Source organism: Actinomadura flavalba DSM 45200 (assembly GCF_000374305.1).
Classification (GTDB): Bacteria; Actinomycetota; Actinomycetes; order Streptosporangiales; family Streptosporangiaceae; genus Spirillospora; species Spirillospora flavalba.
The window spans coordinates 745836-802768 of sequence record NZ_KB894093.1 but is presented as its reverse complement, the minus strand read 5'-3'; the positions used below and the strand labels follow the sequence as shown (position 1 = coordinate 802768).

At 72.3% G+C, this 56933-nt stretch carries 53 protein-coding genes (2 of these 53 cut by a window edge); 34 read left to right on the top strand and 19 right to left on the bottom strand.

Annotation, left to right across the window (positions count from 1 at the left end; genetic code table 11):
• A protein-coding gene (mshD, locus tag C229_RS0103585) for a mycothiol synthase (RefSeq protein ID WP_033424060.1) crosses the window boundary here: on the top strand, positions 1 to 409 show its end. The gene continues 455 nt to the left of window position 1, outside the view; 409 of the gene's 864 nt are visible here — the last part of the coding sequence; its start codon lies off the left edge, out of view; its stop codon occupies positions 407 to 409.
• Here mshD and C229_RS0103580 read toward each other — a convergent pair.
• Positions 384 to 833, bottom strand: a complete 450-nt coding sequence (locus C229_RS0103580) for a hypothetical protein (RefSeq protein ID WP_018653708.1) — start codon at positions 831 to 833, stop codon at positions 384 to 386. The two genes, mshD and C229_RS0103580, sit on opposite strands and share 26 nt — an antisense overlap.
• 236 nt (positions 834 to 1069) lie before the next feature.
• Between C229_RS0103580 and pstS the strand changes: the two genes are divergently transcribed.
• The 4 genes from pstS to pstB all read left to right on the top strand — a co-directional run bounded on the left by pstS (position 1070) and on the right by pstB (position 4923).
• Positions 1070 to 2167: a phosphate ABC transporter substrate-binding protein PstS gene (pstS, locus tag C229_RS0103575; protein WP_018653707.1), complete on the top strand. Its 1098-nt coding sequence runs from the start codon at positions 1070 to 1072 to the stop codon at positions 2165 to 2167.
• A gap of 92 nt (positions 2168 to 2259) precedes the next feature.
• The gene (gene pstC / locus C229_RS0103570; RefSeq protein WP_018653706.1) at positions 2260 to 3243 is read left to right on the top strand and encodes a phosphate ABC transporter permease subunit PstC; all 984 of its coding nucleotides are present in this window, start codon (positions 2260 to 2262) and stop codon (positions 3241 to 3243) included.
• Positions 3240 to 4124 carry a phosphate ABC transporter permease PstA gene (gene pstA / locus C229_RS0103565; RefSeq protein ID WP_018653705.1) on the top strand — a complete coding sequence of 295 codons (885 nt, stop codon included), beginning with the start codon at positions 3240 to 3242 and terminating at the stop codon, positions 4122 to 4124. Before pstC ends, pstA begins: the two co-directional genes overlap by 4 nt.
• A 22-nt stretch (positions 4125 to 4146) precedes the next feature.
• Positions 4147 to 4923 (top strand): phosphate ABC transporter ATP-binding protein PstB, encoded by a 777-nt coding sequence (pstB, locus tag C229_RS0103560; RefSeq protein ID WP_018653704.1) that lies wholly within the window; start codon positions 4147 to 4149, stop codon positions 4921 to 4923.
• A gap of 52 nt (positions 4924 to 4975) precedes the next feature.
• Here the strand turns inward: pstB and C229_RS29265 are convergent, their stop codons facing one another.
• Positions 4976 to 5692: a winged helix-turn-helix transcriptional regulator gene (locus C229_RS29265; protein WP_033423907.1), complete on the bottom strand. Its 717-nt coding sequence runs from the start codon at positions 5690 to 5692 to the stop codon at positions 4976 to 4978.
• A gap of 219 nt (positions 5693 to 5911) precedes the next feature.
• On the opposite strand from C229_RS29265, the gene C229_RS0103550 reads away from it, so the two are divergent.
• The 7 genes from C229_RS0103550 to C229_RS0103525 all read left to right on the top strand — a co-directional run bounded on the left by C229_RS0103550 (position 5912) and on the right by C229_RS0103525 (position 9500).
• Positions 5912 to 6172, top strand: a complete 261-nt coding sequence (locus C229_RS0103550) for a MoaD/ThiS family protein (protein WP_018653702.1) — start codon at positions 5912 to 5914, stop codon at positions 6170 to 6172.
• A 123-nt stretch (positions 6173 to 6295) separates the two neighbouring features.
• Positions 6296 to 7000 (top strand): LmeA family phospholipid-binding protein, encoded by a 705-nt coding sequence (locus tag C229_RS0103545; RefSeq protein ID WP_018653701.1) that lies wholly within the window; start codon positions 6296 to 6298, stop codon positions 6998 to 7000.
• Between the two features lie 227 nt (positions 7001 to 7227).
• A complete protein-coding gene (locus tag C229_RS0103540; RefSeq protein WP_033424059.1) occupies positions 7228 to 7548 on the top strand; it encodes a TlpA family protein disulfide reductase in 321 nt (106 codons plus the stop codon).
• A 65-nt stretch (positions 7549 to 7613) separates the two neighbouring features.
• Positions 7614 to 7742: an Ms5788A family Cys-rich leader peptide gene (locus C229_RS36005; protein WP_420804640.1), complete on the top strand. Its 129-nt coding sequence runs from the start codon at positions 7614 to 7616 to the stop codon at positions 7740 to 7742.
• A gap of 111 nt (positions 7743 to 7853) precedes the next feature.
• Positions 7854 to 8291 carry a DUF4395 domain-containing protein gene (locus tag C229_RS0103535; protein WP_018653699.1) on the top strand — a complete coding sequence of 146 codons (438 nt, stop codon included), beginning with the start codon at positions 7854 to 7856 and terminating at the stop codon, positions 8289 to 8291.
• Entirely contained in the window at positions 8288 to 9127 is an 840-nt protein-coding gene (locus C229_RS0103530) for a sulfurtransferase (protein WP_018653698.1), read from the top strand. Before C229_RS0103535 ends, C229_RS0103530 begins: the two co-directional genes overlap by 4 nt.
• Positions 9128 to 9191: 64 nt before the next feature.
• Entirely contained in the window at positions 9192 to 9500 is a 309-nt protein-coding gene (locus tag C229_RS0103525; RefSeq protein WP_018653697.1) for a DUF1416 domain-containing protein, read from the top strand.
• Positions 9501 to 9576: 76 nt separating this feature from the next.
• Here the strand turns inward: C229_RS0103525 and C229_RS0103520 are convergent, their stop codons facing one another.
• Positions 9577 to 9906, bottom strand: a complete 330-nt coding sequence (locus C229_RS0103520; protein WP_018653696.1) for a hypothetical protein — start codon at positions 9904 to 9906, stop codon at positions 9577 to 9579.
• Between the two features lie 100 nt (positions 9907 to 10006).
• Positions 10007 to 11209, bottom strand: coding sequence for a S8 family peptidase (locus C229_RS0103515; protein WP_026313413.1), 1203 nt, complete (start codon positions 11207 to 11209; stop codon positions 10007 to 10009).
• An 89-nt stretch (positions 11210 to 11298) separates the two neighbouring features.
• Here C229_RS0103515 and C229_RS0103510 point away from each other — a divergent pair, with 89 nt between their 5' ends.
• The 3 genes from C229_RS0103510 to C229_RS0103500 all read left to right on the top strand — a co-directional run bounded on the left by C229_RS0103510 (position 11299) and on the right by C229_RS0103500 (position 13703).
• Positions 11299 to 11940, top strand: coding sequence for a hypothetical protein (locus tag C229_RS0103510; RefSeq protein WP_018653694.1), 642 nt, complete (start codon positions 11299 to 11301; stop codon positions 11938 to 11940).
• A 151-nt stretch (positions 11941 to 12091) separates the two neighbouring features.
• Positions 12092 to 12394 carry a hypothetical protein gene (locus tag C229_RS0103505; protein WP_018653693.1) on the top strand — a complete coding sequence of 101 codons (303 nt, stop codon included), beginning with the start codon at positions 12092 to 12094 and terminating at the stop codon, positions 12392 to 12394.
• 7 nt (positions 12395 to 12401) lie between these two features.
• Complete coding sequence (locus tag C229_RS0103500) at positions 12402 to 13703, top strand: hypothetical protein (RefSeq protein WP_026313412.1); 1302 nt, start codon at positions 12402 to 12404, stop codon at positions 13701 to 13703.
• Positions 13704 to 13742: 39 nt separating this feature from the next.
• Here the strand turns inward: C229_RS0103500 and C229_RS0103495 are convergent, their stop codons facing one another.
• Both C229_RS0103495 and C229_RS0103490 read right to left on the bottom strand, forming a co-directional pair.
• Positions 13743 to 14225, bottom strand: a complete 483-nt coding sequence (locus tag C229_RS0103495) for a YbaB/EbfC family nucleoid-associated protein (protein WP_018653692.1) — start codon at positions 14223 to 14225, stop codon at positions 13743 to 13745.
• Positions 14226 to 14255: 30 nt separating this feature from the next.
• Complete coding sequence (locus C229_RS0103490; protein WP_018653691.1) at positions 14256 to 18209, bottom strand: type VII secretion protein EccC; 3954 nt, start codon at positions 18207 to 18209, stop codon at positions 14256 to 14258.
• Between the two features lie 260 nt (positions 18210 to 18469).
• On the opposite strand from C229_RS0103490, the gene C229_RS0103485 reads away from it, so the two are divergent.
• The 9 genes from C229_RS0103485 to C229_RS35700 all read left to right on the top strand — a co-directional run bounded on the left by C229_RS0103485 (position 18470) and on the right by C229_RS35700 (position 26423).
• A complete protein-coding gene (locus tag C229_RS0103485) occupies positions 18470 to 18895 on the top strand; it encodes a YbaB/EbfC family nucleoid-associated protein (protein ID WP_018653690.1) in 426 nt (141 codons plus the stop codon).
• Positions 18896 to 19036: 141 nt separating this feature from the next.
• Entirely contained in the window at positions 19037 to 20434 is a 1398-nt protein-coding gene (gene eccD, locus C229_RS0103480) for a type VII secretion integral membrane protein EccD (RefSeq protein WP_018653689.1), read from the top strand.
• Positions 20435 to 20450: 16 nt separating this feature from the next.
• The gene (gene eccB / locus C229_RS0103475; protein ID WP_018653688.1) at positions 20451 to 21896 is read left to right on the top strand and encodes a type VII secretion protein EccB; all 1446 of its coding nucleotides are present in this window, start codon (positions 20451 to 20453) and stop codon (positions 21894 to 21896) included.
• A gap of 84 nt (positions 21897 to 21980) precedes the next feature.
• The gene (locus C229_RS0103470) at positions 21981 to 22271 is read left to right on the top strand and encodes a WXG100 family type VII secretion target (RefSeq protein WP_018653687.1); all 291 of its coding nucleotides are present in this window, start codon (positions 21981 to 21983) and stop codon (positions 22269 to 22271) included.
• A 220-nt stretch (positions 22272 to 22491) separates the two neighbouring features.
• Complete coding sequence (locus C229_RS0103465; RefSeq protein ID WP_081639709.1) at positions 22492 to 22806, top strand: WXG100 family type VII secretion target; 315 nt, start codon at positions 22492 to 22494, stop codon at positions 22804 to 22806.
• A 37-nt stretch (positions 22807 to 22843) separates the two neighbouring features.
• Complete coding sequence (locus C229_RS0103460; protein ID WP_026313411.1) at positions 22844 to 23134, top strand: WXG100 family type VII secretion target; 291 nt, start codon at positions 22844 to 22846, stop codon at positions 23132 to 23134.
• Between the two features lie 167 nt (positions 23135 to 23301).
• On the top strand, positions 23302 to 23697 hold the full coding sequence (locus C229_RS0103455) for a hypothetical protein (RefSeq protein WP_018653684.1): 396 nt from the start codon (positions 23302 to 23304) through the stop codon (positions 23695 to 23697).
• 28 nt (positions 23698 to 23725) lie between these two features.
• Positions 23726 to 25006, top strand: a complete 1281-nt coding sequence (locus C229_RS34000) for a WXG100 family type VII secretion target (RefSeq protein ID WP_155884579.1) — start codon at positions 23726 to 23728, stop codon at positions 25004 to 25006.
• A 100-nt stretch (positions 25007 to 25106) separates the two neighbouring features.
• Positions 25107 to 26423 (top strand): S8 family serine peptidase, encoded by a 1317-nt coding sequence (locus C229_RS35700; RefSeq protein ID WP_018653682.1) that lies wholly within the window; start codon positions 25107 to 25109, stop codon positions 26421 to 26423.
• A gap of 343 nt (positions 26424 to 26766) precedes the next feature.
• On the opposite strand, the gene C229_RS0103435 is transcribed toward C229_RS35700, so the two are convergent.
• The 5 genes from C229_RS0103435 to C229_RS32570 all read right to left on the bottom strand — a co-directional run bounded on the left by C229_RS0103435 (position 26767) and on the right by C229_RS32570 (position 32889).
• Positions 26767 to 27423 carry a hypothetical protein gene (locus C229_RS0103435; RefSeq protein ID WP_155884578.1) on the bottom strand — a complete coding sequence of 219 codons (657 nt, stop codon included), beginning with the start codon at positions 27421 to 27423 and terminating at the stop codon, positions 26767 to 26769.
• Positions 27424 to 27431: 8 nt separating this feature from the next.
• Entirely contained in the window at positions 27432 to 31157 is a 3726-nt protein-coding gene (locus tag C229_RS29260) for an RHS repeat-associated core domain-containing protein (protein WP_018653680.1), read from the bottom strand.
• Positions 31158 to 31201: 44 nt separating this feature from the next.
• A complete protein-coding gene (locus C229_RS0103425) occupies positions 31202 to 31693 on the bottom strand; it encodes a WXG100-like domain-containing protein (protein ID WP_018653679.1) in 492 nt (163 codons plus the stop codon).
• A 2-nt stretch (positions 31694 to 31695) separates the two neighbouring features.
• Entirely contained in the window at positions 31696 to 32028 is a 333-nt protein-coding gene (locus C229_RS0103420; protein ID WP_018653678.1) for a WXG100 family type VII secretion target, read from the bottom strand.
• Between the two features lie 66 nt (positions 32029 to 32094).
• Positions 32095 to 32889, bottom strand: coding sequence for a hypothetical protein (locus tag C229_RS32570; RefSeq protein WP_026313409.1), 795 nt, complete (start codon positions 32887 to 32889; stop codon positions 32095 to 32097).
• A gap of 188 nt (positions 32890 to 33077) precedes the next feature.
• Between C229_RS32570 and C229_RS0103410 the strand changes: the two genes are divergently transcribed.
• From C229_RS0103410 to C229_RS0103390, 5 genes are all read left to right on the top strand, one after another.
• Positions 33078 to 34781: a nucleotide-binding protein gene (locus C229_RS0103410; protein WP_018653677.1), complete on the top strand. Its 1704-nt coding sequence runs from the start codon at positions 33078 to 33080 to the stop codon at positions 34779 to 34781.
• On the top strand, positions 34778 to 35215 hold the full coding sequence (locus C229_RS0103405; RefSeq protein ID WP_018653676.1) for a hypothetical protein: 438 nt from the start codon (positions 34778 to 34780) through the stop codon (positions 35213 to 35215). Before C229_RS0103410 ends, C229_RS0103405 begins: the two co-directional genes overlap by 4 nt.
• A 111-nt stretch (positions 35216 to 35326) precedes the next feature.
• Complete coding sequence (locus C229_RS0103400) at positions 35327 to 36295, top strand: LysR substrate-binding domain-containing protein (RefSeq protein ID WP_338029155.1); 969 nt, start codon at positions 35327 to 35329, stop codon at positions 36293 to 36295.
• A 283-nt stretch (positions 36296 to 36578) separates the two neighbouring features.
• Positions 36579 to 40088: a bifunctional glycosyltransferase/CDP-glycerol:glycerophosphate glycerophosphotransferase gene (locus C229_RS0103395; protein WP_018653674.1), complete on the top strand. Its 3510-nt coding sequence runs from the start codon at positions 36579 to 36581 to the stop codon at positions 40086 to 40088.
• Positions 40089 to 40181: 93 nt separating this feature from the next.
• Complete coding sequence (locus tag C229_RS0103390) at positions 40182 to 43685, top strand: bifunctional glycosyltransferase/CDP-glycerol:glycerophosphate glycerophosphotransferase (RefSeq protein ID WP_018653673.1); 3504 nt, start codon at positions 40182 to 40184, stop codon at positions 43683 to 43685.
• A gap of 4 nt (positions 43686 to 43689) precedes the next feature.
• On the opposite strand, the gene C229_RS0103385 is transcribed toward C229_RS0103390, so the two are convergent.
• The 3 genes from C229_RS0103385 to C229_RS0103375 form a co-directional block, all read right to left on the bottom strand.
• Positions 43690 to 44391 (bottom strand): class I SAM-dependent methyltransferase, encoded by a 702-nt coding sequence (locus C229_RS0103385; RefSeq protein ID WP_240487063.1) that lies wholly within the window; start codon positions 44389 to 44391, stop codon positions 43690 to 43692.
• Between the two features lie 91 nt (positions 44392 to 44482).
• Positions 44483 to 45910 carry an SRPBCC family protein gene (locus tag C229_RS35695; RefSeq protein WP_018653671.1) on the bottom strand — a complete coding sequence of 476 codons (1428 nt, stop codon included), beginning with the start codon at positions 45908 to 45910 and terminating at the stop codon, positions 44483 to 44485.
• Between the two features lie 514 nt (positions 45911 to 46424).
• Complete coding sequence (locus C229_RS0103375) at positions 46425 to 47987, bottom strand: alkaline phosphatase D family protein (protein WP_018653670.1); 1563 nt, start codon at positions 47985 to 47987, stop codon at positions 46425 to 46427.
• 278 nt (positions 47988 to 48265) lie between these two features.
• Between C229_RS0103375 and C229_RS0103370 the strand changes: the two genes are divergently transcribed.
• A complete protein-coding gene (locus tag C229_RS0103370; RefSeq protein WP_018653669.1) occupies positions 48266 to 48694 on the top strand; it encodes a cupin domain-containing protein in 429 nt (142 codons plus the stop codon).
• Positions 48695 to 48946: 252 nt separating this feature from the next.
• Here the strand turns inward: C229_RS0103370 and C229_RS0103365 are convergent, their stop codons facing one another.
• Together C229_RS0103365 and C229_RS0103360 are read right to left on the bottom strand one after the other, a co-directional pair.
• Entirely contained in the window at positions 48947 to 49147 is a 201-nt protein-coding gene (locus C229_RS0103365) for a hypothetical protein (RefSeq protein ID WP_018653668.1), read from the bottom strand.
• Positions 49140 to 50387: a PspC domain-containing protein gene (locus C229_RS0103360; protein WP_018653667.1), complete on the bottom strand. Its 1248-nt coding sequence runs from the start codon at positions 50385 to 50387 to the stop codon at positions 49140 to 49142. The genes C229_RS0103365 and C229_RS0103360 overlap by 8 nt, the downstream gene beginning before the upstream one ends.
• A gap of 140 nt (positions 50388 to 50527) precedes the next feature.
• On the opposite strand from C229_RS0103360, the gene C229_RS0103355 reads away from it, so the two are divergent.
• Positions 50528 to 51682 (top strand): ATP-binding protein, encoded by a 1155-nt coding sequence (locus C229_RS0103355; protein ID WP_018653666.1) that lies wholly within the window; start codon positions 50528 to 50530, stop codon positions 51680 to 51682.
• Positions 51683 to 51687: 5 nt separating this feature from the next.
• Entirely contained in the window at positions 51688 to 52317 is a 630-nt protein-coding gene (locus C229_RS0103350) for a LuxR C-terminal-related transcriptional regulator (RefSeq protein WP_051108912.1), read from the top strand.
• Here C229_RS0103350 and C229_RS0103345 read toward each other — a convergent pair.
• Positions 52314 to 53234, bottom strand: coding sequence for a TIGR03564 family F420-dependent LLM class oxidoreductase (locus tag C229_RS0103345; RefSeq protein ID WP_026313407.1), 921 nt, complete (start codon positions 53232 to 53234; stop codon positions 52314 to 52316). The genes C229_RS0103350 and C229_RS0103345 overlap by 4 nt on opposite strands.
• 76 nt (positions 53235 to 53310) lie before the next feature.
• Between C229_RS0103345 and C229_RS0103340 the strand changes: the two genes are divergently transcribed.
• On the top strand, positions 53311 to 53820 hold the full coding sequence (locus tag C229_RS0103340; RefSeq protein WP_018653663.1) for an AAA family ATPase: 510 nt from the start codon (positions 53311 to 53313) through the stop codon (positions 53818 to 53820).
• On the opposite strand, the gene C229_RS0103335 is transcribed toward C229_RS0103340, so the two are convergent.
• Both C229_RS0103335 and C229_RS0103330 read right to left on the bottom strand, forming a co-directional pair.
• A complete protein-coding gene (locus C229_RS0103335; protein WP_018653662.1) occupies positions 53817 to 54275 on the bottom strand; it encodes an SRPBCC family protein in 459 nt (152 codons plus the stop codon). The genes C229_RS0103340 and C229_RS0103335 overlap by 4 nt on opposite strands.
• 92 nt (positions 54276 to 54367) lie before the next feature.
• Complete coding sequence (locus C229_RS0103330) at positions 54368 to 55090, bottom strand: PIG-L deacetylase family protein (RefSeq protein ID WP_018653661.1); 723 nt, start codon at positions 55088 to 55090, stop codon at positions 54368 to 54370.
• Positions 55091 to 55183: 93 nt separating this feature from the next.
• Here C229_RS0103330 and pcrA point away from each other — a divergent pair, with 93 nt between their 5' ends.
• Positions 55184 to 56933, top strand: partial view of a DNA helicase PcrA gene (pcrA, locus tag C229_RS0103325; protein ID WP_155884576.1) — the 5' portion only. The gene runs 521 nt beyond the window's last position; 1750 of the gene's 2271 nt are visible here — the first part of the coding sequence; the start codon lies at positions 55184 to 55186; its stop codon lies off the right edge, out of view.

The window sequence follows — 56933 nt, the reverse complement described above, 5'->3', positions numbered from 1 at the left end:
CGCCGACGAGGACGCCTGGCTCGCCGTCAACGCCCGCGCGTTCGCGTCCCACCCCGAACAGGGCGCCTGGACCCGCGACGACCTTCTCCGGCGCGAGGCCGAGGACTGGTTCGACCCGGCGGGCTTCTTCCTCGCCGAACGCGACGGCGCGATCGTCGGCTACCACTGGACGAAGACCCACCCGGACGGCCTCGGTGAGGTCTACGTCGTCGGCGTCGACCCCGCCGCGCAGGGCCTCGGCCTCGGCCGCACCCTGACCCTGACGGGCCTGCACCACCTGCGCGACAAGGGCGTCCCGGCGATCCTGCTGTACGTGGACGAGTCCAACACCGCCGCCGTCCGCCTCTACCGCTCCCTCGGCTTCGTCCCGCACACCGTGGACGTCATGTACGGAACGCCCGGGACGTGACGACCCCCGGCGCGTCGCCGTCGGCGGCCATGACGATCAGCCGGGCCATCCGCCGCAGCGCGGGCGGGCCCTTGTAGGCGGCGGCCTCGGCGCGCACCTCCGCGCCGGGGTCGCCGTCGGCGGCCAGGCAGGCGTCCACCAGGAGGCCGAGCGGGGGAGGGGCGTCGAGCCGTGCCCGTCCGTACGCCAGCGCGTGGACGGCGGCGGCGCGGGCGTCGCCGTACCAGCGGCGCGGGACGTGGGGGAACGGTTCGTCCGGAACGCGGCGGCCCGCCCGTTTGGCGGCGCGGCGGCGGACGTCGTAGGCGGCGATGTCGGCGTGCCACAGCCCCCGGCTGTCCTCGATCAGGGCGAGCGCGCGGAGGCGTCGCGCGCAGGGCTGCTCGGCGTCGCGGACCTTCCTGGCGAACACGTTGAAACCCATACAAACAAGGCTATCTACGCGTTCATGACCTGCGTGTTCATCTCAGCGACATGGCAAATCGGGACGTTCTTCGTAGGTCTGCCCGGCCCAGTTCACTCTCCGTTCATCTCAACCGGGGTGTCTGGTCACCTCTCCTGCCTAACTTCGCATTCGACGGCGACCCCGCCCCCTGGACACAAGGTCCGGACCCGCCACGGGGCCCGCCGCGAAGACGAAACCTCAGAGGAGACCCTCCGGTGAAGAACGGTTCCCGGCTCGCCGCGCTCGGCGGCGTGGTCGTGGCGGGTGTGGTGGCCCTGTCGGCCTGCGGCAGCGACGCCAACACCCCCACGTCGGCCGCCCCCTCCGGCGACATCGACTGTGCGACCGGCACGGTCAACGCCGCCGGGTCGAGCGCGCAGAAGAACGCGATCGAAGAGTGGACGAAGATCTACGCCAGCAAGTGCGCCGGCGCGAGCCTGAACTACAACGCCAACGGCTCGGGCGCGGGCATCCAGCTCTTCAACCAGGGGCAGGTCGCGTTCGCCGGCTCGGACTCGGCGCTCAAGCCCGAGGAGGCCCAGGCCGCCAAGACGCGCTGCACCGGCGGCGACGCCCTCAACCTGCCGATGGTCGTCGGCCCGGTCGCGGTCGTCTACAACCTCGACGGCGTGGACGGCCTGAAGCTCTCCCCGGCGACCATCGCGGGCATCTTCAGCGGGAAGATCAAGACCTGGAACGATCCCGCGATCGCCAAGGAGAACGAGGGCGCCAAGCTGCCCTCCGACCCGATCAAGACGGTCTACCGCGCGGACGAGTCGGGCACCACCGACAACTTCACCAAGTACCTCAAGGCCACCGCCGCCGACGCCTGGCAGTGGGAACCGGCCAAGAAGTGGCCGAACTCCACCGGCCAGGGCGCCAACAAGTCCGATGGCGTCACCTCGCAGGTCAAGAGCACCAAGGGCGCCATCTCCTACGTCGAGATGTCCTACGCCGAGAACAACAAGCTCCAGACCGCGCAGGTCAAGAACGGCGCGGGCGAGTACACCAAGCTCTCCGCCGACAGCGCCTCCAAGGCCGTCGCGGGCGCCGAGGTCGTCGGCACCGGCAACGACCTCGCCCTCAAGATCGACTACGCCACGAAGGAGGCGGGTGCCTACCCGATCGTCCTCGTGACCTACGAGATCGCCTGCACCAAGGGCCTCCCGGCCGAGCAGGCCAAGTTCGTCAAGTCCTTCCTGACCTACACGGCCAGCGCCGACGGCCAGAAGGCCCTCAACGGCCTCGGCTACGCGCCGGTGCCCGACGCCGTGCTCACCAAGGTCCAGGCGTCCGTCAAGGCCCTGTCCTGACCGCAGGACACGGCCCCGCCAGCCCCGTCACCGCCGACCGCGGTGACGGGGCCGGACCCCGTTCGACCGGCGGACCCCGAGAAGGAGAATCCGTGACCACCGAGACCGGCCTCGCGTCCCAGGCGGAGACGGCCCGGCACCGCGCCCCCACGCGGGCCATGAGCACCGGCCGCGCCGGTGACAGGATCTTCGCCGGCGCGGCGCGCGGGTCGGGGATCACCGTCCTCGCGATCATCGCCGCGATCGGCGTGTTCCTCGTCTGGAAGGCGATCCCGGCGCTCCAGGCGAACGAGGCGGGCTTCCTCACCTCGCAGGAGTGGAACCCCAACGCGAACCCGCCGAAGTTCGGCATCGCGCAGCTCGCGTTCGGCACCGTCATGTCGTCGCTGCTCGCGATGCTCATGGCGACGCCCGTCGCGGTCGGCATCGCGCTGTTCATCGCGTTCTACTCGCCGCGCCGCGTCGCGTCCGGCCTCGGCTACGTCGTGGACCTGCTCGCCGCCGTGCCCAGCATCGTGTACGGGCTGTGGGGACTGGCCGTCCTCGCCCCGCACATGGAGGGCATCAGCGCCGGGCTGAACTCCGCGCTCGGCTGGATTCCGCTGTTCGGCGGCGACAGCCCCGGCAAGAACTCGATCTTCACCGCCTCGGTCGTGCTGGCGATCATGATCCTGCCGATCATCTCGTCGATCTCCCGCGAGGTGTTCCTCCAGGTCCCGCGCGCGCACGTGGAGGCGTCGCTGGCCCTGGGCGCCACCCGCTGGGAGATGATCCGCATGTCGGTGCTGCCCTACGGGCGCTCCGGCGTCATCGGCGCCTCGATGCTCGGCCTCGGCCGCGCGATGGGCGAGACCATCGCCGTCGCGATGGTCCTCACGTACGTGCCCGGCATCAACCTGCACCTGCTGGAGGACGGCGGCGCCACCTTCGCCGCCAACATCGCCAACAGCTTCGCCGAGGCCACCGAGAACGGCCGCGGCGCGCTCATCGCGTCCGGCCTCGTCCTCTTCGTCATCACCCTGCTCGTCAACATGGCCGCCCGCGCCGTCGTCGCACGCCGCAAGGAGTTCACATGACCGCCCCGTCGAGCCCGCTCGGCACCGTCTCGGTCGGACGCAAGGTCAAGGACCGGGTCGCGCAGGTGCTCGTCTACGGTGCGTTCGGGCTGGCGCTGATTCCGCTCGTGTCGGTGCTGTGGACGGTCGTGTCCAACGGTCTCGCCCGGCTCGACCCCACGTTCTTCGGCTACTCGATGAACGGCGTCGGCGGCCGGGACGTCGGCGGCGGCGCCTACCACGCCATCATCGGCACCCTCCAGCAGGTCGCGATCGCCAGCGTCATCGCCGTCCCCATCGCCGTCCTCACCGCGATCTACCTCGTGGAGTACGGCGGCGACGGGCGGCTCGCCCGCGCGATCGGGTTCTTCGTGGACGTCATGACGGGCATCCCGTCGATCGTCGCGGGCCTGTTCGTCCTCGCGCTGTGGCTGCTGACGTTCGGGTTCGCGTTCTCCGGCTTCGCCGGGGCGCTCGCCCTGACGATCCTCATGATCCCCACCGTCGTGCGGGCCACCGAGGAGATGCTGAAACTCGTCCCGAACGACCTGCGCGAGGCGTCGTACGCGCTCGGCGTGCCGCGCTGGCGGACGATCTGCTTCGTCATCCTGCCGACGGCGTTCACCGGCATCCTCACCGGCATCATGCTCGCCGTCGCCCGCATCATGGGCGAGACGGCGCCGCTGCTGCTGACGATCTTCTTCACCAAGGCCATCAACACCAACCCGTTCGACGGCCCCCAGGGTTCGCTCCCCACCTTCATCTGGGACCAGGCGAGCGACCCCAACCAGAACTCCATCGACCGGGCCTGGACCGGCGCGCTCGTGCTGATCGGCATCATCATGCTGCTCAACCTGGCCGCCCGCCTCGTCGCCCGCCGATTCAAGCCCGCCGGGCACTGACGTCTCAAGGAGCAAGCACCCCATGGCCAAGCGGATCGAAGTCTCCGGACTGCACGCCTACTACGGCGGCGTCCACGCCATCGAGGACATCTCGATGACGATCGAGCCGCGCTCGGTGACGGCGTTCATCGGCCCGTCCGGCTGCGGCAAGTCCACGTTCCTGCGGACGCTGAACCGGATGCACGAGGTCATCCCGGGCGCCCGCGTCGAGGGCAAGGTCATGCTGGACGACGACGACCTGTACGGGCCGTCGGTCGACCCCGTCGCGGTGCGCCGCACGGTCGGAATGGTGTTCCAGCGGCCCAACCCGTTCCCCACGATGTCGATCTACGACAACGTCGCGGCGGGTCTCAAGCTGAACGGCGTGCGCGGCAAGGGCAAGCTGGACGACGTCGTGGAGGAGTCGCTGCGCGGGGCGAACCTGTGGAACGAGGTCAAGGACCGGCTGGGCCGTCCCGGCGCGGGCCTGTCGGGCGGTCAGCAGCAGCGGCTGTGCATCGCCCGCGCCATCGCCGTGCAGCCGCAGGTGCTGCTGATGGACGAGCCGTGCTCGGCGCTGGACCCGATCTCGACGCTGGCCATCGAGGACCTCATCGCCAAGCTGAAGGACCAGTACACGATCGTCATCGTCACCCACAACATGCAGCAGGCCGCGCGCGTCAGCGACCGCACCGCGTTCTTCACGATCGCGGGCACCGGCAAGCCCGGCAAGCTCATCGAGATCGACGACACCAGCAAGATCTTCACCAAACCGGAGCAGCAGGCCACCGAGGACTACATCACCGGCCGCTTCGGCTGAGCACCGCGACGGCCCCGAACCCGCGGGTTCGGGGCCGTGACACGTCGCGTTCTCAGGACGGGACGGGCTGCGCCTCCTCGGCGTCCCCGACCCGGTGCTCCGGCACGAACCGGTAGCCGACGTTGCGCACGGTGCCGATCAGCGACTCGTACTCGGCGCCGAGCTTGGCGCGCAGCCGCCGGACGTGCACGTCGACCGTGCGGGTGCCGCCGAAGTAGTCGTACCCCCACACCTCCTGGAGGAGCTGCGCGCGCGTGAACACCCGGCCCGGGTGCTGCGCGAGGTACTTCAGCAGCTCGAACTCCTTGAACGTGAGGTCGAGAATCCGGCCGCGCAGCCGCGCGGTGTAGGTGGCCTCGTCGATCGTCAGCTCACCGCTGCGGATCTCGCCCGGGACGTCGTCGGCCTCGCCGACGGACGCCGCGCGCCCCACGGCCAGCCGCAGCCGCGCCTCGACCTCGGCGGGCCCGGCCGTCTGGAGCAGGACGTCGTCCAGGCCCCATTCGGGGCTGAGCGCGGCCAGGCCGCCCTCGGTGACGATCGCCAGCAGCGGGCAGTCCAGCCCGGTCGTCCGCAGCAGCCGGCACAGGCTCTTGGCCTGGACCAGGTCACGGCGGGCGTCCACGAGGACGATGTCGGCCGGTGGCGCGTCGATGAGCGCCGACCCCTCGGCCGGGGCGACCCGGACCGAGTGCAGCAGCAGCCCGAGCGCGGGCAGGACTTCGTCGGAAGGTTCCAGTGCGTTGGTCAGCAAGAGCAAGCTGCTCAAGTGCCGCCTCCTCGCCATGACAGCCGTGGACCGGGCGGTTCGTCCCAGCCCGGCGCCATGGCGCTGGCCGCGGGGCGGGGTGGCCGTGACGGGGCTGTGAAACGAACTCCTTGGCCTCATCGCCCGGGTCCCTCGCACACAATCATATCCGAGGGGCACATTCCGGCAATGGGGACATCGCCTGATACGCCTCGTCAGCGCGTCTGCGATCCTGGGATCATGCCGCAGGGAACGATTCGTTACTGGGCCGCCGCCAAGGCCGCCGCCGGCACCGCCGAGGAGCCGTACGAGGCCGCGACGCTGGCCGACGCGCTGGCCCACGCCGCCCGGCGCGCCGGGCGGGACGACGTCTTCGCGCGCGTCGTCGCCCGCAGTTCCTTCCTGGTCGACGGCGCCCCGGTCGGCACCCGCGCGCACGCGTCGGTCGAGCTGCCGGACGGCGGCGTCGTCGAGGTGCTGCCCCCGTTCGCGGGTGGCTGATCTCACAACCAGGTCATTCCCCGGGACTCCGGACACCGCCTCCGGATCATCCCCGGGCGCGACTCACCGTGACCATTCCGGCGAATAAGGTGGGGCGACCATCGTGTCCGGGCGAGGAGAACCATGCGCAAGTTCCTGCTGTTCCTGTTGGTCCTGGTCGCCGTCGGCCTCGTCGCCGCCGACCGGATCGGCGTGCGGGTCGCCGAGAACCAGATCGGCCGGCAGGTCGCGCAGCAGTACGACCTCGCCGCCCAGCCGGACGTGACGATCCACGGCATCCCCTTCCTCACCCAGGCCCTCGGCGGCGAGTACGAGCGCATCGACGTCTCCATCGGTGACTGGACCGGGCAGGGCGTCACCGTGGGCGACGTGAAGATCGACATGCGCGGCGTGCGGGCGCCGCTGAGCGAGGTCGCGGCCGGGAACGCCAGTAACGTCGTCGCGCGGACGGCCACCGCCTCGGCCGTCCTCCCCTACAGCGTGATCAAGGAGCGGGCGCCCAAGGAGGTGCAGAGCATCGCCCAGGCGGGCGACCAGCTCAAGGTGCAGCTCTCCGGGCAGATCCTCGGCTTCCAGCTCGACGGGGACGCCACCATCGCCGTCAAGCCCACCGCGCGCGGCATCCAGCTCTCCCCGACGTCCGTCGGCACCGGCGGCGTGCGCCTCCCGGTCGCCGCGCTGAGCTGGTACGTCCCGATCACCGACCTGCCCGTCGGCTCCCGCATCAGCCGCGTCGAGCCCACCCCCGAGGGCGTCCGCGTCTCGGCCACGGCCGAGAACGTGAAACTGAGCGAACTGGAGCAGATCGACACCCCCGCCAAGCAGTGACATTGGCCGCGCCTTCGGCGCGGCCCTGACCCGTAGAGGTCGGGGTCGTGTGGGTCTTCTCGGGAAGAATTCGGACTCGGGGGTGGTTGTCGTCTTGGATGACGGGACTTTGGGTCGCGGTTGGGGTGTTGCTTGCCGCGACGATCTTCGGGTTGGTGCGGCGGCGCCGGGACGGTGTGCTGCGCCGGGTCGCGCCCGCCGCCGGTGACGGGCGGGACGAGGCGGACATGACCGGCGACCGGATCGACGTCTACGACCTGCGCGGCGCCGTGCTCGGTGAGCGCGCCACCCTGCTCCAGTTCTCCAGCGCGTTCTGCGCCCCCTGCCGGGCGACGCGCCGCGTCCTCGGCGAGGTGGCCGACATGGTCGACGGCGTCGTCCACGTCGAGGTCGACGCCGAGGAGAACCTCGACCTCGTCCGGCGGCTCGGCGTCCTGCGCACCCCGACCGTGCTCGTCCTGGACGCGGCCGGCACCGTCGTGCGGCGCGCGGCCGGACAGCCCCGCAAGGCCGACGTCATCGCGGCCCTGGGCGAGGCGGTCGCGTGAACCGGGACGTGAGCGGCGGCGGTGTGACCTGCGGGAAGAGAACTGTCACCGTCTCGTTCCCTGAGATGGATGTGACAGCGCCGCGTTCGTCGGCTTACCATCGGGCCGTGCGTTACTGGACAGAGCAGATGCTCACGAAGCGCCGCGCGGTGGATTTCTGCCGCCTGGCCGCTTCGCTCTGTCGCATGGTCTGAGGCATCTGAGCCCGCCGTCCCCGAGCACTCCGACTTTTCGGCGTCCCGCCTCGCTCGCACCGAGGCGATGAAGACCGGCACGTACGCACCCTCACTCCGCCTGGAGAATCCATGCAGGTCGATCCGCGTGGGCAGCGCTTCGCCGCCGCCCTGACGACGATCGTCCTCATCGCGGTCCTCCTCACGGAGAACTGGGTGCTGCTGGCCGCCCAGGCCCTGGTGTTCGCCCTCGCGACCTTCCTCGGCCTGCGGTTCGCCCCGTACGGCATCGTCTTCGCGACGCTGATCCGGCCCCGGCTCGGCCCTCCCGCCGAGACCGAGGACGCGCGCCCGCCCCGCTTCGCCCAGGCCGTCGGCCTGGTCTTCGCGGTGACCGGCACGCTCGGGTACGCCCTTGGGATCACCTGGCTCGGTATCGGTGCCACCGCCTTCGCGCTGGGGGCGGCGTTCCTGAACGCGGCGTTCGGGTTCTGCCTCGGCTGCGAGATGTATCTGCTGATCCGCCGTCTCACTACGAAGATTCGCTCCGACAGGGAGGTTCCCGCATGAGCCGCTCCGACGTCCTGGTGGACGCCGACTGGGTGGACGCCCACCTCGATGACCCCGGCCTGGTGCTGGTCGAGGTCGATGAGGACGTCTCCGCCTACGACAAGGGCCACATCCGTGGCGCCGTGAAGATCGACTGGAAGACCGAGCTCCAGGACCCGGTCCGCCGCGACTTCGTCGACAGGCAGGGCTTCGAGGAACTGCTGTCGTCCAAGGGCATCGCCAACGACGACCTCGTCATCCTCTACGGCGGCAACAACAACTGGTTCGCGGCCTACGCGTACTGGTACTTCAAGCTGTACGGGCACACGAACGTCAAGCTGCTCGACGGCGGGCGCAAGAAGTGGGAGCTGGACTCCCGCGAGCTCGTCGAGGACGTCCCGTCCCGCCCGGCCACGCAGTACCAGGCCAAGGACCAGGACCTCTCGATCCGCGCCTTCCGCGACGAGGTCGTCGAGGCCATCGGCAAGGAGAACCTGATCGACGTCCGCTCGCCGGACGAGTTCTCCGGCAAGCTCCTCGCCCCGGCGCACCTGCCGCAGGAGCAGGCGCAGCGGGCCGGTCACGTGCCGACCGCCCGGTCGATCCCGTGGTCGAAGGCGGCCAACGACGACGGCACCTTCAAGTCCGACGACGAGCTGCGCGCCCTCTACACCGAGGCCGGCGTGGACCTCTCCAAGGACACCATCGCCTACTGCCGCATCGGTGAGCGTTCCTCGCACACCTGGTTCGCGCTGCGTGAGCTGCTCGGGCTGGAGAACGTGAAGAACTACGACGGTTCCTGGACCGAGTACGGCTCGCTGGTCGGCGTGCCGGTCGAGCTCGGCGACCCCAAGTAAGACCCTTTTCCCCGCGTTCCGCGGAGTTCGTCCCGCCGTGCCAGGCGGAGAAGGAGGCAACGACATGACTCAGGGCTGCGCAGCGCCCGCGCAGACGGCGCATCTTCCCGCGACCGTCGACCTGGCCAACGAAGCCGTCATCCAGGGCACCGTCACGCGTGATGGCTCGCCCGTGTCCAGCGCCTACGCCCGCCTGCTCGACTCGACCGGTGAGTTCACCGCCGAGGTCGTGACGGGCGACGAGGGCGTCTTCCGGTTCTTCGCCGCCGACGGCGACTGGACGGTCCGCGTGCTCGCGGCGGGAGGCGTCAGCGTCGACAACGCGATCACCGCGAAGACCGGGGAGGTGGCGGCGCTCGACGTCGCCATCTGATCGGCCCGGCCGTTCCCCCGACGGACCCCGCGTCTCCCGCCACCGGGAGGGGCGGGGTCCGTCGCGTTCCGGGGGTCTAGCGGGAGACCTTCAGCTTGACCTCGGTGTCGGAGACGATCTCGGGGGTCACCCGGAAGAGCCCGATCCGCGTCGTCTGCCCGCGCGTGGCCACGCCCTGCGCGCCGCCGACGCGGACCATCACCTGGTCGCCGCGCACGCCCATCATCTCGACCCTGGTGTCGTTGAGCGCGCCCAGCGTCGTCGAGCGCGCCCCGTCCTTGAACGTGACCGTGCACGTGTTGTTCACGCACTTGTTGGTCGTGCAGCCGGGGGCCGCGCTGAGGATGCCGCCGAAGCAGAGGGCGGCGGCGAGCGACACCGTCGCGGCGCGTCGGGAGATGGGCATGACCGTGCTCCTTACCGGGGTGGGGCGTGCAGCGATGCCGGAGATATCGGCGTTCGCTCCCGCTTTCGACGCAGCGCGGCGCGCCCCGGTGCCGTGCGGATCAGCGGAAGCGGCGCTCCACCGGGGCGTCCTGGTCGACCTCGACGACGGCGCGGCCCGGCTTCCAGCGGCGCCGCCTGCCGTGCGGGTAGAGCAGGCCCGCCGCCGCGACGAGCGCCGCCGCCGCGACGCCGCCACCGGCGATGCCGAGGGCGATGGTGCGGGTGCGGGGGTCGGCGCGGTCCGGGCCGATGATCGTCACCGGGGTGAGGGCGCCGGACTGGGGGCCGCTGCCGTCGTCGGTCAGGACCGCGTTCACCGCCTCGGACGGGTTCACCATGCCCGCGCCGCTGCCCGCGCCCTTGCCGCCGTCGGCCGTGCGCTCCAGCCGGGTCTTGATCTGCGCGGGCGTCAGCTCGGGATGGGCCTGCTTCATGAGCGCGACGACGCCCGCGACGATCGGGGTGGCGAAGCTGGTGCCGTCCTTGCTGATCCAGACGCCGTCGGCGCTGGTCGTGACGACGCCGATGCCCGGGGCGATGACCGTCACCGGCGTCTTCGGGTTGGAGAACGTGGTGATCTTGCCGGACGCGTCCACCGCGCCGACCGTGATCACGCCGGGGTAGGCGCCCGGGTACATCGGCTCGGGGACCTGGCCGTTCTCGACGTCCAGGTTGCCCGCCGCCGCGACGACCGGGATGTTCTTCTCCAGGGCCTTCTGCACGGCCGTGCGCAGCCGGGGGTCGTCGGAGATCGACTGGGTCGAGATGTTGATCACGTCGGCGCCGAGCCGGACGGCCGCGTCGATGCCCTTGGCGGCCAGCCCGGAGTCGTTGGCCTGCGCGGACGCGGCGAACTTCACCGGGATGATCTTCGCTTCGGGGGCGACGCCGTAGAAGGGCGACACGCCTCGCTTCGCGGCGATCAGGCCCGCGACGGCGGTGCCGTGCCCGATGCAGTCGTAGGCGTTGGTCGCGCTGACGTCGGCGCCCTTGAGGACCTGCCCGCGCAACTGCGGGTTCACGTAGTTGACGCCGCTGTCCACCACGGCGACGCGGACGCCCTTGCCCGTCGCCGTCTCATGCGCGGCGCTCAGGTTGATGACCTGCTGCCACCACCGCAGGTCGGGGTTCTCGTCGAGCATCTGCCGGGAGACGTTGCCCCGCTCCGGCCGGCACTGCTGCGGCGGTGCCGCCTGCGCGACCGGCGCGGAGGCGAACGGCAGCACGCATCCGGCGACCACGGCGAGGGCCGTCCACCTCATCTCCTCGGACCTCCACGGCGGGGTTCACGGGTCAAGGACGAACGGTACAGGAGTGACACTCCGCCCGAAGCGCTCCGTACGGTGGTGCGATGGACCTGTTCACCGCCCCCGCGCTCCGCTACGAGCAGGGCTCCGCGCAGCCCCATTTCACCATCACCGGCCCGGACGGCGTCCCGCTCGCCCGCGCCGACCAGGTCGCCGGGCAGCGCAAGGGAACGCTGTCGCGCTGGCTCGGCGGCCTGCCCGGCGGCGGCTCGCCGCGCCTGTGCCTCGCCGTCACCCGGCCGGACGGCGCGCTGCTGCACTACGTCGACCGGCCCGACTTCACGCCGCCGCCGGGCACGGTCGGGCACCACGCCGCACCGGTCTACCTCGTCTCCCCGGACGGCACCGCGCTGGGCCGCCTGGACGACGACAAGTCCGGCTTCCGGGGAACGATCGGGCAGGGCGTGCCCCGCCTCCTGGACGCGTGGGACCGCCCGGCCGCCCAGGTCGTCCTCACCTACGGCGGACGCCGGTACATGACCGAGGGCGACCTCCAGGCCGACGACGGACGCCGCGCCTGGAACCTCGACGCCCCGGACGGCGCGCCCCTCGCCGAACTGACCTGGCAGAGCCGGTTCAGCGGCGGCGGCACGTTCGACCTGCGCTTCACCGCCGACGCGGACCCGCAGCGGCGGGCGTTCGTCCTCGCCTTCCCGCTGCTGTGGACGCTCCGCAACGCGACCTGACGTCCGATCCAGGGGACACTGCCCGGTCTCTCCCCCTATCCTGCCGGAACGGGTGATGGCTCCCCGGTCGACCCGTCCCGGGCCGCGAACTTCCGGCGTCCCGCAGCGATCAAAAGACGCGTACCGTCCCCCCGCTCACGAAAGGCCACGTATGGGCCCGCCTCTCCAGATCAATCCGGCGCGCATCGCCAAGCACGGCCAGGACCTGACGACGACCGTGCACACACCGCTGAACGCCGCCCGCGACCTGCTCAACACCGGCGGGACGCTGGAGGGCGGCGACTTCAGCATCACCGGGACGATGGCCGGCATGGCGTACCCGATGGCCCTCCAGTTCGCCTACGAGGACCTGAACACGCACCTGGAGATGCTCGCGGGCTACGCCAAGCGCATCGACGCGACCGCCAAGACCTACGCGGCGTCCGAGGACGCCAGCACGATCCGGACCGTGTGAGGGCGCCGTGACCGCGTTCAACTCGTACAACACGCTCATGGGCACCGCCCAGCTCGAAACCGACCTCGCCCAGTTCATCCTGCCGCCCGCCGTCATGATCGGCTTCCAGTTCCGGACGGCCAAGGGCAACCCGCTGACGCTGGAGACCGCGTCGCAGAAGTGGGGCGAGGCCGCCGACAAGCTCGGCGAGACCGCGCAGGAGTACCGCCAGTCGCTCGCCGCCGTCTCCGCGCAGGACTGGACGGCCGAGGACCGCACGGCGTACGCGGCCAAGGTCGAGGAGTTCTGCACCCAGCTCGACATCATGCGGACGTTCTGCGAGGCGGTGAGCGTCGCGCTGCTGGTGTTCGCGTGGGCGCTGTTCGTCTTCGCGGTGTTCGCGGTGGGGATGGGAACGTTCCTGGCCGGGCTGGCCGTCGTCGCGGCCGCCGCGGCGGCGGGCCTCATCACGGCGGGCATCACCGCGACGTGCATGGCCATCGCGGGCACCTGCGCGACGATCACGCTGGTCGCCACGGGCGTCCTCGCCGGTGCGGCGCAGCTCGCGGCCGTCGTCTTCCAGGGCGGCTCGATGGCCGCCGCCGTCGGCCAGCAGATGAACGGCAACGACCAGGCCCTCACCGACTTCCGGCAGGCGCAGGCGACCGGCTCGGCGGCGGCGCTGGCCAACCTGGGGCAGAACGCCGTGAACGCGGCGCTGAGCTTCCGCCGGACGCCGGGCGTCATGCCCCCCGGCAGCAAGACGCCCGTCGGCGCGATCGACCTGGACGCCGACCGCAACGCCAACCACACCTGGAACGTCGGCGGCGGCGCGACGTTCGACGCGGGCGGCACCGAGCACACCGTCGGCGGCCACGTGAAGTACGGCGACCACGGCTTCGCCGGCGGCGACCTGTCCTACCAGGGCAAGCACACCGCCAGCGGCGTCACGGCGGGCGGCAACGTCGAGTACACCGACGAGGACGGCATCGGGCGCGGCAGCGACGGCTCGATGAAGTACGGCGCCAACGCGGGCCTCCAGACCCCCGGCTCCCACACCCCGGCCACGCCGCAGGGCGGCGCGCCGCAGCCGTCGGTCTCACTGCCCAACGGCGGCGTGAAGTTCGGCGTCAACGGGGAGCACAACTTCGAGACCGGCGCCGGGAAGGTCGACGGCTACGAGAGCGGCCAGGTGATGGGCGGCGACGTCTACAAGCACACCGAGACCGTCAACTACGGCGGCGACAAGCCGCCCGCGTACTCGTCGCAGACCGACACCCCGACCGGGACCAAGAAGGAGGACGAGCTGCCTCCGCCCTGGGACCGCTGACGCGAACGCCCGCCGCGCACGCGGCGGGCGTTCTCGCGTTCAGCGCGGCGCGCCCGGGGAACCCGGGCCCCGGTACTGGTCCATCGCCTCCTTGGCGCGCTGCTGCTGCACGCCCAGCTCTTTGGCGAGGGTGCGGAGCTGACCCGCGAACCCGTTGGACAGCTTGTCGAGCGATTCGAGCGCCTTGGCCGGGTCGAGCGGCTGCTCCGGGTCGCCGGTCGGGGTGAACATCGCGGTGCTCGCCGCCTGGATCTGAGCCTGGAGATCGGCCGACGCCGCGTTGACCGCCGTCTGGATCGCCCCGCTCAGCTCGGCCGCCGGGAGCCGCAGGGCGCGCGGGTCGAGGTCGAGGCGGGTCAGGCCGCCCTCGCTACGGAACTCGGCGACGACGCGGCCGTCGGCGGCCTCGCCCCGGCCGACCGCCGCCTTGATCGCCTCCTGCATCTTGGCGAAGTCGCCCATCTGCCGTTCCATGTCGCGCTGGAACGCTTCGAAGCCGGGTCCGAGGCTGAATTCCGCCATGCGTGCTGACCTTTCCGAGCGGGAGGCGTGTCATTCGTGGTGGGCGGTCTGGACGAGGCGCGTGCCGGAACGGCGGTCGACCAGGTACCCGCGGCCGGGCGGCAGCGGATGGCCCTTGATGTTGCCGAACAGGACGCCCTCGTCCTTGTTACCGGACATCAGCAGCGCGGGAGAGCCCATCTCCTTGATGCGCTGGAGGATCGGGTCGTACATGGCGCGTCCGGCGCCGCCGAACGCGCGGGACACGATGACGTGCAGGCCGATGTCGCGGGCCTGCGGCAGCAGCTCCACGAGCTGCGTCACCGGGTTGCCCGACGTCGCGACCAGGTCGTAGTCGTCGATGATCAGGTAGAGGTCGGGGCCCTTCCACCAGGACCGGTCGCGGAGCTGGTCGGGCGTGAGGTCGGCCGGGGGCAGCCGGCCCTGCAACGCGCCGACGATGTCCTTCACCAGGCCGCCCGCCGCCGCCGACGACGCCGCGTACCCGATGCGGTGGTCGGTGTTGGCCGCGTCGAGCAGCGCCCGCCGGTAGTCGATGAAGATCATCCGGGCCTGCTCGGGCGTGTACCGGTCGATGATGCCCTTGGTGATGCCGCGCAGCAGGTTCGACTTGCCGCACTCGGTGTCACCGATGACCATGAAGTGCGACTCGGTGGAGAAGTCCAGGTAGACGGGGGCCAGCCCGTCCTCGTCGATCCCGATCGGGATGCGGTGCCCGGTCTCGCTCGGCTCCGGCAGCGACGCCGCCGCCAGCTCCGACGGCAGCATCCGCACCTTCGGCGCCCCCTGGCCCTGCCAGTTCCCGGCCACGGCCGCGACGAGCTTCTTGACGCCGTCCGCCATCGACTCGGGGTCCTGCTCGCCGTCCAGCCGGGGCAGCGCGGCCAGGAAGTGGTGGCCGTCGCGGGTGAGGCCGCGTCCCGCCTTGCCCTCCGGGACGTTCCCGGCGAGCTTGCGGTCGATCTCCGACTCGTAGGGGTCGCCGAGCCGCAGCTCCAGCTTCGTGCCCCACAGGTCGCGGATGTTCATCCGGAACTCCGACCACTTGTTCACGGTCGCGACGACGTGGATGCCGTAGCCGAGACCGCGCGCGGTGAGGTCGGTGAGCGTCGGTTCCAGGTTCTCGAAGTCCTGCCGGAGCGTCATCCAGCCGTCCACGACGAGGAACACGTCGCCGTAGCCGTCGCCGGTCAGCTCCCCGGACGCCCGCATCCGCCGGTAGGTGCCCATCGAGTCGATGCCGCGCTCGGCGAACTCGCGCTCGCGGCGCTCCAGCAGCGACGTCACCTCGGCGACCGTGCGGCGCACCCGGTCGGAGTCGAGCCGGTTGGCGACGCCGCCGACGTGCGGCAGGCCGTCGAACGCGGCGAGCGTGCCGCCGCCGAAGTCCAGGCAGTAGAACTGCACCTGCTGCGGCGTGTGCGTCATCGCCAGCGACGCGATCAGCGTGCGCAGCATCGTCGACTTGCCGCCCTGCGGCGTGCCCGCGATGCCGACGTTGCCGGCCGCCGCCGTCAGGTCGACGTACATGGGGTCGCGGCGCTGCTCGAACGGCTTGTCCACAATGCCGACGACGGCGTGCAGCCGGTTGCGCCAGCCGTCATGCTGGGTGGTGAGGCCGAGGCCGGGCACGACCGCGAGGGAGGGGAGCAGCTCGTCCAGCGTCGAGGGCGCGTCCAGCGGCGGAAGCCAGATCTCGTGCGGCGGCGGGCCGTGCCCTTCGAGCTGCTTCACCACGACGTCGAACAGCGTCGCCTTGGCGTCGCCGTCGCCGCTCTCCTGCGCCTGCTCGGCCTCCTCGATGACGCGCGGCGCGATGTAGTCCGGAATGTAGGGCACCACCTGCCGGACGACCTGCGCCCCCGCCTTCCTCTTCGGCTGGAGGTCCTCGTTGGCCGGGCCGGACACGTACGCCGCGCGGAACCGCGTCATCGTCTCGGTGCCGAACTTCATGTAGCCGTGGCCCGGCGCGGACGGCAGCTCGTAGGCGTCCGGGACGCCGAGCACCACCCGCGACTCCTGCGCGGAGAACGTCCGCAGGCCGATCCGGTACGACAGGTGCGTGTCCAGGCCGCGCAGCTTGCCCTCCTCCAGGCGCTGCGAGGCCAGCAGGATGTGCACGCCGAGCGAGCGGCCGAGGCGGCCGATCATGACGAACAGGTCGGCGAACTCCGGCTTGGCCGACAGCAGCTCGGAGAATTCGTCCAGGACGAGGAACAGCGTCGGCATCGGCTTCAGGTCGGCGCCCTGCTCGCGGGCCTTCTCGTAGTCGCGCAGCGAGGCGTAGTTCCCCGCCGCGCGCAGGAACTCCTGCCGCCGCACCATCTCGCCGTGCAGCGCGTCGTACATGCGGTCGACGAGGGGAAGCTCGTCCTCCAGGTTGGTGATGACGGCCGCGACGTGCCGGAGCTGGTCCATCCCGAGGAACGTCGCGCCGCCCTTGAAGTCGACCAGGACGAAGTTCAGCACCTCCGACGAGTGCGTCACCGCCAGGCCGAGCACCAGCGTGCGCAGCGCCTCGGACTTGCCCGAGCCGGTCGCGCCGATGCACAGGCCGTGCGGGCCCATGCCGCCCTGCGCCGACTCCTTGATGTCCAGGTGGACGGGGCGTCCCTCCGGATCGACGCCGATCGGGACGCGCAGCCGGTTGCGGGGCGCGCGGGGCCGCCACAGCACGTTCGGGTCGACCTGGAACGGGTCGTCGATGCCGAGCAGCGAGGTGACGGTCGTCGCCCCGGCCAGCGCGTCCTCCTCCGGCCCGGCCGTCGTGCTGGTGCGCAGCGGCGCGAGCTGCCGGGCCAGCGCCTCGGCCTGCTGGAGCGTGATGCCGTCCGGCTTGCAGATGCGGGTGCCGACGTCCTTGCCGGTGCGGTCCTTGGTGATGCGGTCGACGCGCTCGGACGTGACGTTGAGGCGCAGCATCGTCTGCTCGTGCGTCGGCGCGACCGAGCCGGTGAGGTCGATGACGCAGACGCCCTCGATGCCGTCGGCGGCGAGCTGGGAGTCGTAGGACGCCTGGCCGCCGTCCATGATGATGACGTAGTAGGGCAGATCGTCCTGGGACAGGCCGGGGGAGAACCGCGGACGGTCCTTCACCTCGGGGCCGAACATCGCCTCCAGCGTCGCCATGCTCTCGCTCATCAGGCGCACCGGCCCGGCGGCGTCGTGCTCGGTGGGGTGGTGGTTGTGCGGCAGCCACTTGACCCACTGCCACCACGGCATCCGCTGCCGCGACGCGCACACGGCGATGCGGACGTCGTCGGGGGAGTGGAATGCGGCGAGCTGCGTGAGCATCGCGCGGATCATGCCGTAGACGGCCTCGGGGTCGCCCTGCGGGACGATCCGGGAGAAGGAGCGCATCGACGCGGCGATCGGCAGCGCCGGGACGTTGGCGTGGGTGCGCATGAAGCGGCGCAGCGCGCCCGCCGTCATGGGCTCCAGGTCCTCGATGGGCTTGGTCTCGGGGGCGATGAGCTGGACGGCGAGCTTCTGCGGGCCGGTGCCGATGCGGATCTGGCCGAAGTCGTCGTCGGACGGGCGCCGCTCCCACAGCCGGGCGCTCATCACCAGGGACCACAGCGAGCCGGGGTCGGGGCTGCTCCACTCCAGCGCCTCGCGCTGCTGCTGGGCGGCCTTGCGGACCTTGCGCCGGACCTGGCCGAGGTAGCGCAGATAGTCGGTGCGGGCGTTGTTCAGCTTGACCTTGCGCTCGCCGCTGCCGCGTCCGACCTGGCCGAGCATCATGCCGAACATCGACACCGCGAACATGCCGCCCGCGACGTACTGCATGGTGCCGCCGCCGCGTCCGGCCATCATCATGACCATGGCGCCCGATCCGGCGAGCATCGGCAGGTAGGTCATGACGGCCTGGAAGCCCTGCGGGATCAGTTCGGGCAGCTCGGGCGGCGATTCCAGCAGAATCTCGCCGCGGGGCATCGCCGGCGGCTTGCGCCGCTCGCCGCGCCGAACGATGACCGTGCTCACGCTCGCTTCCTCCTACTGGGGGGATCAGGCAGAAGCCGTCCACAGGCGGCCCCAGCGTCACGCACGGCCCCCGGCTTTACCAAACCGTCACCGGCCCTGACGCTCACCGACAGGAGACATTACCGATGCAACTCCCATGACGTGTGAATCCGGGACGAGGAGGATGTAGCGCGTTGACGACGGACGTCGGGCTGCGGAACCCCTGATTTCAGGACGTTATGCTCCCGAAGCAGACCATCAGTGAACGAGGGGGCTCGGGCATGGCCGATCTGTCGGGGAACGATCTGGACCGGATGCTCACCGACGCGCGCCGGACGCTGGAGGCGATGCGGTCGGGGCGGCAGGCGCCGGGCGCGGACGCGCCGGTCGTCGAGGGCGTCGGCGAGGCCGCCGACGGACGGGTCAGGGTCACCGCCGTCACCGGCGGCAGGCTCACGTCCGTCGACCTCGACCCGCGCGCCCTGCGGATGGCCTCGCACGAACTGGGCGAGGCGCTCGTCCAGGCCGCCAACGCCGCGCTGGACGAACTGCGCGGCAAGGCCGCCGGCGCCGCGGCGGACGAGGCCGTCGACACCGAGGCCCTCGGCAAGCGCGTCGAGGAGATCCAGAACGAGAGCCTGCGGCAGATGCAGATGATCAGCCAGGCGCTCACCGACACCGTCAACAAGATCGGTCAGCGTCGCTGAGGTTATCCACAGAATGAGATTCGGTTGCGCGGGTGTCGGCGGGGGGCGGCACGATGGGTTCCGGATCGCTCGCGGTGCACGAACGTGGCACCATGCGGTCTGTCCTCCTGCTCCCGAATCTGACCCACTTGCGAGGAAGCCGTGAGCGCGCCACCTGGAGCCGACCTGTGTCGGATCACGCTCGTCGGACCGAAACGCCGTGTCGACATCGCGCTGCCCGCCGACGCGACCTTCGCCGACCTCTACCCCACGATGCTGCACTACGCGGGGCAGAACCTCGCCGACAGCGGCCTCGCCCACGGCGGCTGGGTGCTCCAGAAGCTCGACGAGGCCCCGTTCGACCCGGCCTCCTCCCCGGCCCAGGCCGGGCTGCGCGACGGTGACCTCGTCTACCTGCGCCCCCGCATGGCGCAACTCCCCGACCTGGCCTTCGACGACGTCCCCGACGTCGTCGCCACCGCCGTCAACGACCGCGCCGACCGCTGGCGGCAGGACTCCACCCGCCGCTTCGCGCTCGGCTGGGGCGTCGCCGGGCTGCTGATCGGCGCGCTCATCCTGCTGCTCTCCGGGCCGGGCTGGATCGTCCCCGCCATCGCCGCCGGCGCCCTCTCGGTCCTGCTGCTCGCGGGCGGCGTCGCGCTGTCGCGCGCCCTCGGCGACGCCGGGGCGGGGGCGGGGCTCGGGTACGCCGCCGTCCCGTACGCCTTCCTCGCCGGGCTGCTCGCGCCCCTCGGCGACGACCCCCTCGGCGATGTCGGCGCGCTGCACCTCGTCGCCGGGTTCGGCGCCGTCGTCCTCGTCGCCACCGTCGCCGGGTTCGGCATCGCGCAGGGTCTCCCCGTCTTCTACGGCATCGCCGTCGCCGCGCTCCTCGGCACCGTCAACAGCGCCCTGCCGCTCGTCTTCGACACCGACGCCGCCGGCGTCGCCGCCATCACCGTCGCCATCGCGCTCGCGCTCACCCCGCTGCTGCCCGGCGTCGCGTTCAAGATGGCCCGCGTGACGCTGCCGCCGGTGCCCAACAGCGCCGAAGACCTCCGCCGCGACACGCTCATGGTGGACGGCCGCGTCGTCCTCGACCGCACCGGCGCCGCCGACCGCTTCGTCACCGGCGGCGTCTCGGCCATCGGCCTCATCGCCATCGGCGCGTTCGTCCCGCTCGCGTTCGACGGCGGCTGGGTCAGCCCCACGATGACGCTCGTCCTCGCCGCCGTGCTGCTGCTGCGCGCCCGGCTGTTCCGGGGCCGCGCGCAGAAGCTGTGGCTGCTGGTCCCCGGCGTCATCGGCCTGGCGCTGCTCGCCGTCAGCACCGTGTGGGGCACCGACTCCCAGGCCGTCGCGCTGCTCGTCGCGCTGCTGCCGACGCTCGTCGTCTCGGGCGTCGCCGTCGGCGTCGGCATGTGGCTGCCCCGCAACCGGCTCACCCCGTTCTGGGGACGCGCGGGCGACCTCGCCGAGATGATCCTCGTCGTCGCGCTGATCCCGCTCGCGCTCGGCGTGCTCGGCCTGTTCGACTACGTCCGCACCGTCGTCGGCTGATCGGCAGGGAACCGCGATGCAGACGAAACGGGACCTCCTCCAGGCCCACCGGCTGATGACGCACCGGGCGTCCCAGGCGCTCATCCTCGGCGAGCCCGACTACCCCGAACAGCCGTTGCGCCGCCTCAACGTCGGCACTTTCGCCGGAATCATGATCGGCGTGCTCGTCGCCGCCGTGTTCGGCATCGTCGGGCTCATCATGGGCGGCGGCACCCGCGGCCTCACCGACGGCGGGATGCTCCTCATCGAGAAGGAGACCGGCACCCGCTACGTCTGGTGCGCCTCTAAGACCGCCAAGGACGGCAAGGCCCTGTGCCCCGTCGCCAACTACGCGTCGGCCAAGCTCGCCGCGGGCGCCTACAGCGGCTCGGGCGGCGGCGAGGTCAAGCAGAAGTCGGTGTCGGCCAAGTCGCTGGCGAAGTTCCCGCGCGGCGGCCTCATCGGCATCCCCGGCGCCCCCGACACCGTCCCCGACCGCAAGCGGCTCGTCGGCGGGCCCTGGTCGGTGTGCGTGCGGCAGGTCGAGTCCGGCGGCGTCGGCAAGCCCGCCGTGGCGCTCGTCGGCGGCCGCGACGTCGGCGGGCGCCCGCTCGACGCCGCCACCGGCGTCGTCGTCAACGCAGGCAGCGGCGGCGACTGGCTCATCTGGAACAACCAGCGGATGCGGATGTCCGACGCGGGCATGACCGTGCTCCAGGCGTCCGCACCCGCGCAGGTCTCCCCGGCGTTCATCAACGCGCTGCCCGCCGGGCCCGACTTCGCCCCGCCCGCCATCCCGGGGCGCGGGCGCCCGATGACCGGCGCGTCCGGGCTGCGCGGCACGGTCGGCCAGGTCTACCTCGTCAAGAGCGGCACCGGCGGCGGCGACCAGCGCTACGTCCTCCTCCAGGACGGCGTCGCGCCCGTCTCGGCCGTGCAGGCGGCGCTGATCCAGTCGGCCGGCGACTACCGGCTCAAGCGGGACGCGCCGCTGGAGGCGTCGGTCGTCACCGGCAACCCCTCGCGGCAGAAGCTCGTCAACGACCGGCTCCCGCAGGACCAGATCAAGGCCCAGCGGTTCGACGCCCGCGAGCCGCTGTGCGTCGTCCACCCCGAGGCGGGCCAGGCCGGCGCGCAGGCCCGGCTCACCGTCGGCGGCGGCAAGGACCTGCCGCCCCCCGCCCAGACCCCCGGCTCGAACGGCATCGACATCGTGCTGCCGCCCGGCGGCGCGGTGCTCGCGGGCGTCCTGCCCGCGGGCGGCTCGGTCGCGGCGATCAACAGCTACACGTTCGTCGCCGACAACGGCCGCCGCTACCCGCTCAAGTCCGCCGAGACGGCCCAGTCGCTCGGCTACGCGATCTCGGCCGAGCGCAACGACTCGGTGCCGATGCCCGCCAACCTGCTGAACCTCATACCGCAGGGTCCGGTGCTCGACCCCGAACGGGCCCGGCTCCCCATGACGGGCGTGAACGGTGGTTGATCAAAGAATGGTCAAGTCGCTACGGCGGGTTCCTGCCCCGATGGTACGGTCTCGTCCCGGATTCGCCATGACGGAGGGATTGTAGTGAGTCAGGCGTTCAGTACCGACTACCAGGCGATGCAGCAGGCCGAGCAGATGTTCGCGAGCAAGCATCGCGAGATGGTCGAGGTCCTGCGGACGCTCGAGGCGGACCTGCAAAGCGGCCTGTCCCGGTGGGAGGACGACGCCCGCGACGCCTACTTCGAAGCCCAGGGCAAATGGCAGAAGGCCGCCCGCGACCAGGCGAAGTGCGTCAAGGGATTCTCCGGGTCCATCGCGACGGCGCGCGACAACTACTCCACGGCGGAGCGCGCGAATACCGAGCAGTGGACCTGACGGATGACGTGTCCGCACCGTGATCGAAAAGATGCCCGCGTCGGCGAACTTTCCGGCGGCTGGCGGCATCTGATCACGTGTGTGACGATTGGTGCTGGTTCCACGGTCACTCGTACCGTGCCAGGCCGGGCTCCCCGAGGTTGACACCGGCCTGTGGGGGCGCAGCGGCGAATACGCCGCGCCGCAAGTGAACACAGAGGGCAACTGGGAAGGATGACCAATGGGTCAGAGGTCTTCGGTCGACAGAGCGGAAATGGCTCAGGCGGCTGGACGGGTCGAGTCCGCCGCGCAGGACCTGCGCAAGATCCAGGGCGACCTGGGTCAGGAGCAGGCCCAGCTCTCCGGCCGCTGGGTCGGTGAGGCCGGCAGTGCCTTCACCAAGGTCTACAACGAGTTCAACGGCGAGCTGGGCAAGGTCCTCGAGGTCCTCAACCAGCTCCACGAGAAGCTCGTCCAGACCAAGATCAACTACGAGGCCAGCGAGCAGCAGCAGACGGAGAGCGTCAACCGCATCGCCGGCCTGCTCAACGGCTGACCGGCCCCCAAGCCCCCCGGGACGAGACGGAGGAACAATGAGCTTCAGCTCCATGGACTTCGGCGCGATGCAGCAGGCATTCGCGACCTTCCAGGCGAAGTACAACCAGATGCAGTCCGAGCTGGACGACCTGGAGAAGACGGTCGAGTCCAAGCTCGGCCAGTGGGAGGACGAGGCCAAGAACGCCTACTTCGACGCCAAGCGTCAGTGGGAGCGGTCCGCCGCCGAGATCGGCCGCGTCATGCAGCAGCTCGGCGCCGTCATCAACTCCTCCAGCGAGACGGGCCAGACGACCGTCAAGAACAACGTCAACCTCATCAGCGGCTGACACCGAGCGGCTCGCCGCCCGCCACGGCCGGTCTCCCGCGCGCAGCGGGGACCGGCCTTCCGGCGGCCGGCACCGGGAGGGGTGTGCGACCGACTCCGGCCCGGCATCGATCATCGAAGTGAGACAGTGAAGGAACCGGGGACAGCGCGCCCCCACGGGAGGTTCACATGGGTGGCGGACCCAGCGGCAAGAGCGAGATCGACCGGGACGAGGCACGGGCCATCCTGAAGAAGCTTCAGGCGAACCTGGAGGACCTGCGCAGCGGCCCGGGTTCGGCGGCCGAGGTCCAGAGCAACGGCAACGTCACCAGCGCCCAGCTCGGCGCCGGTTCGGGGATGTTCGCGACCGGGATGCACCTGGGCGCCAACACCGCCCGCGCCTACAGCACGATCAACTCCCAGTACACCGCCCTGGTGACCAGCTACGAGCAGGTCATCAACTCGCTCAAGCGTGCCGTGGGCGAGCACGACAAGAAGGAAGAGCAGAACACCGCGACGGCGAACAGCGTGAACACCAACGCGACCTCCGCACGCCCCACCACGCGGAACACGCAGGCGTTCTGAGCGTCGGCTCCCAGAAGCGAGATCAGTGATGACGGAACAGAAACCGCAGACTTACGACATCCGCACCGGCAGCATCGACGCCAGCCCGTTCCGCGGCGGCATGGACGAGATGAACCAGGCGCTGGACTCCGCCCAGCCCGACCTCGTCACCAAGGGCGGCAAGACCTACAACGACGCCGCGACGCTGCTCGGCACCACCGCGGGCATCCTGCGCTCCTCGGCCCGCCAGCTCGAGCAGATCTGGAAGGGCGAGGACGCCGACGCGGCCGTCAAGCAGATGGGCCGCCTGGAGCGCACCGCCAAGGACATGCAGCGCGTCTCCCACGAGACCGGCCGCTCCCTGTCCACGTTCGGCGAGCAGCTCAAGTGGTACGTCGACCACCGCCCGAAGGCGGGCCTCTTCAAGGGCATCAGCTTCGGCACCAGCGACCTCACCGCCATGTTCGCGGGCAACGCCGTAGTCCCCGGCCTGGGCGGCCCCATCGCCGTAGGCGGCAAGAAGCTCGGCGAAGTCATGGGCATCCTCGAAAACGAAGAGGACAAGGCCGCCCGCGAATTCATGGACCGCCTCTCAGGCCGAGCCGTAGAAGCCAACGCAGCCCTCCCAGCAGCAGTAACAACAGACCTGCCCCACGTCGACCGTAACGTCGACATCCCGACGCCGACCCCGCCGAAGTTCGATGGCGGTGGCGGTGGTGGTCTTCCCGGTGGTGGCGGCGCCGGTGGCGGTCTGCCCGGCGCCGGTGGCGGCGGCGCCGGGATCGGTAGCCCGCCCGGCGGCGGTGGCCTCGGTGGCGGGCTGCCCGGAAGCGGCGGCGGCCTGCCCGGTGGCGGCGCCGGTGGCCTTCCCGGCGGCGGTGGTGGTGGTCTTCCCGGTAGCGGCGGGGGCGGTCTCCCCGGCGGTGGTCTCCCCGGTTACAACGGCGGCGGTGGCACCGACCTCGCCGGGACGCCTCCCGGCGGCGGTGGTCTTCCCGGTGGTGGCGGTGGTTTGCCCGGCGGCGGTGGTGGCCTTCCCGGAGGCGGTCTGCCCGGAGGCGGTGCAGGTGGTGGCCTGCCCGGTGGCGGCGCTGGCTTGGGCGGGATGCCCATGGGCGGTCCGGGCAGCGGCGCGGGCCGGGGTGCCGGTCTCGGCGGCGCGGGTCGCGGTGCCGCCGGTATGGGTGGAATGGGCGGCAGCCCCATGGGTGGCGGCGGCCGCGGTGGTGGCAAGGGCGAAGAAGAGAACGAGCGCACGACCTGGTTGATGGAAGATGAGGACGTGTGGGGTGGCAGCGACGGTGACGCCGCTCCTCCGGTGATCGGCTGAGCCGATCCCGTTTTGTGTACGCGAGCGCGGAAGGTGTGGGTGGCGGGCTTGTCCGGCCACCCACACCATTTCTGCTGAGTGGGGTACTGCTGTGCGACCTATGACTCGATGGCTGGCGGCGTGCGGTGCCTCCGCCCTGACGTTCGCCGCCGGTGTCCAGCCGGTCGATGCCGCACCACCGCCTGCCCAGGAGCAGTGGTGGTTCGCGGCGTGGGAGATGCAACAGAAAGTCTGGCCCGTTTCCAAGGGCGGCGGCGTCACGGTCGCCGTGATCGATACGGGCGTCAACGCGCAACTTCCCGACCTGCGATCAGCCGTGGTTCCAGGGGCGAATATCGACCGGGGCTCAGGCGACGGGATGCAGGACCCGGCCGACGGGACGGGGCACGGAACGCAGATGGCCTCCCTGATCGCCAGCCGGGGCACGACGACCAACTTCTACGGTGTCGCACCCGAGGCCAAAGTGATGCCGATCGTCTCGACGCGAGGTAACACCGCTGAGGCCATTCAGTTCGCGATCCAGAAGAACGTCCAGGTCATCAACATCTCGCAGGGCTATCCCGGTGCCTGCACCCCAGACTTGCAGCAGGCCATAAGCCAGGCTCTGAGCAAGAACATCGTCGTCGTAGCGGCGGCGGGCAACAGCGGTGACGTGGGGAACACGCCCGAGCGTCCCGCCAACTGCGCCGGTGTGCTGGCCGTGGGCGCCATCGACAACGAGAAGCGGGTGTGGACGAGTTCGCAACGCCAACCGTACGTCGCGGTCGCCGCGCCGGGCATCTATGTCGGCGGAATCAGCAATGACGGACGGGTGCTCACGGCCAAGGCCGGGACGAGCCCCGCATCCGCCCTGACCTCGGCGACCGCCGCCCTGATGCGGTCGAAGAACCCGCAGATGCCCGCCCGTGAGGTCGTCCAGCGGCTCTACAACACCGCCAAGGACGCCGGTCCTCCCGGTCGGGACGACCAGACCGGCAACGGCGTCATCATCCCCGCCGCCGCGCTCACGGCCCAGGTGCCCAAGTCGGCGCCGAACCCGGTCTTCGACCGGTACGACAAGTGGCTCGCGGCCCAGCCGAAGCAGCCCCAGAGCACGGCCCCGCAGCCGAAGTCGACCTGGGCGGAGGGAGCGGAGGAAGCCGAGGGCCGCACCAAGATGCTTCTCATCGGAGTGGTGGGCGGCGGCCTGCTGATCGTCCTCATCGTCGGCGCCGTCCTCGTCATCCGCAGCGGCAAGAAGAAGCCCCCACCCGGCCCCCCGAGCGGCCCCCCGTCCTTCGGCGGCCCACCCCCCGCCCACCAGGCCCCACCTCCCCACCAAGGCCACCAGGGCCCGGGCCCATCCGGCCCCTACGGCGGCCCCCAAACCCCCCAACCCGGCCACCCTCCCTACGGCCCACCCGGCGGAAGCCGCTGACCCACTCAGCCCTACGCGAACGCGACTACGCACCCACCGAACGAAAGAAGGAGCGACCGTTCCGAAGGGACCGGTCGCTCTTTGAGATCCTCGAAAGACTTCGACACGGCGCAAGCTTCGCCCAGAACAGCCACACAACATTTCCCTGCCCCAAAACGCTCGCGGATGCGGCCAGCCCCGCTCGGCAGCGTCGCGAAACGGCTCGACGCCATCTGGCGCGGTGAGGGCTCCTACCTGCTCGGAGCGGGTGATGGTGGGCACGCTCGGCGGTGCAGGCGCTGGTCGTGGCAGTCCCAGGGGGCGGACGCGGCGGTGCGAGCGGTGGTCGGTCTCGCCTGGACGGCTAGTCGGTGCGGCGGGAGTGGGTTCGTAGCCAGTGTTCGATGGTGGGGACGGGCTGGAGGTAGAGGTCGGCGAGGGCTTGGGGGGTCCAGCGGCCGGTGGTGGCGTCGTGGAGGGTGCGCGGACGGGTGTGGTCGTCGTAGGTGGTGAGGATCTGGGCTGCCCTGGGCGCGTAGCCGGGGTGACGGGTGGTGAGGGCGGTCAGGGCTTCGGCCAGGGACGAGCGGGTGGCGTAGAGGAGGCCGTCGTTGACGGCCAGTGCCGCTTCGATGCGGTGCGGGTCGTCAGAGCCGAGCCACGTGCGGGCCGTGGTGAGAACCTCGGATTCGGAGACGGTCCACAGGAGGGCGTCGCAGGTGGACGTGAAGTCTTCCAGGTCCATGCGGTCGCGCAGTCCCAGGAGGACGTCCGGGAACGGCGTCGCGGGCAGCGGGGGGAAGACCGTGCCGTCCCCGGGGACCGGGGTGGGTGGCGCGGTGATGAGGGCGGCGGCGCGTGCGCGGGACGGGTCGTCGCCGGAGGCCCAGACGGCGGCGAGGTCGTGGAGTTCGGCGCCGTTGTCGGTGAACTTCCAGACGAGCGTGTCGCACAGGTCGGCGAAGGCCGCGGGGGTCGTACGTTCGCCGAGGCCGTGCAGCACGGTGTCCAGCGGAACCATGCCGGTGATCATAGTCGCCGGTAGACGCGGGTGACGTGGTTGTCCGTCGTCGTGAGCGGCTGGCCGTTCGACAGCGCCTGGGTGCCGAAGCGGTGGGCGTTGGTCATCGGGCCTTCGGAGACGAGTTCGAAGCCCATCTCGCCCGCGTCCGCGGGCGTCCGGATGAACTTGTTCTTCGGGCTCCCGGTGACGGAGAGGGTGCCGCCGGGTTCAAGGACCCGCGCCGTTTCCGGATTAACAGGGTTGTACCCGTACGGGTTGATCGCATGGACCTCGTTGAACGACCCGTCGCGGAACGGCAGCCTGTTCGCGTCGGCCTGCACGTCCACTCCGGAACCGGGTCTGAGGTCGGTGTTGACCGCGCCGTCCATCCGGTTGTTGCCCGCGCCGAGGTTGAGGCGCCGGGTGCAGGGCGCGAGGCCGAGCGGGTCGATCGTGGTGAGCGGGTCGGTGACGTAGGCGTACGGGTCGGGGCCGCCGGCGAGGCCGATGGGGTCTCCGGTGACGTAGCGGGCGCTGTCCGGGTCGTAGTAGCGGTGATGGTTGTAGTGGAGGCCGGTCTCGGCGTCGAAGTACTGTCCGGGGAACCGCAGCGGGCACGGTCCCGGCTCGCGCGCGGCGCCCCACAGGGTCGCGCGGCGCCGCCAGACGACCTCGCCGGACGGGGTGACGAGTTCCTCCGGCGTTCCGGCGAGGTCGGCGACGATCGCGGTGAAGCGGCCGTCGTCCCATGACCCGGACGCGTCCCGCCGCCGGACGATCTGCGCGAGCGGCCGGAACCCGCCCGGTTCGTACTCGAACGACGTACCGGTTCCGGCGTACGCTCCGGCCTCGGCGGACCAGACCTGCCGCGTCTCCTCGGCGAGGACGGGCCCGTCCCAGGTGAAGTCGACGCGCTCGGCGACGCCCCCGCCCGATGCCTCCCGCAGTTTGGTGACGCGGCGGCCGAACGCGTCGTAGACGTAGGTCCACCGCTCGCCCGAGGGGGTCAGGACGCCGGTGAGGCGGTCCTCGGCGTCCCAGCCGAACCGCCACGTCATCGGCGGTCCGGAGAGCCGGGACCGTTGCCGCAGCACCATCCGCCCGGCGGCGTCGTACTCGTACCGGACGTTTCCGGCCCGCCGGACGCGCGGCCCGTCGTAGTCGCGGGAGCCGTCGCCGGGTTCGCCGGGGACGGCGGCGCGGACGAGGTGTCCGGCGGGACCGTAGGCGTACTCCTCGCGTCCGGCGGCGGACAGGACGGCGGTGATGCGGCCGAGCGGGTCGTGTTCGTAGCGGCGTTGCCCGGCGGTCCCGTCGACGGACGCGGTGACGCCGTCGTCGGGACCGTGGGCGTAGGCGCGGCCCTGGAGTGTGCGGGCGGGCCCGGCGCCGTGGGGAGCGCCCCACACGTCCTGGCGGGTGAGCCGGTCGCGGGCGTCCCACTGCTGGGTGAGGATCGCGCCCGCGCCGATGCGGCGGGTGGTCTCGCGTCCGGCGGCGTCGTGGTCGAACCGGACGGTGGTGCCGCCGGCCGTGACGGAGCGGGGGAGCCCGGCCGCGTCGTACTCCCACACGCTGCGTGCGCCGGTCGGCCCGGTGCGGGCGGTGCGGCGGCCGCGGGCGTCGAACGCCGAGCGGACGCCGCCGCCGTTGCAGTGCTCGGCGATGACGCGGCCGAGCGCGTCGCGTTCGAGCCGGACGTCGGCGCCCGGTGCCTCGGCGCGGCGCAGCAGGCCGCGCGCGTCGTGATGGAAGGTGGTGACGGTCCCGTCCGCGTCCTTCTCGACGACGCGTCCCGCGGCGTCGCGCCGGTAGCGGACGGTCTGCCCGACCGCGTTGGTGCGGTTGGTGAGCCGTCCGGCGGCGTCGTGCTCGTAGGTGGTGACGGCGCCGCCGAAGTCGGTCTCGCGGCGGACGGCGCCGGTGGCGTCGCGCTCGTAGATCCAGGTGCGTCCGGCCGGGTCGGTGACGCGGGTGAGCCGCAGCTCGGTGTCGTGGGTGAACGTGAAGCGGGTGCCGTCGGGGCGGATCTGGGCGACGGGGACGTCGAACGGGCCGTACTCGACGGTGGTGGTGCGTCCGGCGGCGTCGGTGTGCCCGGTCTGGTTGCCTTCGCCGTCGTAGGCCCAGTGCTCGGTGGCGCCGTCGGGCATGCGCCGCCATGCGGGCCGTCCCTCGACGGTCCAGCCGTACCGGGTGACGTCGCCGAGCGGTCCGGTGACGGAGGCGGGACGGCCGAGCGGATCGTAGGCGTAGGCGGTCCGCGCGCCGCGCGGGTCGACGACGGCGACGGGGGCGCCGAGCGCATCGCAGGTGACGGCGGTGGTGGCGCCGAGCGGGTCGGTGATCGCGGCGAGGTGACCGTGCTCGTCGTAGCGGCGGCGGGTGACGCCGCCCGCCGGGTCGGTCACGGCGACGAGATGGCCGCGCTCGTCGAACTCCTGCCTCCAGGTGGCGCCGTCGGCGTCGGTGAGCAGGACGGGTCGTCCGGCGGCGTCGTACGCGGCGGTGGTGGTCGTGCCGTCGGGGCGGGCGACGGAGACGAGGTCGCCCGCGTCGTCGTAGCCGTACCGTGTGGTGGCGCCGAGCGGGTCGGTGCGGGCGAGGACGTGGTCGTCGTCGTCCCAGGTGGTGCGGATCGTCGCGCCGAGGGGGCCGGTCTCCTCGACGACCTGCCCGAGGTCGTTGTAGCGGTAGGTCGTGGTGTGGCCGAGGGAGTCGGTGACGGCGGTGCGCCGGTTCTCCGGGTCGTGGGCGAGGGCGGTGTTCAGGTGGCCGCCGGTGCCGAGGCCGCGGACGGCGCGTCCGTGCTCGTCGTACTCGTAGCGGTAGGCGTGCCCGTTGCGGTCCTGCCAGCCGGTGAGGCGGGCGTCGTCGTCGTAGGTGAAACGCAGGGGGACGCCGGACGAGTCGGTGACCTCGGCGAGGTGGCCCGCGTCGTCGTAGCCGAAGCGGACGAGGGGCAGCCCGGCCGGGTCGCCGGTGCGCAGGGTGAGCGCGGTGACGCGGTGCTCGCCGGTGCCGCGCGGGTCGGTGCACGCGACGTCGATGACGGGCCCGCCGGAGTGGCGGATCTCGGTGAGCCGCCCGCCGTCGCGCACGAAGTCGATCCGGGCGCCGTCCCGGTCGGTGATCGCGACGACGGGCAGCCGCGACCAGCCGTGCTCGTCGCCGGGGGCCGGGAAGTGCAGGGTGCGCCCGCTGACCGGGTCGGTGAGGGTGTAGCCGCCGTGGCCGTGCAGGACGAGTTCGCGGCGGCGTCCGGCGACGGGCAGGAAGGCGACGCCGGGCAGCAGGACCGGCGCGTAGGTGAGGACGGTGGCGTCGGCGGCGAGGAAGCGGACGCCGGCGGCGTCGAGCTGGAGCGCCTGGTCGAGCGTGGACGCCCAGGACGGGCCGAACATCCGGCCGCCGGTGAACGTGGACAGATGCGTGCGTTCCAGGACGAGCGGCAGCGCGGCCCGCAGCAGGACGTCGGTCTGGGCGAGCAGGACCTCGCCGGTGACGACGTCGATCGGGTCGTCGGTGAGCGACCGGCCGTCCTCGGTGCGGGCGTTGCTACGGTCGGTCCCGCCCCGGCGGGGCGCGTCGGTGCCGGGGCGGTCGCGTCCGCCGGGCCGCGCGCCGGGGGCGGCGGGACGGCCGCCGTTGCCGCCGCGGGGGCCGCGCCGTCCGGGGAACAGGTGCCCGGCGGCCTTGCCGAAGAGGCCGGAGGCCGCGCCGCCGGCGCGTCCCGCCGGGCGCCTACCCACGGGCGTCGAGGGTTGCGGTCATGAGGTCGAGGTCCTGGGGAGGGTCAGCCGAGGAGGGCGTTGAGGGCCTGGTCTATGAGGATGTCGATCAGGATGCCGGTGGCGATCTTGAAGAGGGGGATGAGGGTAAGGGAGGCGCCGAAGGTGGGGACGGCGGCGGCGATGGCCTGGGCGATCTGGATGGCGAGCATGATGAGCTGGACGATCACCTGGATCTTCAGGGCCAGGACGATCGCCGCGCAGACGAAGAAGGCGCCGCCGACCGCCATCGCGCCCATGCCCGCGTCGCGGAGGATGGCGGCGGGCGCGTCCTCTTCGGCCCATGCCTTCTGGAACGCCTCGATGTCGTCGCCCTTGTTGCCGGACAGGGCTTGCTGGGCGGCGGAAGAGGCGTCCGACGCGATGCCCTGGACGGTGCCGCCGAAGCCCATCCAGGACGACCCGAGGTCGAACAGCTTCGTCTCGTCGGCCTCGGGCCAGGTGTAGCCGAGCATGCCGAGAAGGCCGATGAGTTCGCCGGGGAGTTGCAGGCCCACGCTCAGATTCCGTTCAGTGCCGCGGTGATCGAGTTGACCTCGCCCACCATTTCCTTTTCGGCCTTCTCGTGGTTGTCGGCCATCTGGACGAGCTTGTCGCCGAAGGCCGTGAGGTCGTCGGCGGCGCCGGTGAACGACTCATCGGCCTGCTCGTGGATCGCCTTGTAGGACTCGCCGATCAGCATGCCGATGTCGTCGGCGCCCCACGGTTCGCCCATGCCCTCGACGGACGAGCGCAGGTTCGTCCATTCCTGCTTGAGCCGGTCCCCGACCTGGCCGAGGCTCTGCCCGGCGCTGCGCAGGGTCTCGGGCCGGACCTCGTATCCGTTCGCCACATCGCCTCCCCAAGTCATGATCAAGGATGGGTCAGCGGAAGCTTAACAACGACCCGGGGGCCGGTGTCAGTTCATGAAGCGCAGCGCGTTGACGACCTCGGTGCCGAGTTCCCCGGCCGTGGTGTACACCTGGCCGTCGCGGGGGCCGGGGCTGCTGCCGTCGGCCTCGTAGGACTGCACGTAGATGACCTTGTCGCCGAGCGTCCACGACCGGTTCCACGCGGGCGGCTCCTTGGGGAGCCGGGGCAGGCCGCTCTCGGTGGACGGCATGAGCAGCTTGGGCGTGGCGTTGCGGTTCGTCGCGGTGCTGACGGCCTGGGCGGCGGACGCGTCGGAGAACTGCGCGATCGAGACGACCGAGATGATCGACTTGGACGGGTTCGCGTACACCGCCGACCTGAGCGAGGTCGTGCACGGGTTGTCCGACAGGACGGGCAGCAGCGTCGAGTTCGCCCGGGCGGTGCAGGACGACGTCATGGTGCCGCCACGGGTGAACGTGTTGCCGCGGAACGTCTTGAACGTGGGGCCGAGGAGGCTGTCGAGCGTCATCGTCGACGGGGTGCTGGGCTGGTACGTCGGCGTGGGGGGCGGCGTCGGCGGCTCGAAGGTCGGGAACGTCGGCGTGACGGTGGGCGTGGCGATGGTGCGGCGGTCGTCGCCGCCGCTCAGCACGAGGACGGCGACCGCCACGACCGCGACCACGACGATGAGGCCGCCGACGAGCAGCGCGACGAGCGGGCCGCTGCCGCCGCGGCGCGGCGGCGGGGGCGGGCCGTAACCGGGCGGGAACGGTCCGGGCGGGGGCGGAGGCTGGTTGTGCGGGGGGTATCCGGGCTGGCCAGGCCACTGGGGGTTCGACATGACGACTCCGGTCGATGCGGGCGAAGGGTGCCTTCGCGAGGGGATCGGAAGAACTGGGGCGGTGCGCGTCCGCGTCCGTGCCGACCGCCGCTCGTTATGACGCGGTGTGCCGCTTTTCGGTTCCCGGTGATCGGCGCTACGCGAGGTCCCCGGTGTCTCGTAGGCTTGCGGACGGAGAAGGGAGGCAGGTGTCCGATTCGAGCTGGCAGCAGGCCGTCCTCGGTGAACTCGGCGTGGCGCGCCGGGGGCTCCGGGCCCTGAACACCCCGTCGTCCGCGGTGCCGGGCGCGGACTGGGGTGCGGACTCCGCGCCGCGTCCGGTGGCCGAGCCGCCCGTGCCCGGGCCCGTGCCGGACGTCCCGCCGCCGCCGCCGTCGTTCGCCGCGCCGCCCGAGCCCGCCCCGGTGAACCCCTTCGCCCAGCCTCCGGCGGACGTCCCGGCGGCGCAGCCCGCCGACCCGTTCTCGTCGCAGCCGCAGATCATCGGCTCCCCGCCGTCCGTCCCGCAGGACCCGTTCGGCGCAGCGCCGCAGCCCGCAGTGCCGCAGGACCCCTTCGGTCCGCCGCAGCCGGTCGTTCCGCAGGACCCGTTCGGCCCGCCGCAGCCGGTCGTCCCCCAGGACCCCTTCGGTCCTCCGCAGTCTCCACCGGACGCGGCGGCCGAGGCCCCGCAGGTTCCCTTCGGCTCCGCCCCGCAGCCGAACGTCCCGCAGGACCCGTTCGGCCCGCCGCAGCCCGCCGCCCCGCAGGAGCCGGACGACGCGCCGCAACCGGCCGCCGGGCAGTCCGGGTCGCCGCTGTTCAATCCCGACTTCGACCCCGAGCTGGCGATCGCGCCGTCGGTGACGGGCGCGCCGCCGATGCAGGGGGCGCCGCCGCCGCAGGTCGGCACCGAGCGTGAACCGGCGACGCAGCCCGGCGAGCCCGAGCCGCCCGCCGCGGCCGCGCCCGTCCCGCAGCGGCACGCCGGTCAGCAGGGCGCGGTGCCCACGGCCGACGAACTGCTCCGCAAGCAGCAGCACGGAGATCCGCTGATGCGCCGGGTCGGACGCGGCGTCCGCAAGGCCGTAGGCGCGACGGGCTCGCACGACGCCGCGACGCAGGCCGAGATCGCGGCGCTCCTCCAGCGTCCGGTGCCGAGCTACCGGCAGATCGCCGTCGCGAGCGTGCGCGGCGGCGCGGGCAAGACGAGCATCTCCGCGCTGCTGGCGAGCGAGCTGGCCCGCAACCGCACCGACCGGGTCCTCGCGGTGGACGCCGACGCCGAGCTGGGCTCGCTGCCGCTGCGCCTGGGCGTCCGGTCGGAGCTATCGCTGTTCGACCTGGCCGGACGGCAGCCGCGCACGTTCGAGGAGGCCGCGCACTACCTGGCGCGCACCGAGGCGGGCCTGTGGGTGCTGTCCTCGACGCGCGGCGGCCGCATCGCGGGCGAGTTCACGATCGAGACGTTCCAGACGGCCCTGGCGTCGCTCAGCCGGTACTTCGCGGCGGCCGTGGTCGACTGCGGCGCGGGCATCCTGACGGAGGTGCACCGGGGCATCCTGGGGCAGACGCACGGTCTCGTCCTGGTGACGCCGGGCACGGCCGACGGCGCGCTGAGCGCCCGGGGCGCGCTGGAGTGGTTCGCGGGCAACGGCCAGCAGGCGCTGCTGGCGCGGACCGTCATCGCGATGGTGACGCACGCGCCGCAGGTCGGCGCCGATCTGGAGCGGGCGCGCGAGATGCTGTCCGCGTGGGGGCTTCCTGTGGTGAACGTCCCCTATGACCGCCATCTTGCGGCGGGCGGCGCGCTGGACCCGGCGAAGCTGGGCGACGCGACCCGCGCGGCGGCCGGGCAGATCGCCGCCGAGGTCTTCGCCCGGGCGCTCGGCGGCGGAGGGGTGGTTCGGTGAGCAGTGACCTGGTCGCGCTGGTCCGGCGGCAACCCGACGTCGAGGCCGTCGCCGACGGCATGATCGCGATGGGCGAGCCGCTGGAGCTGCGCGGCGGCGACACCGCCCCGGCGCTGCTGTTCGACCGCGAGCGGCGGCTGCTGGTGTCGATCGAGGAACCCGTCCTGGTGTCGGTGCCGGGGGAGATCGCCCGGCTGCTGGGCCCGGACGTCGCCGGGCGCGTGACGGCGCCGGTCTGGTGGGTGGAGATCCGCGCGGCGGGCGACGTCCCGGAGGCGGCGCGGGTGGCCCGCCGGTTCGCCGAGGACCTGGTGCGCTGGGCGGGCGGGACGGTCTATCCGGACGGCATCAGCGAGTCCCCGGCGCGGAGCTGGCGGGCGGCGGACGCGCCGCGCGAGCCGCACCCGCAGGGCAGCGGGAACGTCATCCGCTGACGTGATCTGGGTCACGTCCGGCATACCCGGGTCCTGACCGGGTACGTGCGGCGCGGGGTTGGATGTGGAGTCAGGGCCCGCCGCCGGGAGACCGGCGGCGGGCCCTGTGGTCTGCCCGGATACTCTCGGCCGAGGGTTCTCGGGGTAGGGGGTTCGGTCATCAGCAGGCCCACGATCGCGCAGCTCCGCGCCTTCCTCGCGCTGGCGGAGCATCTGCATTTCCGCGACGCCGCCGCCGCGCTGCGCATGAGCCAGCCGGCGCTGTCGGGCGCCGTGGCGGCGCTGGAGGAGACGCTGGGGGCCAAGCTCGTCGAGCGCACCACCCGGCGGGTGCTGCTGACTCCGGCGGGGGAGCGGGCGGCGAGCCGGGCGGAGCGCATCCTGGCGGAGCTGGACCGGCTCGTCGAGGAGGTCCACGCGGCGCGGGGGCCGCTGGTGGGGCCGCTGCGCGTCGGGGTGATCCCGACGGTGGCGCCGTACCTGCTGCCGGTGGTGCTGCCCCGGCTGGCGGCGGGCTTCCCCGAGCTGCGGCTGTCGGTGCACGAGGACCAGACCGGCCACATCGTCGCCGAGCTGCTGGCCGGGCGGCTGGACGTCGTCCTGCTGGCGTTGCCGCTGGACGTCAAGGGTGTGACGGAACTGACCCTGTACGAGGAGGACTTCGTCCTCGTCACACCGGACGGGTCGGACCTTCCGGGCGGCCCGCTGCCGCGCACGGCCCTGACCGACCTGGATGTGATCCTGCTCAACGAGGGCCACTGCCTGCGCGACCAGGCCCTCGACGTGTGCCGCGAGGTGGGCGCGCGGGCCGCCGCGGCGACCTACGCGACGAGCCTGGCGACGCTCGTGCAGCTCGTGTCGGGCGGCTTCGGGGTGACGCTGGTGCCCGAGACGGCCCTGGCCGTCGAGACGCGGGCCGCGCCGGGCCTGGTGCCGCACCGCTTCGCCGACCCGGCCCCGTTCCGCCGGATCGGCCTCGGCTACCGCGCGACGTCCCCGCGCGCGGGCGAGTTCGAGGTCCTGGCCGAGGCGATCAGGACCGCCGTGACCACCGAGATTGCGGCTGTTCGCGCAGGTTGACCGGTTAGAACCAGATTTCACCCCTTACATGGTGATGTATTCTCGATCTCCGGTGACGAACGGATCGCCGACGGAGACGCCTCCCCCCGCCAGCTCCGCGCGATCCGGTGTCGACACGGGTGCCCGCGCGGACGGTTTCGAGGTCTGCCGCGTGCGGGCTCCGCCGTCCGCGTGACGGAACAGGCGCCGTCGCCGTCTGGCTACAGGGCGCTCCCAATCCCAGGTGCATGCGAGCGCCCGGCGGGCCCGACATCAGGGGCAAACCGGATTAAAGGTCGTGAGAATGGCACCTACGCTCAGCATCGTCGTCCCGATCTACAAGGTCGAGGAGTATCTCGCCGAGTGCCTGGAGTCACTCACCGCGCAGACGCTCACCGACCTTGAGATCATCATGGTGGACGACGGCTCCCCCGACGGCAGCGCGGACATCGCCAGGGAGTTCGAGGCGCGCGACCCGCGCTTCCGGCTCGTCCGCAAGCAGAACGAGGGCCTCGGCCCGGCCCGCAACACCGGCGCGGAGCACGCGACCGGCACCTACCTCGCGTTCCTCGACAGCGACGACAAGGTCCCCTCCTACGCCTACGAGCTGATGGTCGGCTCCCTGGAGAAGACCGGCTCGGACCTGGTCAGCGGCGGCGTCGACCGGTTCGACGCCGAACGCGCCGTCCGCGCCAAGTTCTACCGCGACACCTTCGCCCGCGACCGGCTCCAGACGCACGTCAGCCGCGACCCCGCGCTGCTGCGCGACCGCACGGCCTGGAACAAGGTGTTCCGGCGCGCGTTCTGGGACGAGCACGGCTTCGCGTTCCCGCCCGGCGCGTACGAGGACATCCCGGTCATGATCCCCGCGCACGTGCGGGCGACGTCCGTGGACGTCCTGTCGGAGACGATCTATCTGTACCGGGTGCGCGAGAGCGGTGGGGAACTCTCGATCACCCAGCGGCGGACCGAGGCCACGAACCTGGAGGACCGGCTGCGGTCGGTCGGCGCCGTCTCGGAGTTCCTGCGCACGGCCGCGCCGGACCTGAAGGACGCCTACGACCTGGCCAGCCTGGAGGACGATCTGATGATCTTCCTCAACGCGGCGGAGGACGGAGACGCCGAGTACCGCGAGCGGCTGTGCCGCCTCGTCGGCGCCTACGTGGCCGGGTTCGACGCCAGGCTGTTCGACTCCCTCCCGTCGCTGGCACGACTCAAGTACCACCTCACCGTCACCGGCCGGGGCGACGACCTGGCCCGCGTCCGCGAGTACGAGCGCACCGGCCGTCCGGTCACCGAGCCCGAGGCCCGGGGCCTGCTGCGCCGCCGCTGGTACGCCGGGCACCCGTTCCGCGACGACCCCGAGCGCGCGATCCCCGCCGCGGTCTACGACATGACGGACGAGCTGGAACTGTCCGCGCAGATCGACGACATCGTCTGGGACGGCGGCACCGTCCGGCTGACCGGGCACGCCTACGTCGACGGCCTGCCGATGACGGCGGACGACCAGATCGACGTCTGGCTCCGGCACACCAAGTCCAACGTCACGTACCGTCCGGCGCTGCGCCGCGTGGACGTCCCGGAGGTCACCGCGACGTCCCGGCAGTCGGCGGTGGGCTACGACGGCGCGGGCTTCGTCGTGGACGTCGAGACCGACCGGCTGCCGCCGGTGCCGAACACTGTCCGGGCGGACTGGCAGTTCCACGTGACCGTCAAGGCGGGCCGGGGCCGCGACCGGATCGTCCGGTCCGGCCCGATCCTGACGTGCGGGCCGATCGCGCGCTGGGCGCGCTACCGCGACCTGGACGGCCGCCGCGTGCAGGTCGTGCAGGACGCCAAGACCGGTGTGACGCTCCGGCTGCGTCAGCCCGAGGTCATGCTGACCGGGCAGGAGTGGGGCGCGGACGCGCTCACCCTGTCGGGCTGGACGACGACGACCGGCGCCGCCGCCGACCGGCTCGTGCTGGCGAGCCGCGAGCGCGGCACGCGGGTGCGGCTGCCCGTCGCCTACGGGACGCCCGAGGACGGCCGCACACCGTTCCGCTGCGCGGTGCCCTACGACGAGTTCACCGGTTCCGTGGCGGAGGCCGAGGCGTTCACCGAGACGATCGGCCACACGCTCGCGCTCTCGTCGAGCGGCGGCACGCCGCGGCTGTCGGTGCCGGACGACTTCACCGAGTCGGCGGGCGGGCAGGGCGCGTTCGGCTTCGTGATCGGCCGGACCCGGTACGGCAACGCGCTGGTCAACGTCGGTCCCGCGCACCTCGTCGCGACCCGCGCGAGCTGGGACGGCGACACGCTGGTCATCGGCGGCGCCTACGCCGGTGCCGTGGAAGCGGTGCCGCCGCCCACCCGGCTCGCGCTCCAGCGGCGGCGCGGCGGGGAACGGCACGTCGTTCCGCTCGCCTGGGACGGATCGTCGTTCGAGGCGCGGTTCCGGCCGGGCGCGATGCCCGGCTGGGCGGGCGAACTGCCGCTGATCGTCGGCACCTGGGACATCGCGGGCACGGACGCCGAGGGACGGCAGTTCCCGCTGCGGGGCGGGCGCAACTGCTTCGGCGACCTGCCGGAGGCGGTCGTCGCGGCGGGGTTCCGGTTCCGGGTCTGGCCGTCGCGGGGCGCCGGACTGCACCTGTCGGCGCAGATCGACCGCGAACCGGACGAGTTCGGCCCCTACAAGCAACGCATCCTGGAGGAACGCGACTATCCGGCGTTCCTGCGCCGTCCGGTGCGCGACCTCATCACGTTCGAGAGCTTCTTCGGCTGGCAGTACTCCTGCAACCCGAAGGCGATCTACGAGGAGTTCCGCCGCCGCGACACCGGCCACGAACTCGTGTGGGTGCTCGGCGACCGGCACTTCACCGTCCCGGACGGCGGCCGGACCGTGCAGCGGTTCTCCCGCGAGTACTACGAGCTGACGGCGCAGGCGCGGATCGTCGTGAACAACGCGGCGCAGCCGCACACCTACCTGTCCCGCCCCGACCAGCTCTACGTCCAGACCTGGCACGGGACGCCGATCAAGAGCGTCGGCTTCGAGATGCTCTGGTCGACGATGGAGCGCCGCGACCAGCGGCAGCGCGTGCTGGCCGAGGACATCGCCCGGTGGGGGCTGCTGCTCACGCAGAACCCGTTCACGACCGAGGTGATGCGCCGGGCGTTCCACTACGACGGCGAGGTGCTGGAGAGCGGCTATCCGCGCAACGACGCCGCCCACCGGCCGGACGCCGCGCGGGTCCGTGCCCGCGTCCGCCACGAACTCGGCATTCCGGACGGGAAGCGGGCGGTGCTGTACGCGCCGACGTGGCGCGACAACCTGCGTGTCGGGGCGGGACTCTCCCGGCACCAGCTCGGGCTGGACCTGGAGCGGGCGGCGGCGGCCCTGGGCGGCGACACGGTCCTGCTGCTGCGGTTGCACCACATGCTGAACGTTCAGGTTCCGGACGGTCTGGAGCACTTCGTGATGAACGTCACCGACCATCCGGACATCACGGAGCTGTTCATCGCGTCGGATGCGCTGGTCACCGACTACTCGTCAGTGATGTGCGACTATTCCGGGCTCCGGCGGCCTATCCTGCTGTTCGCGCCGGACTTCGAGTCCTACCGCGACGACGTACGGGGCTTCACCTTCGATCTGGAGGCGCAGGCACCCGGACCGATCCTGCGGTCGTCGGACGAGCTGATCGGCGCACTGGAGGCGCTCGACACCGTCGCGGCGGACTCCGCGCCGGCCCTGGAGCAGTTCGCCAAGTCGTTCGCCCCGTTCGACGACGGCCACGCTGCCGCCAGGGTCGTCGACCACCTGCTGAGTCGTTGAAACCGTGACGTCCCGGTCACCGGATTCGTTCTAGAGTGACCGGGACGTCCGCCCCTTCACGGAAAGGGGCGCAGGGAACCTGGAGGATCGGAGATGCCCGCCAAGCTCAGCGTGGTTGTCCCGATGCACAACGTGCAGGACTACCTGGCCGCCTGCCTGGAATCGCTGGCGGCCCAGACCTTGGACGACCTGGAGGTCCTCCTCGTCGACGACGGATCGCAGGACGACACCGTCGTCATCGCCGAGAGCTTCGCCGCCGGCGACCCACGGTTCCGGGTGCTGCGCCAGGACAACCTCGGCCCGGGCCCGGCCCGCAACCACGGCATCGCCGAGGCGACCGGCGAGTACCTCGCCTTCGCCGACGGGGACGACCTGCTGCCGCCGCAGGCGTACGCGCTGCTCGTCGCGTCCCTGGACCGCACCGGCTCCGACCTCGCGTGCGGCAACGCGCACCGCTTCGAGTCCGACCGGACCTTCCAGTCGTGGCTGCATGACAAGGTGTTCACCACCGCCCGGGAACGTACCCATATCACCCAGCACCCGCCGCTCGTCCGCGACCGCTGCGTGTGGAACAAGGTCTACCGCCGCTCCTTCTGGGACGCCCACGGGTTCACGTTCCCCGACGGCCTCTACGAGGACTGCCCCGTCGCCGTCGGCGCCCACCTGGCCGCGTCGGCGATCGACGTGATCGAGGAGACCGTCTACTTCTGGCGGCGCCGGGCCGGGTCGATCACCGCCGAGAAGTTCGACCTCGACAACTACGAGCAGCGCGTCCGGATGGTCACCGACCTGCGCGCCCGCTTCGCCCGCCAGGCGCCCGCGCTGCTGCCGCACGCCGACGAGCAGTTGTTCATCGACGTCGACCTGCGCGTCCTGCTGGAGGCGCTGCCGCGCACCGCCGACGAGGATCGCGGCGGCCTGCTCACGTTCGGCGCCGCCGTCATCCGCGCCCTCGACCCCGCCGTCGTCGCCGCGCAGCCCGCCCTGCTGCGGCTCCAGATGCACCTGCTCTCGCACGGCCGGCTCGACGAACTGCTCGACGTCCTCACCTTCGTCCGCATCGGCGCCGCCAAGGACGCGCCGTACGTCCAGCGCGGACGCAAGGGCCGCTGGTTCGCCCAGTACCCGTTCTTCGAGGACGCCGCGGCGGCGCTGCCCGAGCACCTGTACGACGTCACCGACGAGCTGGCCGCCGTCGCCCGCGTCGACCGGCTCTCCTGGAACGGCCCCCGGCTCCGCATCGAGGGGCACGCCTACGTGCGCGGCATCGACGCCTCGTCGCAGGACGACCTGCGGCTGCGGCTGTGGCTCGTCGCCGAGGGCAAGAAGGGGCTGCGGCGGCTGCCCGTCAAGCGCGTCCCGCGCCCCGACGTGACCGCGCTGTCCCGTCAGTCGACGGTGTCGTGTGAATGGTCCGGGTTCGTCACCGAGGTCGATCCCGCCGAGCTGAAGGTCCTCGGCATCCGCCGCGAGACCGACTGGCGGCTCGTCGTCGAGGTGATCACGCACGGCCGCAAGTGGCGGCGCACCGTCGCCCCGCCGCGCGAGGCACGGCAGCGCTGGCCGCTCCAGCGGGAACTGCCCGACGGCGTGCTGTTCCACGCCGTCACCCCGCGCTTCCTGCGGCTGCGGGTCCGCCGGCCCGGCGCGCTCATCACCGCGCACCGCCGCGACGGCGACCACCTGGAGATCGAGGGCGTGCTCGCGCGCGAACCCGCCGCCGGGACCAAGCTCATCGCCGCCTCGCCGGTCGCGCGCACCGTCCGCGCGCCGCTGACCGTCACGCCCGACGGCGCCGGACGCTTCCGCTTCACCGCCCGGCTGCCGCTGGCGCGGCTCGGCGCGCCCGAGGCCGTCAACGTCGGCGTCCCGGCCGGGCTGGGCGCCGCGTGGGAGTCGCCCGGCGGCGTCGGCTGGTCGTTCCGGCTCAGCGACGGCACCAAGCCGGTGATCGACGAGAGCGCCCCCGACGGCCGCTACGCCGTCCCCGGCCACGACGGCGTCGAGGTCGTGATCACGCGGTCGAAGTTCGCGAACCTCACCGGGTCCGCGCGGCCCGCGCTGCCCGTCCTGACGTCCGCCCGCTGGGACGGCGGGCGGTTCACACTGACCGGCACGTGGAGCGGCGGCCCCGGCCGCCCCGACCACCTGCTGCTGCGGCGGCACCGGTCCAGCAAGCAGTACACGGTGGCGACGGAATGGGACGGCGACCGGTTCACCGCCGCGTTCGAGCCCGCCGCCATGCCGGAGTTCGGGGCGGCGCTGCCGCTCGCGCGCGGCACCTGGAACGTGCGCGCGCGGGCCGGCGACCGGGAACTGCCCGTCGTCGCCGAACGCGCCGCGATGCGGAACCTGCCGCCCCGGCACGTCGTCGGGCTGCACGAGTTCGAGACCCACGCCACCGGCGACGACGCCGTCCAGCTCCGCGTCCGCGTCGCGCTGGCCGACGACGAGTCCGGCGGGTACGCGCAGCGCCTCCTGCACACCGAGGAGTACGCGCGCTTCCGGCGCGAACCGCTGCTCGACCTCGCCGTCTTCGACGCCTTCGACGGCCGCCAGTACTCCGACAACCCGCGCGGCGTCTTCGAGGAACTGCGCCGCACCCGGCCCGAGATGGAATGCGTCTGGGTCACCCGCGACGGGCAGTTCCCGGCGCCCGACGGCGCCCGCGTCGTGCTCAGCGGCAGCCGCGAGCACGTCCGCGCGATGGCGCGCGCGAAGGTCGTGTTCGGCAACTGGCGGCAGGCGACGTGGTTCGTCAAGCGGGAGGGCCAGCAGTACGTCCAGCTCTGGCACGGCACGCCGCTGAAGAAGATCGGCTACGACCTCAAGGAGATGCCCTACAAGCGGACCGAGGGCGTCGTCTGGATGGACTACGACGTCCCCAACTGGGACCTGCTCGTCGCGCAGAACTCCTTCTCCGAGCCGCTGTTCCGCAGCGCGTTCCGCTACACCGGCGAGATCGCCACGCTCGGGTATCCGCGCAACGACCTGCTCAACCGGCCCGAACGGCACCGGCTGGCGCTGGAGGTCCGCGAACGGCTCGGCATCGCGCCCGGGACGAAGGTCGTCATGTACGCGCCGACCTGGCGCGACGACTTCCACTTCTCGATCGGCACGCGCGGCTTCCAGCTCGCCCTCGACCTCGACGCCGCGGCGGCGGCACTCGGCGGTGACCACGTCCTGCTGCTGCGGACGCACTACCTGGTGACGGACAAACCGGCGCCGGGCGAGAACCCGTTCGTCATCGACGTGTCGGACTATCCCGACATCGCGGAGCTGTACCTGATCACGGACGTGTTCATCACCGACTACTCGTCGTCGATGTTCGACTTCGCCGTCACCGGCAAGCCCATGCTCTTCTACACCTACGACCTGGAGCGCTACCGCGACCACGTGCGCGGGTTCTACTTCGACTTCGAGGCCGAGTCGCCCGGGCCGCTGCTCAGCTCCTCCGACGAGGTGATCAAGTCGATCGCCGACATCGACGCCGTGTCCGAGTGGTACGCGGGCGCCTACGCGGCGTTCCGGGCGAAGTTCTGCCCGCACGACGACGGACGCGCCGGGGCCCGGGTGCTGGAACGCGTCCTGCGCTGACCCGTCAGCCCGGACGCCGGGCGCGCGCCAGCAGCGTCGTGCCCGGGAACGAGCCGACGGGCAGGCGGCGTTCGGCGGCCAGCAGCCACGCCAGCAACCGGTTCACGACCGGATGCCGGGGACGCGGCTCCCAGCCGTCCACGCAGTGCCGGCGCAACCGGACCGCCGGGCGCAGCAGCACGTTCCAGTGCGTGACCTGCTCGCAGATCAGGCCCGCCTCGGCGAGCAGCCGCATCAGCGTGGCGCGCGTGTAGCGGCGGACGCGCCCGCGCGCGATGTCGTGCGCCGACCACAGCGCCAGGTCGCACGGCACCGACACCAGCGCGGAGCCGCCCGGCTTGAGGACGCGGGCCATCTCGCGGGCGGCGGCGAGGTCGTCGTCCACGTGCGCCAGGACGTCGAACGCCAGCGTCAGGTCGAAGCTCGCTGTCGGCAGCGGCAGCCAGCGCGCGTCGGCGACGTGCGCGTCGACGCCCGCCTCCCGGCACCGCGCCACGGCGGCCGGGTCGGCGTCCACGGCCGTCACCTGCCAGCCGTGGTCGAGCAGCGCCAGCGACAGCGCGCCGCGCCCCGCGCCGACGTCGAGGGCCTGGTCACGGCCCGGTTCCGGCCCGCCGACCCGCGCCAGCGCGCGGGCGAGCACGGCGCGGCGCTCCCGGTACCACCACTGCTCGTCCGGTCCCGGCCGGACACCGATGCTCTGCACGGGACCAGCCGACGCGATCATGCCCGGCACCGGCGACCGGCGCCGCCGATCATGATCGGAATCTTGCGCGGACTTGCCCGGCCGCTGGCCCTCAGCCGCTCCGGCGCCGCAACCTGCGGACGATCAGCAGCAGCACGACGAGCAGCGCCGCCAGCGGGACGATCCGGCGCAGCGTCGGCACCGGCTGTTCCTCCGGCCCCTCGGCCGCGACCGGCACGGCGTCGCGGGGCCGCAGCGGCGTCACCGGCGCGACGCCCGCCTCCACCGCACTCACCGGCCGTGGCCTCGGCACGACCGGCGTGACCCGCTCGACGACCGGCTCGTCTGGAACGTCTGGGACGTCGGGGTCGGGGAGGGGGCTGGGCTCGGTCGCGTCGGCCTCTTCCCGTTCGGTGAGGAGCGGCGCAGGGTCGTCGGGCACGAGGGGCGTGGGTTCGCCTTCGAACGCGTCCGCGCCCGTCTCGTTGTCGGCGGCGCCGTTGGACGGACGCGGCCCGGCGACGGGGTCCGGCTCGTCACCGGTCCGGGGCTCGGCGGATTCGTCGTTGCTCTCAGCGCTGGCGTCCGGCGGCTCGGTGACGTCGCCGAGGGCGGGCGGCGGTACGGGGAGCGGTTCGTTGCCGGGGGTGGGCGTGCCCGTGGCGGGAGGCGGTGGGGCGGGTGCGCCCGTGGCGGGAGGCGGTGCGGGGAGCGGTTCCTTGCCGGGGGCGGGTGCGCCCGTAGCGGGAGGCGACGCGGGGAGCGGTTCTTCGCCGGGGATGGGCGCGCCGGGGGCGGGAGGCGGTGCGGGGAGGGGTTCGTCGCCGGGGGCGGGTGCGCCCGTGGCGGGAGGAGAGGCGGGGAGCGGTTCGTCTGCGGCAGGGGGCGCGGCGCGGGGCGGCGGGGTGGCGTCGTCGGGGGCGGGGCGCTGCGGGGGGACGGGGGTGGCGGGGAGGTCGGAGGCGGCGGGGGCCGGGGTGGGTGCCGTCTCGGCTTCGGCCTCGGGTGGGAGCGCGGGTTCGTCCGGGGGTGTCGGCTCGGGAGGCGGCGGGGTGGCGGGAGGTTCGTCCGCGGCGGCCTGGGCGAGGGCGGGCGGGTTCTGCCGGAGGTCGGCGTCCAGGTTCTTGGCGAAGCGGGCGACGAGGCGGGCGCCCACGTCGGCGAGGACGTCGGCGGGCACGTCGGCGGGACGTCCGGTCACGTGCAGCTTCGTGTGCAGGGCGACGCGGGTGGCGCCGTCCTCGCCGCGCAGCCGGGCCTGGACGGTCGCCGTGGCGGTGCCCGCGCCGCGGGCCTCCTTGCCGGTCGCCTCGACGGTGATCGTGCCTGCGGCCTGGTCGGCCGAGACGATCCGCGCGGTGCCCCGGTAGGTGACGGTCATCGCACCGATCCGCAACCGCAGCCGTCCTCGCCGCTCGTCACCGTCGACCGCGTCCAGTGTCGCACCCGGGACGCTCGCCGCGACCCGCTCCGCGTCCGGCAGCACCGACCAGGCCACATCCACCGGCACCGGGACGGTGAATTCGTGGTCGAGCTCCATGATCTCGCGCCCTTCTGATCCGGTTCCCTGCCCACCGACCCTACGACCGCCACACCGCCCACCGCCAGACACCCCGAAATCCGGGCCGCCCGCGACCTAGACCTCCCGCTGACCCACCCCACATGCCGGCCACCGCCGAGCGACGGTCGCTGCCTCTGCTCACATGACGGCCACCGCTGAGCGACGGACCTCGGCTTCGCCCGAACGCCTGTTGTGCCACCCAGCCCCGCGCCCCGCGCGAGCAGAGCCCCCGTGAGAGTTATCCACAGGTTCGGGATCGGGTTTTTATTTTCCTTCGGTGCGCGGGAGGGTGGTCTCAGGGCGTGGTCGGCGGGGGTCGGCTGTGGCTTGGAGGTGTGTGATGCGTGGTCTGGTCAGGGTGTTCGTTCGGCGGGCGGTGCTTTGTGCGTGGGCGGTGCTGCGGCGGGGGACTGGCGGCGCGGGGCGGGTCGGGGCGGGCGGGGAGAGCGCGGGTGCGGCGCGGGGCGGGGGAGGGGTCGCGTCGCCCGGGGTGTCAGCGGTGGGGGGTGAGGCGGGTGCTGTGGAGGGAGGCGCCGTCGATGTCGCGGAGGTGGACGGTCAGCGTGCGGGTGGCGGCGTCGATCTCGACCTGGCCGAAGAACTGGAAGCCCTCGGCGGGGGAGGTGTTGGCGCGGGGCGGCGTCTTGCGGAACTTGAGCTGCGGGCCGAACGTCGCGTCGAGCTCGTTCGGGCCGAATGCGCCGGCGTTCAGGGGGCCGGTGACGAACTCCCAGAACGGGTCGAAGTCCTGGAAGACCGCCTTGGCCGGGTCGTAGTGATGCGCGGCCGTGTAGTGAACGTCGGCCGTCAGCCATACCGTGTTGCGCACCTTGTGGCGCTTCAGCGTGGAGAGCAGGTCGGCGATCTCGCGTTCGCGGCCGAGCGGCGTGCCCGGGTCGCCCTGCGCGACGGCCTCGAACGCGGTGCCGTCCGGCACGATGAGGCCCAGCGGCAGGTCGGCGGCGATCACCTTCCACGTAGCGCGCGAGGCCCGTAGCTCGCGCTTCAGCCAGGCGAGCTGGGCGCGGCCCAGCACGCCGTCGCGCTGGCGGGGGTCGGTGCCGGGGCCGTTGGCGTCCTTGTAGGTGCGCATGTCGAGCACGAAGACGTCCAGGAGGGGGCCGTAGGAGACCTTCCGGTAGAGGCGGTCGCCACTGCGGGGACGCACCGGCGTGTACTCCAGCATCGCGCGGCGTCCACGGGCGGCGAGCACGTCCACGCGCTTCTCGGTGTACTGCGGCGAGTCCAGGATCTCGCCCGGGTACCAGTTGTTCGTGACCTCGTGATCGTCCCACTGGTAGATCATCGGCACCCTGGCGTTGAAGCGGCGCAGGTTCTCGTCCAGCAGGTTGTAGCGGAACTGGCCCCGGTACTCGGCGAGCGTCTCGGCGACCTTCGCCTTCTCCGGGGTGAGCACGTTGCGCCAGACGCGGCCGTCCGGCAGCGCGACCGTCTCGGCGAGCGGGCCGTCGGCGTAGACGAGGTCGCCGCTGCACAGGAAGAAGTCGGGGTCGAGCGTCTCCATCGCCCGGAAGATCCGGTAGCCGCCGTGCGCGGGGTCGATGCCCCAGCCCTGACCGGCCAGGTCGCCCGACCACACGAACGAGACGTCGCGCGAGCGCGGCAGAAGGGAGGACGGGGCGGTGCGCAGCCGTCCGCCGACCGGTGCGGAGACCGCGCGGCCGTCGTCGAGGCGCACGCGGTAGTGCAGTTCGCGTCCTGGAGGGAGGTGGCGCAGCAGCGTCTTGCCGGTCAGGTCGGTGCCGGGCGTCAGCAGCGGGCCGCGTACGGTCGCCGCGCCCCGGAAGTCGGGGCGGTGCGACACGTCCACCAGCATCCGCGCGGGACGGTCGGCGCGCGCCCACACGACGGCGTCGTGCGCGGTGACCTCGCCGCTCTGCACGCCGTGCGTGAGGCGCGGCCGGTTCGTCCGCAGCAGGCCGGGCGCCGTCATCGGCCCGGCGGACGCGGACGCGGGCGCGGCGGTCGCCCCGAGCAGCGTCGTGCCGGTGGTCACGAGTGCGCCGCGCAGGACGGTCCGGCGGTCGAGGGTCATGGCGGCTCCGTTCGGTCGAGCATGATCGTTCACCGCGTCATGCTCATCGCCGGTGGTGGCGCCGGTGTGATCGTCCCGTGTCCGACTTGACAACGCTCGGTGACGGAGTGTCTCCTAGGACCCATGTCAGCGCGCTCTGCTCTTCGCAGCCCCGTGGCTCTTCGCCGCGCGGCCAGCGCGCTGTGTCCTTCGTGTTGTCGCTGACCTTCGTACCGGCGACCCCTTCCGGATGACGTTTCGCCTTTCCCGGATCTCTTTTCTCACGAAGGACCTCTGTCATGGTTCCCGACCTGATGATGCGCGGCCAGGACGACCCGCACGGCCGAGCCCTCGCCCATCGCCCGGCCACGGTCGGCCAGCTCACCGACCACCTCGGCACCCTCACCGCGAGCCCGTCCGCGTGGTGGCACCGCGTCGACTTCGACGCCGACACGCCCCAGCACGTCCCGCTGAACACCCGCCCCGACATCGACGCCTGGCTGACGGTCTGGCCCCCCGGCCACCGCGCCGCCCCCGCGGCCGCCGGGACCACCGAGGTCAGCACCGTTCTGGCGGGCACCCTCGACGAGATCATCATGTCCCCGCAGGGCGTCACCGAACGCCCCCTCCGCCCGGGCCGCACCCGCGTCCACGCCCCCACCACCACCCGCACCCTCGCCAACCCCGGCCCCGCCTACGCCATCACCCTCCACGCCCGCGCCTCCTGAGCATCCGCCCTCCATCCGCCGACCGAGGCCGCCGACGCCGGCCGGGGCATAGCCGGTGGTCGCGTGGGTGTGCGGCGATCTACGCGCTGACGTCGGTGCAGTTGCCCGGTCAGCAAGGCCAGGTGTACGCCGGCATCGGCACCTCGCCGGGCTTCACCACCGAGCACCGCGACATCAGCGCCCGGTGCACCGGCATCTCGCTGCGGCACGGGCGGGCCCCACCCGCCCCGCATCGGGGTTCGGGTGGAGGGATCAGTGGCGGCGGCGCCAGGTGAGGGCGCGGAACGTGAGGGTGAGGGCGAGAGCGGCGACGGTGGTGAGGACCGTTTCCAGGAGAGGGAATGGAAGAGTGCCGGTGACGCCGGTGTAGAGGAAGTAGGCGGCGGCGCCGAGGAAGAACAGGGCGAGGGGAAGCGTGCCGAAGTCGTAGCGGGGTTTGCGGGCGTCAGGCACGGCTGACCTCCACGTCGCCCAGGCGGGTGCGGACGTTCAGGTCGATGACGGGCGGGTTGGCGGGGGCGCCGTCGGCCTCCAGGATCTCCGTGTGGCGGATCTTCGGGCCGTTGACGGTGCGGTCGCCGACGCGCAGGTCGCCCACGGTGAGGCGGGCGTGCAGGCGGACGCGGGCGCCGCGCGGGACCGTCAGCTCCAGCTCGCCGACCATCACCTGGGCGTCCACGCTGACGCGCTCACCGGCGCGGACCGGCAGCGCGGTCAGGTCGAGCCGCCCCTTGCCGATCGCGACCCGGTAGACCTCGTGTGTTCTGACAGTGCTCACCGGTCTCCAATCGACATCACCGTAACGAGTGCCTTCCGGCAGGCTGAGGACCAGCGACCCGGCCAGCAGCGTCAGGACGAGCAGCGACCCGGTCGTGGCGAGACCGCCCGCCCGGAACCAGCCGCCGAACAGCGTGCCGATCCCGACGACCGCCAGCCCGACGGCGCCGACGATCAGCCAGAGCCGCAGGTCGGAGCGGTCGTCGGCGAACGGCAGGGCCAGCGCCCCCGCGCCCGCCGCCGCGAGCACGGTGACCGACGTCAGCGCCGGCCACCCCTTCCGCCCGCAGTCCTCCTTCGCCTTCACCGGCGCGGACGCACCCGCCGACGGCGCGGCACCGGCCGCCGTCGCGCCGCCCCCCGAGTACCGCGCGAGGTCGATCATCCCGTCCGGCAGCCCGCCCGGACCCCCGGCGGACGCGGGCTTGTCGAACGTCACCGGCGTGCTCGCCGGAGGCTCCTGCACGTCGGGCGGACGATGCCCCTGCAACCGCTCCGGGAACGACCGCGCGGCCGCCACCAGGTCGACGCCCCGCCCGTGGACGGTGAGCAGCGCCAGCCCGAACACGGTCAGCGCCGCGACGGCGTCGGTGGAGAACCCGTTGCCGAGGAGGCTGAGCAGCACCCCGACGCCGAGCAGCGCGCCGAGGACCGACAGCACCGCGGCGGCGTCGAACCAGCGCCGGAACACCTGCTCGGCGGGCGAGGACGTCGCGGGCGACGACGGCATGAGCAGCGCCGCCGCGAGGTAGAGCATGATCCCCTGCCCGCCCGCGAAGACCAGCAGCGCGAACCCGACCCGGTACACGACCGGGTCGATGCCGGTGGACCGCCCGAGCCCGGTGCAGACCCCCGCGAGGATGCGCCCCTCGGGAGCCCGGGCGAGGCGCCGGTAGTCCGTCGTCGTTTCGACCATGCCCCCATCCTCCGCCGTCCGCACTCCCCGCCGGTATCCGGGAAACCCCTGGTCCGACCCCTAGGTCGCTCCCGGACCCTGAGCGCGGCTCAGGGGTGGTCCCTGATGCGGGCGGGGCTCTGACGTGTGACGATCGTGGGATGAGCGAGGTGGCGGGCGTCCGGCGGCTGGAGCGGGGCGCGGACGGACGGCTGCTCGCCGGGGTGGCGCGCGGCCTGGCCGGGCATCTCGGCGTGGACGTCCTGGTCGTGCGGCTGGCGTTCGTCCTGGCGTCGATCGCGGGCGGGCTCGGCGTGGCCGCCTACGGCGCGTTCTGGGTGCTGGTGCCGCGCGAGGAGAGGCCGCCCGCGCGGCTGGACGCGCGCGAGTGGGGCCAGCTCGCCGCATACGCGGCGATGACGGTGCTGCTGTCGGCCGTGTCGTGGGGCGCGGGGATCGTGCAGGCGGCGCTGTGGCCGTTCATCGTCGGCGGCGTCGGCGTGGCGATCCTGTGGCAGCAGGCCGACCGCGAGCAGCGGCAGCGCTGGGTGCTCCCGCTGCGGCAGATGTGGCTGCGCAGCCTGTTCGGGCTGCTGCTCGTCATCGGCGGCATCGCCGGTTTCATCGCGCGGCAGCTCGACGGCGGCGAGGCGCGGTTCGTCGTGCTGGCGTCGCTCATCATCCTCACCGGCGTCTCGGTGATCCTGACGCCGTGGGTGGTCCGGCTCTGGCAGGACCTCGACGCCGAGCGGCAGGAACGCGTCCGCTCGCAGGAGCGCGCCGAACTGGCCGCCCACATCCACGACTCGGTGCTGCACACGCTGACGCTCATCCAGCGCAACGCCGCCGACCCCCGCGAGGTGCAGCGCCTGGCCCGCTCGCAGGAGCGGACGCTGCGCACCTGGCTCTACCAGCCGCGCGCCGACCCGGACCTGACGTTCGCCGCCGCGATCCGCGAGGCCGCCGGTGAGGTGGAGGACCTGCACGGCGTCGCGATCGAGATCGTCGTCGTGGGCGACACGGCGCTGGACGACGCGCTGAGCGCCACCGTCCAGGCCGCCCGGGAGGCCATGGTGAACGCCGCGAAGTACTCGGGCGTCGCCCCCGTGTCCGTCTACGCGGAGGTCGAACCGGACGCCGTGCACGTCTTCGTCCGCGACCGGGGCAAGGGGTTCGCCATGGACGACGTACCCTCCGACAGAATGGGAGTGCGGCAGTCCATCATCGGGCGGATGGAGCGCAACGGCGGCAGCGCCACCGTGCGCACCGCGCCGGGTGAGGGCACCGAGGTCCGGCTGGAGAGCAGGAGGGCGTGACGCGCATGAACCGGGTGGTCCTGGTCGACGACCATCAGATGTTCCGCACCGGCGTGAAGGCGGAGCTGGGCCCGTCCATTGAGATCGTCGGCGAGGCGGGCGACGTGGACGAGGCCGTCACCGTCATCAAGGCCGCCAAGCCCGACGTCGTCCTGCTGGACGTGCACCTGCCGGGCGGCGGCGGCATCGAGGTGCTGCGCCGCCTGCACGGCACCGTCCCGTCGCGGTTCCTGGCGCTGTCGGTGTCGGACGCCGCCGAGGACGTCATCGGCGTCGTGCGCGGCGGCGCCCGCGGCTACGTCACCAAGACGATCTCCGGCCCGGAGCTGACCGACGCCGTAGCCCGCGTCGCGGACGGCGACGCGGTGTTCTCGCCCCGGCTGGCCGGGTTCGTGCTGGACGCGTTCGCGGCGAGCGACGTGCCCGCCGTCGATCCCGAACTCGACCAGATCACCCAGCGGGAGCGCGACGTGCTGCGCCTCATCGCACGCGGCTACGCGTACAAGGAGATCGCCAAAGAGCTGTTCATCTCGGTCAAGACGGTCGAGACGCACGTCTCCAGCGTCCTGCGCAAGCTTCAGCTCTCCAACCGGCACGAACTCTCCCGCTGGGCGGCGGCCCGGCGCCTGGTCTAGGGCGCGTCCAGCGCGGCGATGGCGCGCCAGGTGCGGTCGCGTCCGGCGGAGCCGAGGAGGTCGGTGGCGGTGAAGACGATCTCGGTGGCGCCCGCGTCGAAGTAGCTCCGCGCGGCGGCGCGCAGCACGTCCTCGTCTCCGGCGACGACGAGGTCGGCGGCGCTGTCGGCGCCCTCCAGTTCGATGACGCGCCGGTACGACGGGATCTCGTCGAAGAACCCGAACCCCTGCGCGGCGGCCTTGCGGGCGGCGTCCACGTCGCCGGTGACGACGGCGGGGACGTTCACGACGACGCGCGGCGCGGGGCGTCCGGCGGCCTGCGCGGCCCGCGTCAGCGGCGGGACGATGTGCTCGCCGAGCGCGCGCGGCCCGGCCAGGAACGGCAGCGTCCCGTCGGCCAGTTCGCCGGTGACGGCGAGCGTGCGCGGGCCCATCGCGGCGACGAGCAGCGGCGCGGTCGGCGCGCCCGGCAACGTGACCGGCATCTGCGGCGCCGCGACGATCGACTCGCCCTCGTAGGCGGGCGCCTCGCCCTCCAGCGCGCGCAGCGCGGTGAGGAACTCGCGCAGGTGGGCGGCGGGGCGCCGGTGTGAGACGCCGAAGACGGGTTCGACGACGTCGCGGACGCCGAGCCCGAGCCCGAGCTGGAACCGTCCGCCGGTCGCGGCCTGCGCCGTCTGCGCCTGCGACGCGACGACCAGCGGATGCCGCGCGAAGATCGGCACGGCGGCGGTGCCGACGCCGAGCCCCGGCACCTCCCGTCCGACGAGGGCGGCGAGGCCGATGGCGTCGTAGGCGAACTGCTGCGAGAACCAGACCGAGCCGATTCCGGCCGCCTTGGCGAGTTTGGCCTGCTCAATGGTGCTTTCCACGGCATTCCCGGCATTCCCGGGGGCGATCACCACTCCGAAGGTCATGCCCGCCCGAACCCGACGATCTTTGCGTCTATTCCCGCTTTCCCGCAGCGATTTTCGGTCCGTCATGCTGGGCGTTATGAACGCCGTCTATCTGATCACCGGAGTGCCCGCCGCCGGGAAATCCACGGTCGCGCAGGCACTGGCGGAGCGGCTGCCCCGCTCGGTGCACGTACGCGGAGACGTTTTCCGCCGGTTCGTCGTCAACGGCCGCGTCGAGATGGGCCCCGACCCGTCCCCGGACGCCCTCGCGCAGCTCCGCCTCCGGCACCGCCTCGCCGCGCGGGCGGCGGACGAATACGCCGCCGAGGGCTTCACGCCGGTCGTCCAGGACGTCCTGCTCGGGGAGTTCCTGCCGTACACGATCGAGCACCTGCGCACCCGGCCGCTGCACGTCGTCGTGCTGGCACCGGAACCGGCGACGGTCGCCGCCCGCGAGGCCGCCCGGCCCAAGACGGCCTACCGCGACTTCACCGTCTCCGACCTCGACGCGGCGCTGCGCGCCACGCCCCGCATCGGGCTCTGGCTCGACACCTCGGACCTCACCGTGGACGCCACCGTCGACCGCATCCTGGCCGCGACGTCCTAGACGACGTCCGGCAGCCGCGCCGGGCAGCCCGGCTCGCAGCGCTCGACGTGCCGGGCCAGCCGCCGGGCGAGCGACGTCAGCAGCGCGCGGACGGCGAAACGCGTCAGCGCGCCGGTGCCCGGGAACCGGGGCTCGAACTCGGCCGACCAGCGGATCTGGGTGTTGCCCGCGCGCGGCTCCAGCCGGACGTCGGCGCGGTAGGAGCGCACCGGCAGCCCCGACAGCGCGATGTAGGCGTAGTGGGACGACGGCTCGTACGCCACGACCTCCTCGCGCGCGGGCGGGATCTTGCGGATCGCGCCGACGCCGTTGAGGCGTTCGGCGCCCGCGCGTTCGCGCCGCGACCGGGTCGGGAACGGGCCCCACTCGTTCCACGCCTCCGCGACGGCCAGATGTTTGAAGATCTGCTCGGCCGGAGCGGTGGTGATCGCGGTGGTCTCGAAAGTCAGCGGCATGTGGGCTCCCGGGGGATCAGGTCTGGCGAACGGTAACGATCCCCCCGCGTCCCGACAAGGCGTGACCGCCGAAGTGCACGCCGCGACACCGCTCACGCCGTCGGGACGACCTGGAACGACTCCGCCAGCGCACCATCCGGCAGTCCCGCGCGTCCCGCGTTCGCCGTCAGCCACGCGCGCATCATCTCCGGCAGCCGGTCGCCCATGCCCGCCGTCTGGCTCGCGTGCGCGCGCAACGCCGCGATCTTGCGGTCGAAGCGGGCGGTGACGTCGACGACGTGGTTCACCTCCGGGCCGCCCGTCAGCCACACCTCCGGCGCCGCCCACGGCTCCAGGCCCTCGGCGGCGAGCAGTTCGGGGAACGCGTGCGGGTTGCGGGCGTCGGGGTAGACGGCGTCGAGCCCCGCCGACCCGACCGCGCGGTGGTCGGGGTGGCTCGGCGCGATCCGCGCGTAGTCGCGGTCGGGGCTGGGCAGCAGCACCCGCTGCGGGCGCACCTGCCGGATCACCCGGGCGATCGTGCGGCGCAGGTCGAGCGTCGGCTCGATCCGGCCGTCGGGCAGGCCGAGGAACCGGACGTCGTGCACGCCGACGACCTCGGCCGCCGCGCGCTGCTCCGCGCGCCGCACCTCGGCCACCTCGGCGCGGTCGACGACGTCGTCCATGCCGCCGGCCTCGCCGTCGGTCACGATGAGGTACACGACCTCCAGGCCGCGGTCGGTCCAGCCCGCGACGGTGCCCGCCGCGCCGAAGTCGACGTCGTCGGGGTGGGCCATCACCACGAGGACGCGGGAGAGGTCGCTGTCGTCCAGCACTGTCGTCACGCGACCAGCCTAAGCGCCGGGTACGACGCCCGCCGGACGCGAACGGACCGAATTCGTCGGTGGCGCACCGTAGACTCGCACGTGATGTCGAAGACCGAAGTACACCCCTTGCTGGACGGCCTCAACCCGCAGCAGCGCGCCGCCGTCGAGCATGCCGGCACGCCTCTGCTCATCGTCGCGGGAGCGGGTTCGGGCAAGACGCGCGTGCTCACCCACCGCATCGCCCACCTGCTCGGGGAACGCGACGTGCACCCGGGTCAGATCCTCGCGATCACCTTCACCAACAAGGCCGCGGCGGAGATGAAGGAGCGCGTCGACGCGCTCGTCGGGCCGCGCTCGCGCGCGATGTGGGTGATGACGTTCCACTCGGCGTGCGTGCGCATCCTGCGCCGCGAGGCCAAGCGGCTCGGCTTCCCGACGAGCTTCTCCATCTACGACCAGGCCGACGCGCAGCGCCTCATGGCGCTGGTCTGCCGCGAACTCGACCTGGACCCCAAGCGGTATCCGCCCAAGTCGTTCAGCGCGCAGGTGTCGAACCTGAAGAACGAGCTGATCGACTACGAGACGTTCAAGGCGCGCGCCTCCACCCACATGGAGCAGACGCTCGCGGAGGCGTACGAGATGTACCAGGCGCGCCTCCAGCAGGCCGGCGCCATGGACTTCGACGACCTCATCATGATGACGGTCAACCTGCTCCAGGTGTTCCCGGAGGCCGCCGAGCACTACCGGCGCCGGTTCCGGCACGTCCTCGTCGACGAGTACCAGGACACCAACCACGCCCAGTACGAGCTGGTCCGCGAGCTGACCGCGCCGGTCGAGGGGCTCGGCCCGGCGGAGCTGTGCGTCGTCGGTGACGCCGACCAGTCGATCTACGCGTTCCGCGGCGCGACGATCCGCAACATCCTGGAGTTCGAGCGCGACTACACCGACGCCACGACGATTCTCCTGGAGCAGAACTACCGCTCCACGCAGACGATCCTGTCGGCGGCCAACGCGGTGATCGAGCGCAACGCCGACCGCAAGCCCAAGCGGCTCTGGTCCGACCAGGGCGCCGGTGACCAGATCATCGGCTACGTGGCCGACAACGAGCACGACGAGGCGGCGCACGTCGCGTCCGAGGTCGACAAGCTGACCGACGCGGGCGACGCGCGCCCCGGCGACGTCGCGATCTTCTACCGGACGAACGCGCAGTCGCGTGTCTTCGAAGAGGTCTTCATCCGGGTCGGCCTGCCGTACAAGGTCGTCGGCGGCGTGCGGTTCTACGAGCGCAAGGAGGTCCGCGACCTGCTGGCCTACCTGCGCGTGCTGGCCAACCCCGAGGACACCGTCAGCCTGCGCCGCATCATCAACGTGCCCAAGCGCGGCATCGGTGACCGCGCCGAGGCGTGCGTCGAGGCGTACGCGTCCCGCGAGCGCGTCTCGTTCTGGCAGGCGCTGCGCACCCCGGAGGACGTTCCGGGCATGGCGACGCGGTCGATCAACGCGGTGCGGCAGTTCGTGGCGCTGCTGGACGAGCTGGGCGAGGCGGCGCAGACCCTCACCCCGGCCGACCTGGTCGAGAGCATTCTCGTCAAGAGCGGCTATCTGGCCGAACTCCAGGCGTCCAAGGACCCGCAGGACGAGACCCGCATCGAGAACTTGCAGGAGTTCGAGTCGGTCGCCAGGGAATTCGAGGCGCGAATCGGTGACGAAACGGGCGAATCGGCCGAAGGTCGCCTGGTCGACTTCCTGGAGCAGGTGGCCCTGGTCGCTGACGCCGACTCCATTCCCGGCGGCGCGAAGAACGGCGCCCCCGTCCCGCCGGGCGAGCAGCCCGCCGAGACCGACCAGGGCG

Coding starts and splice junctions, on each gene's coding strand:
- C229_RS35700 (WP_018653682.1), top strand. CDS start 25,107: ATGACTCGATGGCTGGCGGCGTGCGGTGCCTCCGCCCTGACGTTCGCC.
- C229_RS0103435 (WP_155884578.1), bottom strand. CDS start 27,423: ATGGTTCCGCTGGACACCGTGCTGCACGGCCTCGGCGAACGTACGACC.
- C229_RS0103580 (WP_018653708.1), bottom strand. CDS start 833: ATGGGTTTCAACGTGTTCGCCAGGAAGGTCCGCGACGCCGAGCAGCCC.
- eccB (WP_018653688.1), top strand. CDS start 20,451: ATGCAGACGAAACGGGACCTCCTCCAGGCCCACCGGCTGATGACGCAC.
- C229_RS34000 (WP_155884579.1), top strand. CDS start 23,726: ATGACGGAACAGAAACCGCAGACTTACGACATCCGCACCGGCAGCATC.
- C229_RS0103370 (WP_018653669.1), top strand. CDS start 48,266: ATGGTTCCCGACCTGATGATGCGCGGCCAGGACGACCCGCACGGCCGA.
- C229_RS0103550 (WP_018653702.1), top strand. CDS start 5,912: ATGCCGCAGGGAACGATTCGTTACTGGGCCGCCGCCAAGGCCGCCGCC.
- C229_RS0103485 (WP_018653690.1), top strand. CDS start 18,470: ATGGCCGATCTGTCGGGGAACGATCTGGACCGGATGCTCACCGACGCG.
- C229_RS0103535 (WP_018653699.1), top strand. CDS start 7,854: ATGCAGGTCGATCCGCGTGGGCAGCGCTTCGCCGCCGCCCTGACGACG.
- C229_RS0103460 (WP_026313411.1), top strand. CDS start 22,844: ATGAGCTTCAGCTCCATGGACTTCGGCGCGATGCAGCAGGCATTCGCG.
- C229_RS0103465 (WP_081639709.1), top strand. CDS start 22,492: ATGGGTCAGAGGTCTTCGGTCGACAGAGCGGAAATGGCTCAGGCGGCT.
- C229_RS0103345 (WP_026313407.1), bottom strand. CDS start 53,234: ATGACCTTCGGAGTGGTGATCGCCCCCGGGAATGCCGGGAATGCCGTG.
- C229_RS0103525 (WP_018653697.1), top strand. CDS start 9,192: ATGACTCAGGGCTGCGCAGCGCCCGCGCAGACGGCGCATCTTCCCGCG.
- C229_RS0103495 (WP_018653692.1), bottom strand. CDS start 14,225: ATGGCGGAATTCAGCCTCGGACCCGGCTTCGAAGCGTTCCAGCGCGAC.
- pstA (WP_018653705.1), top strand. CDS start 3,240: ATGACCGCCCCGTCGAGCCCGCTCGGCACCGTCTCGGTCGGACGCAAG.
- C229_RS0103505 (WP_018653693.1), top strand. CDS start 12,092: ATGGGCCCGCCTCTCCAGATCAATCCGGCGCGCATCGCCAAGCACGGC.
- C229_RS0103335 (WP_018653662.1), bottom strand. CDS start 54,275: ATGCCGCTGACTTTCGAGACCACCGCGATCACCACCGCTCCGGCCGAG.
- C229_RS0103540 (WP_033424059.1), top strand. CDS start 7,228: ATGACCGGCGACCGGATCGACGTCTACGACCTGCGCGGCGCCGTGCTC.
- C229_RS0103390 (WP_018653673.1), top strand. CDS start 40,182: ATGCCCGCCAAGCTCAGCGTGGTTGTCCCGATGCACAACGTGCAGGAC.
- C229_RS0103520 (WP_018653696.1), bottom strand. CDS start 9,906: ATGCCCATCTCCCGACGCGCCGCGACGGTGTCGCTCGCCGCCGCCCTC.
- C229_RS0103515 (WP_026313413.1), bottom strand. CDS start 11,209: ATGAGGTGGACGGCCCTCGCCGTGGTCGCCGGATGCGTGCTGCCGTTC.
- C229_RS0103355 (WP_018653666.1), top strand. CDS start 50,528: ATGAGCGAGGTGGCGGGCGTCCGGCGGCTGGAGCGGGGCGCGGACGGA.
- C229_RS0103395 (WP_018653674.1), top strand. CDS start 36,579: ATGGCACCTACGCTCAGCATCGTCGTCCCGATCTACAAGGTCGAGGAG.
- C229_RS0103530 (WP_018653698.1), top strand. CDS start 8,288: ATGAGCCGCTCCGACGTCCTGGTGGACGCCGACTGGGTGGACGCCCAC.
- C229_RS0103545 (WP_018653701.1), top strand. CDS start 6,296: ATGCGCAAGTTCCTGCTGTTCCTGTTGGTCCTGGTCGCCGTCGGCCTC.
- C229_RS0103340 (WP_018653663.1), top strand. CDS start 53,311: ATGAACGCCGTCTATCTGATCACCGGAGTGCCCGCCGCCGGGAAATCC.
- C229_RS0103455 (WP_018653684.1), top strand. CDS start 23,302: ATGGGTGGCGGACCCAGCGGCAAGAGCGAGATCGACCGGGACGAGGCA.
- C229_RS32570 (WP_026313409.1), bottom strand. CDS start 32,889: ATGTCGAACCCCCAGTGGCCTGGCCAGCCCGGATACCCCCCGCACAAC.
- C229_RS0103350 (WP_051108912.1), top strand. CDS start 51,688: ATGAACCGGGTGGTCCTGGTCGACGACCATCAGATGTTCCGCACCGGC.
- pstB (WP_018653704.1), top strand. CDS start 4,147: ATGGCCAAGCGGATCGAAGTCTCCGGACTGCACGCCTACTACGGCGGC.
- C229_RS0103510 (WP_018653694.1), top strand. CDS start 11,299: ATGGACCTGTTCACCGCCCCCGCGCTCCGCTACGAGCAGGGCTCCGCG.
- C229_RS0103360 (WP_018653667.1), bottom strand. CDS start 50,387: ATGGTCGAAACGACGACGGACTACCGGCGCCTCGCCCGGGCTCCCGAG.
- C229_RS35695 (WP_018653671.1), bottom strand. CDS start 45,910: ATGGAGCTCGACCACGAATTCACCGTCCCGGTGCCGGTGGATGTGGCC.
- C229_RS36005 (WP_420804640.1), top strand. CDS start 7,614: ATGGATGTGACAGCGCCGCGTTCGTCGGCTTACCATCGGGCCGTGCGT.
- C229_RS0103375 (WP_018653670.1), bottom strand. CDS start 47,987: ATGACCCTCGACCGCCGGACCGTCCTGCGCGGCGCACTCGTGACCACC.